Source organism: Echinicola rosea (assembly GCF_005281475.1).
In the GTDB taxonomy this organism is placed as follows: domain Bacteria; phylum Bacteroidota; class Bacteroidia; order Cytophagales; family Cyclobacteriaceae; genus Echinicola; species Echinicola rosea.
Map to the genome: position 1 here is coordinate 2,473,520 of NZ_CP040106.1, position 56,635 is coordinate 2,530,154.

Annotated in this window: 58 protein-coding genes (2 of these 58 cut by a window edge); 31 read left to right on the top strand and 27 right to left on the bottom strand. The window is 43.7% G+C overall.

Annotated elements, in window-relative coordinates:
- The 3 genes from FDP09_RS09895 to FDP09_RS09905 all read left to right on the top strand — a co-directional run.
- On the top strand, positions 1–618 hold the end of the coding sequence (locus tag FDP09_RS09895) for a RagB/SusD family nutrient uptake outer membrane protein (protein WP_137402513.1). The gene continues 1,143 nt to the left of window position 1, outside the view; the window shows 618 of its 1,761 coding nt (coding positions 1,144–1,761); its start codon lies beyond the left edge, outside the window; it ends in the stop codon at positions 616–618.
- A gap of 147 nt (positions 619–765) precedes the next feature.
- The gene (locus FDP09_RS09900; RefSeq protein WP_137402514.1) at positions 766–2,310 is read left to right on the top strand and encodes a sulfatase family protein; all 1,545 of its coding nucleotides are present in this window, start codon (positions 766–768) and stop codon (positions 2,308–2,310) included.
- A 110-nt stretch (positions 2,311–2,420) separates the two neighbouring features.
- Positions 2,421–3,953 (top strand): sulfatase family protein, encoded by a 1,533-nt coding sequence (locus tag FDP09_RS09905; protein WP_137402515.1) that lies wholly within the window; start codon positions 2,421–2,423, stop codon positions 3,951–3,953.
- Positions 3,954–4,133: 180 nt separating this feature from the next.
- Here the strand turns inward: FDP09_RS09905 and FDP09_RS09910 are convergent, their stop codons facing one another.
- Complete coding sequence (locus FDP09_RS09910; protein ID WP_137402516.1) at positions 4,134–4,610, bottom strand: hypothetical protein; 477 nt, start codon at positions 4,608–4,610, stop codon at positions 4,134–4,136.
- Between the two features lie 358 nt (positions 4,611–4,968).
- On the opposite strand from FDP09_RS09910, the gene FDP09_RS09915 reads away from it, so the two are divergent.
- The 3 genes from FDP09_RS09915 to FDP09_RS09925 all read left to right on the top strand — a co-directional run bounded on the left by FDP09_RS09915 (position 4,969) and on the right by FDP09_RS09925 (position 6,414).
- Positions 4,969–5,208, top strand: a complete 240-nt coding sequence (locus FDP09_RS09915) for a hypothetical protein (RefSeq protein ID WP_137402517.1) — start codon at positions 4,969–4,971, stop codon at positions 5,206–5,208.
- Between the two features lie 505 nt (positions 5,209–5,713).
- Positions 5,714–6,085: a hypothetical protein gene (locus tag FDP09_RS09920; RefSeq protein WP_137402518.1), complete on the top strand. Its 372-nt coding sequence runs from the start codon at positions 5,714–5,716 to the stop codon at positions 6,083–6,085.
- Between the two features lie 17 nt (positions 6,086–6,102).
- Positions 6,103–6,414 carry a hypothetical protein gene (locus FDP09_RS09925; protein ID WP_137402519.1) on the top strand — a complete coding sequence of 104 codons (312 nt, stop codon included), beginning with the start codon at positions 6,103–6,105 and terminating at the stop codon, positions 6,412–6,414.
- A gap of 786 nt (positions 6,415–7,200) precedes the next feature.
- On the opposite strand, the gene rlmB is transcribed toward FDP09_RS09925, so the two are convergent.
- Together rlmB and FDP09_RS09935 are read right to left on the bottom strand one after the other, a co-directional pair.
- Positions 7,201–7,977, bottom strand: coding sequence for a 23S rRNA (guanosine(2251)-2'-O)-methyltransferase RlmB (gene rlmB, locus FDP09_RS09930; RefSeq protein WP_137402520.1), 777 nt, complete (start codon positions 7,975–7,977; stop codon positions 7,201–7,203).
- Positions 7,950–9,197 carry a GWxTD domain-containing protein gene (locus tag FDP09_RS09935; RefSeq protein WP_137402521.1) on the bottom strand — a complete coding sequence of 416 codons (1,248 nt, stop codon included), beginning with the start codon at positions 9,195–9,197 and terminating at the stop codon, positions 7,950–7,952. The genes rlmB and FDP09_RS09935 overlap by 28 nt, the downstream gene beginning before the upstream one ends.
- 49 nt (positions 9,198–9,246) lie before the next feature.
- Here FDP09_RS09935 and FDP09_RS09940 point away from each other — a divergent pair, with 49 nt between their 5' ends.
- Entirely contained in the window at positions 9,247–10,023 is a 777-nt protein-coding gene (locus FDP09_RS09940; RefSeq protein WP_137402522.1) for a class I SAM-dependent methyltransferase, read from the top strand.
- Positions 10,024–10,136: 113 nt separating this feature from the next.
- On the opposite strand, the gene FDP09_RS09945 is transcribed toward FDP09_RS09940, so the two are convergent.
- Positions 10,137–13,118, bottom strand: a complete 2,982-nt coding sequence (locus FDP09_RS09945; RefSeq protein ID WP_137402523.1) for a glycosyltransferase family 117 protein — start codon at positions 13,116–13,118, stop codon at positions 10,137–10,139.
- A gap of 136 nt (positions 13,119–13,254) precedes the next feature.
- Positions 13,255–13,872 (bottom strand): hypothetical protein, encoded by a 618-nt coding sequence (locus FDP09_RS09950; RefSeq protein WP_137402524.1) that lies wholly within the window; start codon positions 13,870–13,872, stop codon positions 13,255–13,257.
- 416 nt (positions 13,873–14,288) lie between these two features.
- Between FDP09_RS09950 and FDP09_RS09960 the strand changes: the two genes are divergently transcribed.
- The 5 genes from FDP09_RS09960 to FDP09_RS09980 all read left to right on the top strand — a co-directional run bounded on the left by FDP09_RS09960 (position 14,289) and on the right by FDP09_RS09980 (position 19,498).
- On the top strand, positions 14,289–15,485 hold the full coding sequence (locus tag FDP09_RS09960; RefSeq protein ID WP_137402526.1) for a tol-pal system protein YbgF: 1,197 nt from the start codon (positions 14,289–14,291) through the stop codon (positions 15,483–15,485).
- A 211-nt stretch (positions 15,486–15,696) separates the two neighbouring features.
- On the top strand, positions 15,697–16,179 hold the full coding sequence (locus FDP09_RS09965) for an Lrp/AsnC family transcriptional regulator (protein ID WP_137402527.1): 483 nt from the start codon (positions 15,697–15,699) through the stop codon (positions 16,177–16,179).
- A 70-nt stretch (positions 16,180–16,249) separates the two neighbouring features.
- Positions 16,250–16,792 carry an NUDIX domain-containing protein gene (locus FDP09_RS09970; protein WP_137402528.1) on the top strand — a complete coding sequence of 181 codons (543 nt, stop codon included), beginning with the start codon at positions 16,250–16,252 and terminating at the stop codon, positions 16,790–16,792.
- Between the two features lie 57 nt (positions 16,793–16,849).
- Entirely contained in the window at positions 16,850–18,223 is a 1,374-nt protein-coding gene (locus tag FDP09_RS09975) for an MATE family efflux transporter (protein WP_137404987.1), read from the top strand.
- Between the two features lie 705 nt (positions 18,224–18,928).
- Positions 18,929–19,498, top strand: coding sequence for an acyl-CoA thioesterase (locus FDP09_RS09980; RefSeq protein WP_137402529.1), 570 nt, complete (start codon positions 18,929–18,931; stop codon positions 19,496–19,498).
- Between the two features lie 251 nt (positions 19,499–19,749).
- Here FDP09_RS09980 and FDP09_RS09985 read toward each other — a convergent pair whose 3' ends face one another.
- The 11 genes from FDP09_RS09985 to FDP09_RS10035 form a co-directional block, all read right to left on the bottom strand.
- On the bottom strand, positions 19,750–20,949 hold the full coding sequence (locus tag FDP09_RS09985) for an MFS transporter (protein ID WP_137402530.1): 1,200 nt from the start codon (positions 20,947–20,949) through the stop codon (positions 19,750–19,752).
- Positions 20,950–21,024: 75 nt separating this feature from the next.
- A protein-coding gene (gene prfB, locus FDP09_RS09990) for a peptide chain release factor 2 (RefSeq protein ID WP_137402531.1) occupies positions 21,025–22,126 on the bottom strand; the annotation gives its coding sequence in 2 pieces (ribosomal slippage) (positions 21,025–22,065 and positions 22,067–22,126; 1,101 coding nt in all).
- A gap of 461 nt (positions 22,127–22,587) precedes the next feature.
- Positions 22,588–23,148, bottom strand: a complete 561-nt coding sequence (locus FDP09_RS09995) for a hypothetical protein (RefSeq protein WP_137402532.1) — start codon at positions 23,146–23,148, stop codon at positions 22,588–22,590.
- A gap of 167 nt (positions 23,149–23,315) precedes the next feature.
- Positions 23,316–24,383 (bottom strand): branched-chain amino acid aminotransferase, encoded by a 1,068-nt coding sequence (locus FDP09_RS10000; RefSeq protein WP_137402533.1) that lies wholly within the window; start codon positions 24,381–24,383, stop codon positions 23,316–23,318.
- A gap of 4 nt (positions 24,384–24,387) precedes the next feature.
- Positions 24,388–24,936: a cob(I)yrinic acid a,c-diamide adenosyltransferase gene (locus tag FDP09_RS10005; RefSeq protein ID WP_137402534.1), complete on the bottom strand. Its 549-nt coding sequence runs from the start codon at positions 24,934–24,936 to the stop codon at positions 24,388–24,390.
- Positions 24,937–25,070: 134 nt separating this feature from the next.
- On the bottom strand, positions 25,071–25,793 hold the full coding sequence (locus FDP09_RS10010; RefSeq protein WP_137402535.1) for an ABC transporter ATP-binding protein: 723 nt from the start codon (positions 25,791–25,793) through the stop codon (positions 25,071–25,073).
- 326 nt (positions 25,794–26,119) lie between these two features.
- On the bottom strand, positions 26,120–28,924 hold the full coding sequence (locus FDP09_RS10015) for a tetratricopeptide repeat protein (RefSeq protein WP_137402536.1): 2,805 nt from the start codon (positions 28,922–28,924) through the stop codon (positions 26,120–26,122).
- A complete protein-coding gene (gatC, locus tag FDP09_RS10020; RefSeq protein WP_137402537.1) occupies positions 28,924–29,211 on the bottom strand; it encodes an Asp-tRNA(Asn)/Glu-tRNA(Gln) amidotransferase subunit GatC in 288 nt (95 codons plus the stop codon). The genes FDP09_RS10015 and gatC overlap by 1 nt, the downstream gene beginning before the upstream one ends.
- A gap of 30 nt (positions 29,212–29,241) precedes the next feature.
- Entirely contained in the window at positions 29,242–29,967 is a 726-nt protein-coding gene (locus FDP09_RS10025; protein ID WP_137402538.1) for a lysophospholipid acyltransferase family protein, read from the bottom strand.
- A 7-nt stretch (positions 29,968–29,974) separates the two neighbouring features.
- Positions 29,975–30,346: a globin domain-containing protein gene (locus tag FDP09_RS10030; RefSeq protein WP_137402539.1), complete on the bottom strand. Its 372-nt coding sequence runs from the start codon at positions 30,344–30,346 to the stop codon at positions 29,975–29,977.
- 117 nt (positions 30,347–30,463) lie between these two features.
- The gene (locus tag FDP09_RS10035) at positions 30,464–31,816 is read right to left on the bottom strand and encodes an NfeD family protein (RefSeq protein WP_137402540.1); all 1,353 of its coding nucleotides are present in this window, start codon (positions 31,814–31,816) and stop codon (positions 30,464–30,466) included.
- A 261-nt stretch (positions 31,817–32,077) separates the two neighbouring features.
- Between FDP09_RS10035 and FDP09_RS10040 the strand changes: the two genes are divergently transcribed.
- From FDP09_RS10040 to FDP09_RS10050, 3 genes are all read left to right on the top strand, one after another.
- Entirely contained in the window at positions 32,078–33,304 is a 1,227-nt protein-coding gene (locus FDP09_RS10040) for a LysM peptidoglycan-binding domain-containing protein (RefSeq protein WP_137402541.1), read from the top strand.
- 199 nt (positions 33,305–33,503) lie between these two features.
- A complete protein-coding gene (locus FDP09_RS10045) occupies positions 33,504–34,058 on the top strand; it encodes a hypothetical protein (RefSeq protein ID WP_137402542.1) in 555 nt (184 codons plus the stop codon).
- Positions 34,055–34,822 (top strand): TIGR02757 family protein, encoded by a 768-nt coding sequence (locus FDP09_RS10050; protein ID WP_137402543.1) that lies wholly within the window; start codon positions 34,055–34,057, stop codon positions 34,820–34,822. The genes FDP09_RS10045 and FDP09_RS10050 overlap by 4 nt, the downstream gene beginning before the upstream one ends.
- Before the next feature lie 81 nt (positions 34,823–34,903).
- On the opposite strand, the gene pyrE is transcribed toward FDP09_RS10050, so the two are convergent.
- Entirely contained in the window at positions 34,904–35,551 is a 648-nt protein-coding gene (gene pyrE, locus FDP09_RS10055) for an orotate phosphoribosyltransferase (protein WP_137402544.1), read from the bottom strand.
- Positions 35,552–35,634: 83 nt separating this feature from the next.
- Between pyrE and FDP09_RS10060 the strand changes: the two genes are divergently transcribed.
- On the top strand, positions 35,635–36,321 hold the full coding sequence (locus tag FDP09_RS10060) for an NUDIX hydrolase (protein ID WP_137402545.1): 687 nt from the start codon (positions 35,635–35,637) through the stop codon (positions 36,319–36,321).
- Here FDP09_RS10060 and coaD read toward each other — a convergent pair.
- Genes coaD through FDP09_RS10080 form a run of 4 tightly spaced genes read right to left on the bottom strand, consistent with a single transcriptional unit; the run spans position 36,309 to position 38,748 of the window.
- Positions 36,309–36,764 carry a pantetheine-phosphate adenylyltransferase gene (coaD, locus tag FDP09_RS10065; RefSeq protein WP_137402546.1) on the bottom strand — a complete coding sequence of 152 codons (456 nt, stop codon included), beginning with the start codon at positions 36,762–36,764 and terminating at the stop codon, positions 36,309–36,311. The two genes, FDP09_RS10060 and coaD, sit on opposite strands and share 13 nt — an antisense overlap.
- A gap of 4 nt (positions 36,765–36,768) precedes the next feature.
- Positions 36,769–37,602, bottom strand: coding sequence for a DUF3822 family protein (locus tag FDP09_RS10070; RefSeq protein ID WP_137402547.1), 834 nt, complete (start codon positions 37,600–37,602; stop codon positions 36,769–36,771).
- A 2-nt stretch (positions 37,603–37,604) separates the two neighbouring features.
- The gene (locus FDP09_RS10075; RefSeq protein ID WP_137402548.1) at positions 37,605–38,192 is read right to left on the bottom strand and encodes a hypothetical protein; all 588 of its coding nucleotides are present in this window, start codon (positions 38,190–38,192) and stop codon (positions 37,605–37,607) included.
- Positions 38,193–38,244: 52 nt separating this feature from the next.
- Positions 38,245–38,748, bottom strand: a complete 504-nt coding sequence (locus FDP09_RS10080; protein WP_137402549.1) for an NUDIX domain-containing protein — start codon at positions 38,746–38,748, stop codon at positions 38,245–38,247.
- Between the two features lie 23 nt (positions 38,749–38,771).
- Here FDP09_RS10080 and FDP09_RS10085 point away from each other — a divergent pair, with 23 nt between their 5' ends.
- Together FDP09_RS10085 and FDP09_RS10090 are read left to right on the top strand one after the other, a co-directional pair.
- The gene (locus FDP09_RS10085) at positions 38,772–40,199 is read left to right on the top strand and encodes an ATP-dependent DNA helicase (RefSeq protein WP_137402550.1); all 1,428 of its coding nucleotides are present in this window, start codon (positions 38,772–38,774) and stop codon (positions 40,197–40,199) included.
- 180 nt (positions 40,200–40,379) lie between these two features.
- The gene (locus tag FDP09_RS10090; RefSeq protein WP_137402551.1) at positions 40,380–40,802 is read left to right on the top strand and encodes a DUF1573 domain-containing protein; all 423 of its coding nucleotides are present in this window, start codon (positions 40,380–40,382) and stop codon (positions 40,800–40,802) included.
- Between the two features lie 325 nt (positions 40,803–41,127).
- On the opposite strand, the gene FDP09_RS10095 is transcribed toward FDP09_RS10090, so the two are convergent.
- On the bottom strand, positions 41,128–43,017 hold the full coding sequence (locus FDP09_RS10095) for a DUF294 nucleotidyltransferase-like domain-containing protein (protein WP_137402552.1): 1,890 nt from the start codon (positions 43,015–43,017) through the stop codon (positions 41,128–41,130).
- A 1,047-nt stretch (positions 43,018–44,064) separates the two neighbouring features.
- Here FDP09_RS10095 and FDP09_RS10100 point away from each other — a divergent pair.
- Positions 44,065–44,727: an HAD family hydrolase gene (locus FDP09_RS10100; protein ID WP_137402553.1), complete on the top strand. Its 663-nt coding sequence runs from the start codon at positions 44,065–44,067 to the stop codon at positions 44,725–44,727.
- A gap of 70 nt (positions 44,728–44,797) precedes the next feature.
- On the opposite strand, the gene FDP09_RS10105 is transcribed toward FDP09_RS10100, so the two are convergent.
- From FDP09_RS10105 to FDP09_RS10125, 5 genes are all read right to left on the bottom strand, one after another.
- Positions 44,798–45,547 carry an SGNH/GDSL hydrolase family protein gene (locus tag FDP09_RS10105; protein WP_137402554.1) on the bottom strand — a complete coding sequence of 250 codons (750 nt, stop codon included), beginning with the start codon at positions 45,545–45,547 and terminating at the stop codon, positions 44,798–44,800.
- Positions 45,548–45,610: 63 nt separating this feature from the next.
- Positions 45,611–46,660 carry a S66 peptidase family protein gene (locus FDP09_RS10110; RefSeq protein ID WP_137402555.1) on the bottom strand — a complete coding sequence of 350 codons (1,050 nt, stop codon included), beginning with the start codon at positions 46,658–46,660 and terminating at the stop codon, positions 45,611–45,613.
- A 22-nt stretch (positions 46,661–46,682) separates the two neighbouring features.
- On the bottom strand, positions 46,683–47,984 hold the full coding sequence (locus tag FDP09_RS10115) for a D-alanyl-D-alanine carboxypeptidase/D-alanyl-D-alanine-endopeptidase (protein WP_137402556.1): 1,302 nt from the start codon (positions 47,982–47,984) through the stop codon (positions 46,683–46,685).
- Positions 47,985–48,028: 44 nt separating this feature from the next.
- Positions 48,029–48,415 carry a DUF423 domain-containing protein gene (locus FDP09_RS10120; protein ID WP_137404988.1) on the bottom strand — a complete coding sequence of 129 codons (387 nt, stop codon included), beginning with the start codon at positions 48,413–48,415 and terminating at the stop codon, positions 48,029–48,031.
- A 210-nt stretch (positions 48,416–48,625) separates the two neighbouring features.
- Positions 48,626–49,300, bottom strand: a complete 675-nt coding sequence (locus FDP09_RS10125; RefSeq protein ID WP_137402557.1) for a YggS family pyridoxal phosphate-dependent enzyme — start codon at positions 49,298–49,300, stop codon at positions 48,626–48,628.
- A gap of 268 nt (positions 49,301–49,568) precedes the next feature.
- Here FDP09_RS10125 and FDP09_RS10130 point away from each other — a divergent pair, with 268 nt between their 5' ends.
- The 12 genes from FDP09_RS10130 to FDP09_RS10185 form a co-directional block, all read left to right on the top strand.
- Positions 49,569–51,107 carry a GH3 family domain-containing protein gene (locus tag FDP09_RS10130; RefSeq protein ID WP_137402558.1) on the top strand — a complete coding sequence of 513 codons (1,539 nt, stop codon included), beginning with the start codon at positions 49,569–49,571 and terminating at the stop codon, positions 51,105–51,107.
- 4 nt (positions 51,108–51,111) lie between these two features.
- Positions 51,112–51,744 (top strand): LysE family translocator, encoded by a 633-nt coding sequence (locus FDP09_RS10135; protein WP_137402559.1) that lies wholly within the window; start codon positions 51,112–51,114, stop codon positions 51,742–51,744.
- A gap of 135 nt (positions 51,745–51,879) precedes the next feature.
- A complete protein-coding gene (locus FDP09_RS10140; RefSeq protein WP_137402560.1) occupies positions 51,880–52,080 on the top strand; it encodes a type II toxin-antitoxin system VapB family antitoxin in 201 nt (66 codons plus the stop codon).
- Positions 52,073–52,465: a PIN domain-containing protein gene (locus FDP09_RS10145; protein ID WP_222840321.1), complete on the top strand. Its 393-nt coding sequence runs from the start codon at positions 52,073–52,075 to the stop codon at positions 52,463–52,465. The genes FDP09_RS10140 and FDP09_RS10145 overlap by 8 nt, the downstream gene beginning before the upstream one ends.
- Positions 52,466–52,797: 332 nt before the next feature.
- Complete coding sequence (locus FDP09_RS10150; protein ID WP_187328832.1) at positions 52,798–53,016, top strand: hypothetical protein; 219 nt, start codon at positions 52,798–52,800, stop codon at positions 53,014–53,016.
- Positions 52,979–53,506, top strand: coding sequence for an ABC transporter transmembrane domain-containing protein (locus tag FDP09_RS10155; protein WP_187328833.1), 528 nt, complete (start codon positions 52,979–52,981; stop codon positions 53,504–53,506). The genes FDP09_RS10150 and FDP09_RS10155 overlap by 38 nt, the downstream gene beginning before the upstream one ends.
- Positions 53,455–54,489 carry an ATP-binding cassette domain-containing protein gene (locus tag FDP09_RS10160; RefSeq protein WP_137402563.1) on the top strand — a complete coding sequence of 345 codons (1,035 nt, stop codon included), beginning with the start codon at positions 53,455–53,457 and terminating at the stop codon, positions 54,487–54,489. The genes FDP09_RS10155 and FDP09_RS10160 overlap by 52 nt, the downstream gene beginning before the upstream one ends.
- A 7-nt stretch (positions 54,490–54,496) precedes the next feature.
- Positions 54,497–54,709 (top strand): hypothetical protein, encoded by a 213-nt coding sequence (locus FDP09_RS10165; protein ID WP_137402564.1) that lies wholly within the window; start codon positions 54,497–54,499, stop codon positions 54,707–54,709.
- A 78-nt stretch (positions 54,710–54,787) separates the two neighbouring features.
- Positions 54,788–54,988, top strand: coding sequence for a hypothetical protein (locus FDP09_RS10170; protein WP_137402565.1), 201 nt, complete (start codon positions 54,788–54,790; stop codon positions 54,986–54,988).
- Positions 54,989–55,591: 603 nt separating this feature from the next.
- Complete coding sequence (locus tag FDP09_RS10175; RefSeq protein WP_137402566.1) at positions 55,592–55,807, top strand: hypothetical protein; 216 nt, start codon at positions 55,592–55,594, stop codon at positions 55,805–55,807.
- Positions 55,808–55,998: 191 nt separating this feature from the next.
- Entirely contained in the window at positions 55,999–56,394 is a 396-nt protein-coding gene (locus tag FDP09_RS10180) for a hypothetical protein (protein WP_137402567.1), read from the top strand.
- Between the two features lie 106 nt (positions 56,395–56,500).
- On the top strand, positions 56,501–56,635 hold the 5' portion of the coding sequence (locus FDP09_RS10185) for a hypothetical protein (protein WP_187328834.1). It continues 117 nt past the right edge of the window; only the first 135 of its 252 coding nucleotides appear in the window; its start codon is at positions 56,501–56,503; the stop codon falls past the right edge of the window.

Here is a 56,635-nt window from a genome sequence, read left to right on the forward strand (position 1 = left end):
GGGCTCATTTATTTTCACACCAGTACCTTTTATACCAATTCCTCGGGTGAAAAGGTGGAGGCATCCTCTGGAAACTTGGACAGGAATGGAGAAACTTGGCCTGCAGCTGCACACCCTAGAAATGTCAGAAACACAGCATTGCTGAGAAGGAAAAGTGTAAACGAATACCTTGACCTTCCCAATTCAGGAGAATCTGGGCAAGATTTTGCTATCTTTCGTCTGGGTGAAACTTACCTCAATCTAGCAGAAGCGGCATTCTACCTCAATAATATGAATGAATCCCTAGAAGCGATAAACATGCTTCGTGAAAGGGCTGGAATGCCGCTCTATGATCAGATCAACGAGTATAATCTGCGGAAAGAAAGACAGGTAGAACTGTGTTTCGAAAACCAACGTTACTGGGATTTGGTAAGGTGGAGAATTGCACCGGAGTATTTGGATGATGTGAGAATGAAGGGGTTGGTTTTCAAATATGATTTGGATGAGGATAAGTACATCATTACACTTAAAAATGCCGAACCTGTAACCAGAACTTTTGGACCTGAGCGCTATTATTTTCCCATTGATCAAGGAATAATAGCCGATAATCCAAAATGGATCCAGAATCCAGGATATTAACAGTTGACAGCTCTTAGCCCCAGAATGTGCAAGAGCATATCGACTTTTGAAGTAAAAAAGGACCGGTTTCTTGCCGGTCTTTTTGTCTTTGACAAAGGATTGTTAGACCATTTGGACTATATTTGAATTGATTATTAAACCATGAATATGAACAAGATTAATTACATAGGGCTATTACTGCTATTGATTGCTTTTTCCTGTGCCAATAAAAAGACTACAACCCACGAGGAAGAGCAGTTGACTGCCAAGAAACCTAATGTCCTTTTGATCTATACGGATGATTTGGGTTATGGGGATGTGGCCAAGTATGGAGGGCAAATCCCCACGCCCAACATCGATAAATTAGCAGCAGAAGGGTTGCTGTTTACCAATGCATATGCCACTGCAGCTACGTGTACCCCATCCAGGTATGCGATGCTTACCGGTGAATATGCATGGAGAGCAAAAGGTCGCGGTGTAGCTCCAGGAGATGCTTCTGCATTGATTCGGCCAGGCCGGGAGACCTTGCCTTCCGTGATGCAGCGGGCAGGCTATAGGACTGGAGTCATTGGTAAATGGCATTTAGGACTTGGAGGGGATGAAGGTCCCGACTGGAATGGGGAATTAAATCCGGGGCCATTGGAAATTGGCTTCGATTATTCCTTTATTATTCCTGCCACTGGTGATAGGGTGCCTACGGTCTTTGTGGAGGATCATCACGTGGTAGGACTGGATCCTTCAGATCCTATCGAGGTAAGTTACCGAAAAAAAGTAGGAGACCGCCCAACAGGCAAAGACCATCCCGAGCTGCTTAAGATGATGTGGTCCCATGGTCATAATCACACCATCGTGAATGGGGTCAGTCGTATTGGTTATATGGCAGGTGGAGAATCGGCTTTGTGGAGGGACGAGGACTTTGCCCAGACGTTTGTGGATAAGGCCAGCAGGTTTATCACCCAGGATTCTGAAAAGCCATTTTTTCTATATTTTGCCACGCATGATATCCATGTACCGCGAATTGCCCATGAGAAATTCCAAGGGGTTTCTGGTTTTGGACCGAGAGGCGATGTGATCGTACAATTGGATTGGACAGTGGGTGAGCTGATAAAGCTTCTGAAAGAAAAGGGGCTTGAAGAGAATACCATGATTATTTTTTCCAGTGACAATGGCCCTGTTCTAGACGATGGCTATGAAGATAAAGCTAGGGAGCTACTAAGTGACCATAAGCCTTGGGGAGTGCTTAGAGGAGGGAAGTACAGCGCCTTTGAAGCGGGAACAAGGGTGCCGTTTATTGTAAAATGGCCAGCCCAGGTGCAATCGGGGAAGACCTCTCGTGCGATGGTCAGCCAGGTGGATTTGGTAGGTTCGTTCGCTGGATTTCTGGGACAGGAGTATAATGCCCAGCATGCCGTGGACACCCAGGACGCTTGGGCTGCCCTCATTGGAGAGGACAGTGAAGGAAGGGAAGGACTGGTGCAGGAAGCCTTGTTCAGCAATTTGACCTACATCCGGCGTGATGGGTATAAGTTTATCCCTGCAAATAACGGTCCCGATATGGTACCTTGGGGTCCCGTCATTGAAACAGGATTTGCTGAAAAAGACCAACTGTACAATGTAAAAGAAGATCCAGGAGAGACCGAAGATATCTCCGCGGCATCTCCCGGCATAGTGGATGAGATGAAATCTGCCTTGCAGCAGATCAAGGATAAATAATTTCACAAGCAAAGAAAGCATGCAAAAGCGGAAGATAAAGGGCAGGTTTTGACTTTGTTTTTTGGGTAATTGCACTTATTGAAATTTTGTATAAATAGACCAAGGTGATCATGGAAAAACACATCAAAGGGCTAACATTCGTACTGGTGACGTTGGCGTTGTATTCGTGCAGTAATGGTGGAAAGAAGGAAAATGCTCCAACTCCTCCGAATATCATTTATATTTTGGCAGATGATATGGGAGTGGGGGATATCCAGGCCTTTAATCCGGACGGAAAAATCAAAACGCCCCACCTTGATCAGCTGGCAGCAGATGGCATGCGGTTTACAGATGCGCATACCTCCTCATCGGTCTGTACTCCCACCCGCTACGGGATCATGACCGGTCGGTATAACTGGCGTTCAACCTTAAAAAGTGGTGTGCTATGGGGTGATGCGGAAGGATTGATAGACACTGCACGGGCTACGGTTCCCTCTATTTTACACAACCAAGGATATCATACCGCATATGTTGGAAAATGGCACTTGGGCTGGAACTGGGCACATGACGAAGATGGTAATATCGATTTCACCAAACCCATTACCCATAATCCCAATGATAATGGGTTTGACTATGCTTACGGCCATGTGGCCTCTTTGGATATACCGCCTTATGTTTACGTGGAAAATGGAAAAGTTACCGCCTTACCGGTGGATTCTACGGAAAGCACGGACAAGTACGGTTGGTGGAGGAAAGGGGCGACTGGTGCTGATTTCGATCATGAGGATGTCACGCCAAATTTTTTCAGGAGAAGTATAAAATATGTTCAGGATAGGGCTGCTTCGGATAAGCCGTTCTTCTTGTACCTGCCCTTACCATCGCCACATTCTCCGATCTTACCCACTGCTGAATGGCAGGGAAAAAGTGGCTTAAATCCATATGGAGACTTTGTGATGATGGTGGATGATTATGTGGGGCAGTTGGTAGCTTCGGTAAAAGAGGCAGGAATTGAGGAAAATACCTTGTTTATTTTTGTCACCGATAATGGGTGTTCCCCTGCCTCCAAACCTGACGAACTGATCGCGAAGGGACATCATCCAAGCGGTCCTTATCGGGGATTTAAAGCGGACATCTACGAAGGAGGTCACAGGGTGCCATTTATCGCTAAGTGGCCCCGGATCATCAAGGCTGGGACAGTAAACACTCAGACCATCTGCACCACAGATCTAATGGCCACGTGTGCAGAGATCGTGGGATATCAGCTCAAGGACGATGAAGGAGAGGATAGCTACAGCTTATTGCCGCTTTTTGAAGGCCAGGATCTTTCTCAACCATTTCGAGAAGCCACCGTTCACCACTCCATTAATGGTAGTTTTGCGATCCGGAAGGGTGATTGGAAGCTGGCCATGTGCCCAGGATCAGGAGGATGGAGCTTTCCGACACCCAAGGAAGTGAAGGAGATGGATTCCCTGCCTCCGGTTCAGCTGTATAACTTGAAAGAAGATCCCGCTGAAACCAATAATCTTCAGTCGACGTATCCGGCAAAAGTAGAAGAATTAAAGCAGTTATTGACCCAATACATTACCGAAGGGCGAAGTACATCTGGCAAACCACAGACGAATGATGGGAATGGTGTCTGGGACCAATTGTGGTGGATGAAGTAATAAAAAAATACAAGCCTTTTCCTTTAAAATTACTTGGTTGGCAAATATAGTATCAATATTGGAGAACTTAATTAGTGCAAAAGCCCTTATTTTACATTAATTTGAATCCTAAATCATTTAATGGGTTTTATTAGGGTTTGAAAGGTAAAAATCCCCGGACAATATTCCGGGGATTTTTTATTAGTCCATTTCACCAATAAACGGAAGTTCTTCCTGCATGGCATTGCGGATGGTGGAGTGAATATAATCATCTACCTGCATAAACTTTGCTGCATCCATGGCACTGGTTGCTTTTTTAAATTTCTTATAGTATTTCGCGTGAAGTTTGGTCAGTTTTAGGGAATTGCTCAAGGTTCTTTTAGCCAAATTGTCTGCCTCGTCTTCATCCAAGGTCGAATAATTGTCCAAATATTCGTTGGCGATTAGAATTCGCTCTCGGGCGATGGCTTTTCGTTCATCTTCATAGTCTTGGTACACATGCCAAAAAGCGGGCTGGTCAGTTTCTGATAAGTCCATGTAGTTTTCGATCAACGTTTTCTTTTCCATACCGAATTCTGCTTGGATAAGTTGGATTTCTTCGTCTGCGGTCATTTGTGCATGGACGAGTACAGGGAAAAAAAGTAAGGTGGCGAAAATCAGGTGTTTGAAATTTTTCATAATTGAATTGCAGTTTAATATTTCAACTAAGTTAGCCCCGTGATGCCGGATGGTGACTTTTTATGGGGAGCTGCTTGCCAAAAATGAGGAAATCTTTGCAAGGAATGAATAAAAGAGATTTTATACGGTTGAAGAATTTGGCGCTCTTGGCTTTAGGTTTTGCTTAGATTGATAAGTCCTAAGGAAAATGTTGATGACTGGTATGTAAAAGCTTTTTGATTATCCTGTCACATAAATAATGGGATCCAGTAAATTGTGATAAGGGGAGGCAACTGTATGGCGTTGGCATGTTTGTATAGTTTTTTTACTGAAAATCTGGGGTTATTATACCCAAAACAGAGAGAATGGTGAAGTATATATGGTTGTTTTTAATAGGCCCATCAATGGAGCATTGCGAATAAAAACACCTTCAAAAATTTCTTTGGGGAAGGTCTATGACCTCAACAATCCAAAAAAAACATACACCCCTGAAGAAATTCACCGCAATGAATATTTTATTCATTTGGACAAGGAGGATTTGACCGCTCCTAAGGTCATTGTCATCAAGCACTTGCGAACCGGAGGTGAAACCAAAGGGTATGAAAAAGCAAAGACCTGATGATATTTAAGGATAACTGAAATTACAGCTTCGTTAAAGTTATCTTTTGATAAAAAAATATAGCCTGTAAATTCGAGGTGTTAAATAAGTTTATTTAGCGAAAAATTTAAGCATGAATCTATTGGTTCATGCTTTTTTTGAATTTTATTGTTAATTAATAATAGTTTGGCAAGTTATAATTGTTATATTTGTGTCTGTAGAAATTCTACAAAGTGTGGATATTATCTACACACATTCCACACTTTAAAACGTAGAATGTGGCTTCTAGGGCTGATTTCATAAATGGCACGGGTTATGAACACTTGGTTATCAAATGAAGCAGTAAATGATTAAGCTGAGAAGAAAGGTACTGTTGTTGGTGTTTTTGATTGGTTTTTTCTTGGTGGCATTAATTGGAGTCACTGGGATGCAATTAAAAAGAGAAGTGGGTAAAGTGACTATAAAGCTTGCTTCCAGCGTACCAAACAACAGTATAATGTATCAACCCTAGAAGACAGATTAACCCATGAAGTTGTTGATGTGTATGAGTGTATTGGGAATGATGCTATTGGCGTCATGTTCCAATCAACGTGAGAAGGCGAATTCGGATGATGAAAAGCTTCAATCCGAAGAAGCGATGCCGGATATTGATGGGGTGAGTGAACTGCAAACCCCTTCAGATGATGAAGCTCAACGAGACGAAATTTCCGAGGGAGAACTTCCTGAAGAGGTGACCAATTTGTTGAAAGATGATTCTCTGCTGTCAGCGCTTCAGCTCAAAAAGGTGTACAAGGTAATGGAAGATGGAGAAATCTTTTATGACATTGCTTTCGAGACCGACGAGAAGGAGACCATGATGGTATTGATCAGTGAAGAGGGTGAAGTGCTAGAATACTAAACCAACCCAAAATATACATGAAAAGAGTAGCTTTCATCATTGCATTGGGCATGATGATGTCCCTAGAAGTGAAAGCCTCGGTGGCGATATCGTCAGAAGGATCGATAGTCCATTTGCAAGACAGTTTAGAAATTGCTCCTGAGGATTTGCCTCAGGCAATTAAAGATACGATAGACGAGAAGTCTGAGACCAAAGATTTAACCATTTCGAAGGCCTATCAGGTGACAGATGAAGAAGGTAATGTCATCTATAAGGTGAAATTCGGAACGGGCGAACAAAGCATCGAAAAGAAATACGATGCTGAGGGAAAAATACTAGTAGAGGAGTAGTAGTTTCTTTTTATTCATGACTAAAGCACCGATTTTTTGAGTCGGTGCTTTCTTATTTTTATCCAAAATTGACCAAGCCATATTTCGGATCAAGCGTAAAAGTTGGGAACTGCCAGTTTTCTAAATGGCAGAACCACCGATAAAAAATGCCACAAAGGCACCAATTGCATGTGGGACCTCGGCTCTATCTGGCGAATAGGGGTCAAGCCGAAAAGTTTGGGGCATGTTACTCTATAATGAAAATTTGCAGTTCCCCCCAGGGCGAGCACTTTTAAACTATTAGTAAAGAGATGTCGGCCTGAATTATATAACTTCATGGGCTGGCAAAAGGGATTTGATTTCCCAGGGAGAGAGGTAAAGTACATGGTACGAAATACGATTTATTCTATCGATGGTAATGTGTATGATGTACACGCGATGGCTAGCCCCAGAGGGGCGGTATATTCGTGTCAAGTCGAAAAGTTCGGGACTTGTGGAAAGCTTACAACGCAGATGTTTATGATTCGCGCTGATTTTTTTATTAAACGGTAAAAGCCAATTTGTATAGCAAAATCCTTGAAGTTTGGAGGTGTGAGTGTGGCATCGCTACGGTTACCCTGTCTAGCTGCCCATAGCCGTCAGACTAGCGCATATAGGTTGCTGAAATTCTATATCCTTATTGATGTTTGTGCTCTATGCAAATGGCGTTAGGGAGATTGCAAATCCCCATTGTCCTGATTCGGGATTACAAATCCCTATCAGCTGTAGCCTTTTAAGGTAGTGGTGAGTTGAAAGCCCAAATTCACCTTAATTGGATCGCTGTCGGATGATTTCATAGATTAGTACGCCGCTGGCCACTGATACATTAAGGCTTTCGATATGACCGGCCATGGGAATGCTGACAAATTCATCACTGAGTTCCATCAGGTCGTCGGATATACCATCTTCCTCAGAGCCCATGATGATGGCCGTAGGTACAGCATAATCCGCGTCGTACATTTTTCGCTCTGTTTTTTCAGTACAACTGATGATTTTTAGTCCCATCTTTTTGAGGTCTTTGACCATAAAATGGAGATTGCGTGCACGACAGACCGGTAAAAAGTTAAGCGCTCCTGCGGAAGTCTTTACGGCATCAGAGTTGATCTGCGCGGCGCCTTTTTCAGGGATAACGATGGCGTGGACACCTGCGCACTCGGCTGTTCTGGCGATGGCACCAAAATTCCTCACGTCCGTAATCCTATCCAATACCAGGATCAAAGGATCCACACCTTTGGAAAAACACTCTGTAATGACATTGTCGATGGAAGCATATTGGATGGCAGACATGTGGGCCACGACACCTTGGTGGTTTTTTCGGGTGATCCTATTCAGCTTGGCCTCAGGAACCCTTACCACCGGTACCCGCTCTTGTTTCGCTTGACTAAGGAGTTCTTTGATCAGGTCATTGTTAAGCTCTTTGTTGACAAGGATTTTGTCAATATCCTTATGTGCATGGAGTGCTTCCATCACTGCTCTAGTGCCAAATATGAAATCTTTCTCGTGTGCTCCCTTTTCTATCAGAAAGCCATCTTTCCGCTTCTCCATAATGTAATGCTTTGGAACCATTCAGGCTGATATGACCTCGACCGGTTCAGCTTGTAGTAATTCGGTGTGAATATATTCTTAATGCGAGCAAAGGTAAAGCTTATTTTTGACTTGGAGCCTATTTTATCATAAATCCAAATTTCTTTATCCGCATCAAAAAACACACTGGCAGGCGGCCCCATGACCGTATAGACCATGCCGCGGTCGGTTTTCCATCCTTCTTTGAAATCCGTAAATAGGATGTTGGCAAACTCGATTTGACGGAAATACTCGCGGATAATGTTTTGTGCTTTTTCCGTGTCATGCGTCAGTTCCAACCAGTATTTGTCCAGGGCTTTTTTCTTGTCTTCTGCGGCACGCAAGGCTTCATGTTCATTTCTGGTAGATATATATACCAATTTGTCGATCATCTCATCATAGGTGGATACGCGGGGGTAGGCGGCATTAGTGGTTTTGACCATAAATCCAGTTTGCTCCGTAGTGTCCGATTGGACAAAATAATATCCTTCATCTCCAAATGGCTGAGGGACATTGACCAAGAACTCACCGTTATCGATCACCTGAATGTCCTTGGCTACCGGTGCAGGCCTAGTTTCCATGGGCGGCAAGGGGATTTCAAAATCCTGCGGGTAAAAATAATTATAAAGGTTCATGCTTTTGTCACTCTTGAAAAGCAGCGCCTCTCCTTTATTGATGAATGTTTGATCAAAGGGAATGTCATTATCGTAATAGGCACCAAAACTAGGGATGTCACCAATGAATGGGCTGATCAGGTCAGCATGGTAAACATATTGGTCGCCTTGCCGAGTGTCCTTGCAGATGATTACGGCATAGGCCTCTTTTTGGTCCAGAGGAATGGTGATGGACTTCTCAAAATAAAAGTGCCTGTCGGTGTCTTTTTTTATATCCGACGCGGTAAGGGGTACAATGTTTTTTTCATTGATTTCTTCATTAAAATCTTCCACCACCACATAGGAGAAGGTATAATCTTCAAAATTTATATTCTCTTCGATTTTTTCCACGGGCATTTGCAACAAAAATTCCCGCTCTCCTGTTTTAATAGGGATGATTTTTGGTGATATTCGCGAATACCGTGAATAGCGAAGGCTTTGGTTGATGTTTTTAAGATTGCTCTGTCCATGGACGATCCCTACTGAGAACCAGCACCATAAGGCACTGAGGAGCATGATTAATTTTATTGTCTTTGTCGTCGTCATCATTCGGTTTTAAAAATTAACCTTATTTTTGCTTAAAATAATAAAATTTTAAATGGCTACCTATACAACGGAAATTGCCTCCGATAAGTTGGTTAGTGATAACCCAATACATCAACGATTATTAAAAGCTTACATTGCGGCAAAGCCCTTGGTAAGTGGCGAATTATTGGAAATTGGCTGCGGAGAAGGCCGAGGAGTAGAAGTGCTTAGCGATCTGGTACAGTCTTACCATGGATTGGACAAAATCGGTAAAGTCATCAATGAGTTACAGCGAAAATTTCCCAAAGCTAAATTTGAGCAAGCGGTAATACCACCCTTGGCGACTGTGCCGGCAGACCATTATGATACGGTGGTCAGTTTTCAGGTGATTGAGCATATCCAAGATGATAAGTTATTCTTGCAAGAAATCTATCGTGTGCTAAAGCCGGGCGGAAAGGCCATTATTTCTACCCCAAATATTCGTCATACACTGAGTAGAAACCCTTGGCACATTAGGGAATATACTGGCACTGAACTGATCCACTTATGTGAGCAGGTGTTTGACAAGGTGGTGGCCAAAGGAATCGGAGGCAACGATAAGGTTTGGAGCTATCATGAGGCCAATAGAAAGTCTGTCAATAAAATCATGCGGTTCGATATTTTTGACTTGCAACACCGCCTGCCGGCATCTATTCTGCGTATGCCATATGAGCTATTGAACCGGATGAACCGCAATAAGCTCCACAAACAGGGAGGGGATGCCGTGACCGGTATAACCCATGAAGATTATATGGTGGTGGATCATCCGGACAAAGGGCTTGATTTGTTTTATGTGTTGGAGAAGAAGTGAGATGGATGTGCAATTCAGAATTACTAAAAAGATATTAGTTTTACCGTAGCGTAATTATTTGTAGGAGTATTAAAGCTAGGAAGAGCGGCTATAATGCCGCTCTTCCTAGTTTTCTATTTCCTGTTCTGCAAAACACCTCTCGGGGAAGCAGTTGGCCCCATTACCTTGTCCAGATTGTTCTGGATTTCAGTGGCCAGCTCTTCATAGCCACGTTCCTGCAGCAGCGGCACGAAGAAGCGCATCATCTCTAGGGAATACATCGCTTCCCTATCCATGGCACGGTCTTTTTCTTGGTAAAATTGCAGCATCTCGAAAGCCCTTCTTGAAAGCACTTCGATGATGTCCAAGGCCATGTCATCTTCACCTAATTCGAATAATGAAGGTACAGATTGGCCGCTGGACAGATCATACGGTATGGCTTCGTTCGGGAATTTTTCCATGCTCAGCTTTTGGATGTCGGCAGCCATGTCCAGCTTATCCTCCATGATCAGCGCATTGGTCAGGCTGTTAAACATGCTACGGTGGTTAGAGGTAAACCTTCTGTATTCTTCATCGAAGTAACTGTCAGGGTTGCTCATGCCGCGGTATGCAAAGTTTTCCGTTACGTTTTTATAGGCTAAGTCTGTGTTGACAAACTCATCGACATTTTGTGGTTTTTGGACCGGTAGCAATCGGTAGGTAAGGCCTTCCATGACCACGTGATTGCTCAGGTCCAAGCTGATGGAGGAAAGAGAGGTGTTGTTAAAATAGATCGGCCTCTCCCAGTTATTGGTAGCGATCAAGTCCAATAACATCAGGTTTCCCTTGGTAAGGTAATTACCCTTTACCCTTAGGTTCATGTGGTTGACGGTGAGGTCCTCCATGCCTTCCGGTACCACGCCGTCCTTGATGACCTCGGCAGAATCCACTTCGAGAATGAGGTTTCTGGAAGGTACTTGATAGATGGTGTTGGTATAGCCCGACTTTACTTTCAGGAGATCACTTTCATTTTTCAAAAGCCTAAGGTATTCTTTTACCGATATCATCTCCAGTCCTTGGCGGTCGTTGACAAAAAGGATGTCGTTGGTTCCCCGCTTGAAGTTCTTTTTCTCCAAAGAGAATGGCAAGGCAGCGGATTTATTGATAGGTCGGGTCATTTGCTCCACGTACCAATCCGTGTCAAAATAGCTCAAGACAATGACGCGCACGTCTGTTCTGAATCCTTCTACCTCCTGTACATACCATAGTGGGAAGGTGTCATTGTCCCCACCGGTAAAGAGGATGGCGTTTTCTTCACACGAAGCAAGGAAGTTTCTTGCTGAATCTACTGAGAAATAGCGGTCAGAACGGTCATGGTCGTCATAGTTTTGGGAAGCCATTAATACCGGTATAGGGAAGGCGATCAGCGTCGCCAAAATGGAAGCTACCGCAAAATTCTTGTTTAGCTTCGCCAATGCATGGGCAATGGCCAATACCCCCATTCCTATCCAAATGGCAAAAGCATAAAAGGATCCCACGTAAATATAGTCCCGCTCACGGGGCTCTACAGGAGGGGAGTTGAGGTATAGTACCAGCACGACACCCATCATCAGGAAAAGCATCGTGGTAAGCCAGAATGATTTGGTATCGTATTTTGCCTGAAAGAGCAGCCCAATGAGTCCGAGTATCAGCGGAAGCATCAGGTAATTGTTGTGTGCCTTGTTGTTTTCAATATAATCCGGGTAGTCTTCAAAGGCATTGGTGATGCCCATCCAGGGAGCATCAGTGATGTCGCTTTCCCGGCCGGAGAAATTCCATAAGAAATAGCGCCAGTACATGTGTCCCAGCTGATGATCAAGCATAAATGCGATGTTGTCCGCAAAAGTAGGTTCTTCACCTTCCCTTAAGCCCAGTTTTTGACGGTAAAGGCGCTTATGCTGGGGCTGTGTGGAATAGATTCGAGGGAGAATCGTGGTTTTTTCAGGGTCGTATTCAGTGACGATTTCATAATCGACGATTTCGTATTTGTTATCTCCTTTGGCATACACCGGGTCTCCCTCTTTTTGTTCTTGTACTTCTGCAGTGAAGTATTGTCCGTGCATCAGGGGACGGTATCCGTACTGCTCACGCTTAAGATAGCTCACAAAACTGATGATGTCCTTTGGTGCATTTTCATTGATGGGAGGGTTGGCATTGGAGCGGATGACAATAAGCGCATACGAGCCGTAGCCGATCAAGATAAATGTCAAGGAGAGCAATACGGTATTCAGGATGACTTTTTCTTGTTTGATGGAGTAAATGATCGCTGCGATCAGCCCGCCCAAAAATAAGCCGATAAAGACGATAATCCCTGAGCCGAATGGAAGCCCAATACTATTGACGAAGAAAATCTCCATGGATCCGGCCAAGCTTGGCAGTCCGGGAATGATGATGTTATTGATGGCTACCAAAGCTACTCCCCCCAAAAGGAAGGCGACAATGGCTCCTTTGAGGTTCGGATTTTGGTATTTCTTGAAGTAAACTACCAAGGCGAGGGCAGGCAACGTCACCAAGTTGAGCAAGTGGACACCAATGGATAGCCCAACCAAATAAGCGATGAAAATCATGTATCGGTTTTCATCCTTGGGATTTTCGATGACATCCCATTTTAGGAAGGCCCAGATCACGATGGCCGTAAAAAAGGACGACATAGCGTACACCTCGGATTCCACGGCCGAAAACCAAAAGCTATCCGAAAATGTGTACACCAAAGAACCAATGATACCAGCTCCCATGAGGGCGATGGTGTGACCTTTGCTTTCATTTCCTTTATCCAGCTTGAATAGTTTCCTCCCGAGAAGGGTGATGGACCAAAACAGGAATAGAATGGTAAATCCACTAAAGAGAGCACTGCCAGCATTCATCCAAAAGGCGATCTCAAGGGGATCTCCAAGTGCGAAGAAAGAAAACATCCTGTAAATAAGCAGGAAGAAAGGTGCACCTGGAGGGTGAGGAACTTGTAGTTTATAGGCTACTGCTATAAATTCTCCCGGATCCCAAAAACTGGCCGTTTCTTCTATTGTCAGAAGATAAACCAGTGAGGCAATTAAAAATAAAACCCAACCTGTGAGGTTGTTGACTTTTCTATAGTTGATCATGTTTGAGTTACACTAATGTGAAAGGCGAAAATAAAAAAATATTCACGAAAACAGGGGGATTTAACCATTTTTAAAAGGTTGCTGGGAAATGGTCATGAAAAAAGGGAAAGCCGAGCTTTCCCTTTTTGGAATATCCTTAAGAAGTGATCCCTTGTTTTTTGTTCATTTCATCGACGAGCTGGCGTTTCAATTTGCGCTCCCTTTCCAAGGTGTTTTTGCGGTGGGTTTCAAATTCCTCTTTGGTTTCCATGAGGTCTTTTCGAGTTTCTGCGATTACCTTGTGACTATTACTATACTTGTAAATAAAGTATGCTAGGGCGATGCCCAAGCCAATGATGACACTCCACATCATAGTGCTGTAGGTTGTCTTGTACACTTGGATCCCCAAGAAGGAGAAACTGTCTTTGGCCGCTAATGTTTCCTTGAGCTCATTTTCGGCATTTTCTATTCCGGTGTTTAGCTGATCGATTTTAGCTTTCTGCTCGTTGATCTTACTGTTTTTTTCTACGATCTGATCTTTGAATACCCCTAGTGAGTCCAGAATGTTTGATTTGATTTTGCTCAGGTTGGTCTTTTTGACCACTTTGTACTCTTGGTAGTTATTGGAGGCATCATTGAGGTAGTCAAACTGGCTTTCTATGGTGCCGCCATTGAGTGAGTTCTGTGGTTTTTCAGACTCAGGAGTTTCCTGTGCTAAAGAGGTATTGCATACAGCGATACACACGAAAAGTGCTATGATAATACTTCTTTTCATTTTGGTTTGGTGTTTAGAAATTCTAGTTGGTTTCGTTATTGTAACACGAGAATACAGGTTTTATTGCACTTTTGAAAGGAAAAAGACTATTAAAACCCCTTTTTGACCAAAAAAGCTCCTTTTTTGACCGTTTTTATAGGTATGTAATGGTTTTTTGGGGGCATATTCTATATTATAGTGGATAATAGGTCTTTTGAATTAATATTGTGAAAACGGTGTTTTTTCAGGAGGTAGTGGAAACTAAAATTGGGCATGATTGGTTTCCTTAGCCAGTTAACTAAACATGAATATAAAATACAGATTGTAAAATTAAGAAAGAGGCTGTTCGTTATCAATCTTAATCGGCATTGTAATAAAATGCCGGATTATCATGAAGGAAAATGAAGAAGGTCGTAATTTTGCAAAAAAATAATTAAATGAAAATCGCAACATACCTTTTCATTGTTCTGCTGTTTGTATTTCAGGAGGTAAATGGCCGACAGTTTCAAAGCGATTCTTTGGACAGCTCATCGGAAGGGCCAACCTATTTATTGCTGGACAAGGGGCTCCAGTTTAGAATTACAGAGGCGATCAACAGCATGTACGATTTTGATTTTGAAACCGCCGAAAGGGGGTTTGCGGTAATGCGGTATTCATATCCTGAGCACCCATTGCCTTATTTCCTTATGGGGCTCGCCCAATGGTGGAAGATTGTTCCTGACATGGATAACGAAGAGCATGACAAGATCTTTTTGAGATTTATGGAAGAAACGATTGAAAAGGCAGAGGTGATGCTGGACGAGGATCCTGATAATAAGGAGGCGGCTTTCTTTTTGGCGGCTGCGTATGGATTTAAAGGACGGCTGCTGAGTGAGCGTAACAGCTGGACAGCGACTGCACTTGCAGGAAAGAATGCCTTAAAGTATATGGAGCTGAGCAAGGGCGAGGAAGAGTTGAGCCCGGAATTGTTGCTTGGTGATGCCTTGTTCAATTATTTCTCGGTTTGGATACCTGAAAATTATCCGTTGATGAAGCCTGTTATGGCACTTTTCCCGAAAGGAGACAAGGCACTTGGGCTGATGCAATTGGAAGAAGTGGCGAAGAATGCATTCTATGCCAGAGTGGAGGCTCAGTATTTTCTTTTCCGGTTATATGCTTCAGAGGAAAACCGTCCTTACGATGCCTTACAGATTACAGCGTATCTGCATGAAAAATATCCAAACAATCCTTATTTCCATCGTTTTTATGCCCGACAGCTATATGCCGTGGGGAGAGGAGCACAAGCAAAAGACGTGTCGCTTGATATCTTGGGACGGATAGAAGAAACCCAGCTCGGATATGAAGCCAACAGCGGAAGATATGCCTCGTTTTTTGCTGCCCAATACTATGATCGGATAAATGATGTGCCGAATGCCAAAAAGTACTACGAAAAAACACTTTCCTTTGGAGAGGAGTCAGAGAACCAAGAAAGTGGGTATTACCTTTTTGCCTTAGTGCATTTAGGGAAGATTGCTGCCAGTGAAGGAAGGGATAAAGAAGCAAAGGAATACCTAAAAATGGTGAAGAAATATGCGAAGCGAAAACACCCCGCTCATCAAGAAGCCAGAGATTTTTTAAAAAAGAATAAACTTTAATCCAGTTTGCTACGTGTATATTAAAATGAATCAGGAGAAAATTTGAAATTTTGGATGTAATAAAGTTTTATGTCGTGAAAAGTTTTAAATATTCGAGACTAAAATTAACAATATTTTGTATTTATGGTCGTTTTTTGCCTTGAATAGCTTTAAAATAATTTGAAATTATATTACCTTTGCACGACATAAAATTTCGCAAATACTATAAATCATGGATAATCACATAAGAGTAAAATTCGACAAAATTGATCGCAAAATCCTTGAAATCCTTCAGGCAAACGCGAAAATCACCAATGCACAGCTTTCAAAAGATATTGGTTTGTCTCCTGCTCCTACCTTGGAGCGTGTGAAGAAACTGGAGCAGTCTGGAATTATCAAGAGCTATCACGCAAAACTGGATCCCGAAAGAATCGGTCTTGGCGTAAGTACTTTTGTTTTGGTAAGCCTAATCGGTCACAATAAATCAAATATTGATGCTTTTATGAAGGAAATCGAAGCGATTCCGGAAGTGATCGAGTGCCACCATATCACCGGAACTGGGGACTTTATTTTGAAGATTATCTCCAAGGACATTACTTCTTATCAGAAGCTGATGCTGGAGAAGGTAAGTGAGATTAAGGAAGTGGACTCTATGCAGTCAATGGTTATTCTTTCTACCTTTAAGGACAGCAAAGTATTGCCAATCCCTGCTTAAATTAAAAGAAGTTTAATCAAATGAGGGTGGCTGTTCAGTCGCCCTTTTTTTTTGAAAAGTACTGAATATTATGGAAGAAAATCCTTGGAAAACCAAGTCTAGGAAGTCATTATACTCCAATCCTTGGATAGAACTTGAAGAGCACCAAGTGGTCACCCCCGCAGGTACTGACGGCTTGTATGGGAAAGTCAAATTTAAAAATAAGGCCATGGCGATTTTGCCCGTCGATGAGGAGCTCAATACTTGGCTGGTGGGGCAATTTCGGTACACTATTGATGAATATAGTTGGGAAATCCCCGAGGGGGGTAGCCCGATAGGAGAGGACGTTCTTGAGGGAGCCAAAAGGGAACTGAAAGAAGAAACGGGGTTGGCGGCAGAGAGATGGACGCCGATCATGCGGTTTCATACTTCGAATTCTGTAACAGATGAAGAAGGTTTTGCCTATTTGGCCCAGGACCTGACCCCGGGGGAAACCGCCTTTGAGGATACGGAGAAAATTGAGGTGAAAAAGCTGCCCTTGAAGGAGGCTGTTCAGAAGGTCCTCGATGGAGAGATCACTGATGTGATCAGTGTGGCGGTGTTGTTAAAAGCCGCCAGAATGCTCGGTGTATAAAATTTTTCGACGATTTGTTCCCTATTATATCGTTAGGGACTTAGGTGCCAATGGATGATGAATTTACAGCAACTTAACTTTAAGGAACATTTTTCCAAGACCTTTAACCTTGCCTATCCCGTGATGTTGAGTCAATTGGGGCAGGTGTTGGTAGGAGTGGCCGACAGTATGATGGTCGGAAGGCTAGGGGCAGAACCGCTTGCGGCAGCCTCATTGGCCAATAGCATCTTTTTCGTGGTGATGATGTTTGGTACTGGGGTTTCGATGGCCATGACACCACTGGTGGCTGCTGCCGATGGCGAAGGAAAGCCGCGTAAGATCACACGGATTTTTAATCACGGTTTTGCCATAAACGGGTTTACGGGTGTTATTTTGTTTTTGGTGATTGTATTGGCATCACCACTGCTGGCACATATGAATCAGCCCGAAGGAGTTGTGGAGCAAGCGATTCCATTTTTGGGAGTGATTACACTTTCTTTGATCCCGCTGATGTTTTTCCAGACGTTCAGGCAGTTCGCCGAGGGATTGAGCCATACCAAGGAAGCGATGCTGATTACGATCTTTTGTAATGTGATCAATGTCTTCCTTAACTGGGTGCTGATTTATGGTCACCTAGGGTTTGCCCCCATGGGGCTAAACGGAGCAGGTTGGGCGACATTTATTTCAAGGGTGCTGATGGCATTGGTGATGGCGTATTTTGTGTGGAAAAGCCCGTTGTTTAAGAAGTATAGGCTGAAATTGGATCTTCGCAAACTGTATTTCCCGATGTTCAGTAAGCTGCTGAAGATCGGTGTCCCTACGGGCTTCCAGTTTGTTTTTGAGGTCGGGGCGTTCAGTTCGGCGGCTATTATGATGGGCTGGATAGGGGTAAATGCACTGGCTGCCCACCAAATTGCCATTAACTTAGCATCTATCAGTTATATGATGGCATCAGGTTTGTCTGCCGCCGCAATGGTAAGGGTAGGGAATCAGTTGGGCAGAAATGATATCAAAACCCTTCGTGAGGCCGGATTTACATGTTTTGGGATGATTGCAGCGTTTATGTTGTTGTTTGCGGGGATTTTTATTGCTTTCAAAGACTACCTGCCCTTGCTTTATATTGGGGATGCAGATGTGGTAGAAATGACAGCCGGGCTGCTCGTAATAGCAGGGTTGTTTCAGCTATCCGACGGTATTCAGGTAGTGGGACTGGGGGCGCTCAGGGGGATGGCGGATGTGAAGATGCCTACTGTGATCACGTTAGTGGCGTATTGGGTGATCGCCCTTCCGCTGGGATACATGCTGGCTTTTCACTGGGGTGCTGAGGAAAAGGGCATTTGGTATGGACTCTTGATTGGTCTGACCATCACTGGGGGGATGCTACTTTGGCGGTTTCAGCGCTTGAGTTTGCGGTTGCTCTCTCGGAAGCGTCAGCAACTGGAAGTAGTGTGAGGGTGTGTTTTATATGGGTTAACCTATTGATGATATTGTATTGAGCAGGACATACGGGATCAAGCGGAAAAGTTGGGGTCTGCCAGTTTTCTTAATGGTAAAACCACTGTAAAAAAATGCCAAAAAGTCCCAAAGGCACCAGTGCATGTCGGACCTGCATTGAAAGATGGCACTCGAAAGCTAACTCCTGAGGAGTGACACGTTCATAACCATGGGTGAAGCCCGTGGTAAATTGCCCATCCAACGTTTTTAGTTATAGCTGCATTCCCCAGCCTATTCCTTAAAAATTCCCGCTAAAACCCATTCGTACGGATGAAGGAAGCAAATCGTTTTAATGGTATGAAATTCTCTTTCATAAGACCATGTAAACATTCGTCCCCCCCAGAAATATTGCTTGATCCCTCATACGTCTTAGCTTTTTTCCAATAGGATTGCTGTCATACGTACCGGTGGCATCATGGTCGGTCGGATCTATGCTGTGGCGCATGCGGTATGCCCCATCTTTGGAGGAGGTCTAAATGGAGAAAAATGCTGATTTTAGCTGAATACCTTATTACCCCTTCCATATTTATAGGAAGGACAGGTGTATATCCCATTGGGCATTTTTAAATGTGTTTACCCTTTAGAATTTAGCCTATGTCAGGGTCTTTTGGAGAGTTTATTTTATCTTTATCGAATTGTTTGCAGTTTTTAAAGAGACCAATCATGCGTACAGAAAAAGAAATAGCAAGAACGGCTGCCTTTTCCAGGACCACCATTACCGAATTGATGATTCCTTCTTATGCCAATTTTGGAGGGAAGATACACGGTGGGATTTTACTTTCCTTGATGGATAAGGTGGCATATGCTACGGCCAGTAAGCACAGTGGTGCCTATTGTGTGACCGTTTCGGTAGATACAGTGGATTTTTTGCAACCGGTGGAGGTGGGAGAGCTAGTGTCTCTCATGGCTTCCATCAACTATGTGGGGAACAGCTCCATGGTAATCGGGATAAAGGTGATTTCTGAAAATGTAAAAATAGGGAATGTCAAGCATACCAACACCTGCTATTTTACGATGGTCGCCAAAGGTGAAGATGACAGGCCAACCAAGGTCCCTAAGTTGATACTGGAAGATGCTACTGATGTCAGAAGGTTTGTAGAGGCAATTTACCGCCGGAAGTTCAAACAGAATTATGAGACCAATTTACAGGAGATAAAGTCCAATTGGGAAAAACAAGATATCGATAAGCTGCTGAAAGATCAGCGCTGTATTAACCAGGCTAAGAAATCTTAGAAGGAGATGGAATAAGGAAAGTAGTGTTGAGATTTGAGAAAAATGTCTTCAGTGTATAGGTCTTCTCTGACTTGAACTCAGGTTGTGTTGGGTGCTGTTCCAGCATTGGCGGACATTGGATCTCTGACTCAACGGGGTCAAAGAGTAACCTTAATCAGCCCGTTTTCATATTGGCTTGGAAGAATGGAGGGAACCTCTAGGTTTTGCAGTCTTTCAAATACCGTCCAAATCCAGAGGATGAAAACCTTGTTTTAATCCAATCCTAAGTGGTCGGGCTGAGTTTTGGAGGCCGTTTTGGTGATGAATAGGTAGATGAAAGCTATTAAGGCTCCTGCGGTTCCTAGGAGGAATACCAGCGGAAATCGGTCATACTGATTGCCGTAAATCCAGCCTGAACCCAACGCTCCAATGCCAATACCTGCCTCCAGGGCGATATACATGGTCGCCAGACCTCTTCCCCTAAAAGCCGATAATGATAAGTCGATTGTCCAGGCGGCGATGGTCGGAGAGGTCATGCCCAGGGCGAATCCGAAAAGTACACCGGAGAAGATCAGCATTTCCTTGGAATGGCTAAAGGCTATGGCTGCCATGGCCAGTGCAAGGCATAGGGTAGCGGCTTTTAAAACGGGAATTCTACCATGCCGATCCGAAGCCCTTCCGGCCAGCAGTCGTATGGCCAGCGAGCTAAGCGTAAAAACGGCGAAGAAGATCCCTTTGTTTGCAATGTTCAGGTATGCGGAGAAATCAGGGATTATGGTGAGGATGATTCCAAACGACAAATAAGAGAAGAATAAGACAAAACAGGGCGAAAACACCCGTTTCTCCAAGATTTCATCTTTTTTCAACCTGAAATGTGCCAATTGGAAAGATTCAATTTCAGGTACAGTCTCCTTTAGGCGAACCAGTAATAAAATGGATGCCAAGGCCACCCCAGATGAACAATAAAAAAGAGGCGTGATCCCGTAAAGACTTGCGATATAGCCTCCAAAAGCCGGTCCGGCAGCCATGCCGAGTGAGCTAAAGAGTGACTGTAGTCCCATCGCTTCCCCGCGACGGTTGAAGGGGACAATGTCCGCCACATAGGCTGAAATGCCCGTAGGGGTGAATCCAGTGCTGAAGCCGTGAAAAAACCGTAAACACAAAAAACCGGCTACTCCGGCAATCAATGGGTAAAGCAGGCTCACTACCAGGCATACCGCAGCACCAAAAATCATTACCGGAACCCTTCCGATCCTATCGGCCAGTTTTCCACTAAATGGTCGTGAAAGGCCAGCAGTCAAGGTGAATAATGAAATGATCAATCCCTTATAATCCTCGCCGCCCAAACTGCTCAAATAAGCGGGAAGTTCTGGAATGATCATGTTAAAACTGGCAAAGAACAGAAAGGAACTTAGACACAACTGCAGAAAGCGCAACGTAAAAAAAGGAGGAAGAATTTTTTGCAGGTTCATGGTTTGCCAATTAAAACAGAAAAGCACACCGAAGGATTTTCGGTGCGCTTATAAGGTCTTGAATGAAAGCTAAGGTCAATTGTTTTCAGCTTCTTCTTCACTTTGTGCCAATAGATAAGCTTTGATAAAGTCGTTCAGCCCGCCGTCCAATACGGTGGGTACGTCTGAAGTTTCGTGACCAGTCCTTGCGTCCTTGACCAGTTTGTAAGGATGCAATACATAATTTCTGATCTGCGAGCCAAAGTCAATCTTCATCTTGCCTGCTTCAATCTTGTCACGTTCAGCATTTCGCTTTTCCATTTCCATTTGGTAAAGACGTGATTTCAGCATTTGCATGGCTTTTTCACGGTTGGCCAGCTGTGAGCGTTCTACCTGACAGACCACCACAATTCCGGTAGGTTTGTGCGTAAGTTGAACTTTGGTTTCTACTTTGTTCACGTTCTGTCCTCCGGCACCACCGGATCGGGAAGTCTGAAGCTCGATGTCAGAAGGGTTGATTTCGATCTCGATGGAGTCATCCACTACCGGATAGACGTACACCGAAGCAAAGGAGGTGTGTCTTCGGCCTCCGCTGTCGAATGGTGAAATTCTCACCAACCGATGCACTCCGATTTCCGATTTTAAAAAGCCATACGCCAATGGTCCGTCAAACTCCAGGGTGACGGATTTGATGCCTGCCACATCACCTTCTTGTAGATCCACTTCCTTGACTTTATAGCCGTTTTTCTCTCCCCACATGATGTACATTCTCATGAGGATGGAAGCCCAGTCGTTACTTTCTGTACCGCCTGCTCCAGGGTTGATCTCCATTAGTGCACTGAGCTGGTCCTCTTCACCGCTGAGCATTTTTTTCAGCTCAAGCTCTTCGATTTCATCGAGCGCATTTTGATAATCGGTTTTGATTTCCTCTTCTTCTACCTCTCCTGCTGTGTAGAATTCGTACAATACCTCCAAGTCCTGAATGCTAGTCTCTGCCTTTTCATAAGCACCTGTCCAGCCCTTTCGTGCCTGGATTTGTTTCATGGTCTTTTCGGCTTCCTCCGGATTGTTCCAAAAATCTGGTTGTGCGGATACGGCTTCTAGGTCTTCTATTTCTGCTTTCTTACGATCGTAGTCAAAGATACCTCCTTAAGGCCGTGATACGCGCCTTCAAGTCTTTCAACTGTTCTGATGTCATAAAATTATTTTCGTTTAATTGATTTTAAGAATGGCGAATTTCGGCAAATTTTATGGCTTTACCTAAATCCCAACGGTGATCTTTCTGGAAGCATTCGGATTCCATTGGATTTTGGGATTTATCCCCTAAAAGTGCTCGACGGTAAAGTGTTTTTTTACAAGGATTGTTGCCACGAAGACGCTGGGGAGTAGCCGCAGGCGTGTGGTCCATACCTTATATTTACAAATAAAAATCCCAGTAGGTGGTGTTGAGTTGAAAACTCATTGCTTTTAGGTTCCGCAGCATAGCTGTCGGAACAACGGGAAGGTATTTGCCTTGCAATCTCCGCCCTATATGAAAAACTTTGTGTCCGGGTAAATTAGTGGCCTTTTGTTTCATTGCCATGTAAAAGTGCATTCTGTGAATAACCCCGCTTACAGATAAAATAAAACCTTCCATCCAGAAAAATTACTTTATCCTAGTTATTGGTAAAGGTTCTTTTTGTCGTCTTCCTCTTCTAGGGGAGCGATATCCAGGTAAATGATTTGGATCTTGTTCCTTCCTTCATTCTTAAAGTACTTTTTCTTAAACCTTGAGATGACAAAGCTCCCAGCAAGCAATGCACCCGATATAATGAGCCCTCCCTTGGAATAAGAGAGCTCACCTTCTGTATAGAGGCTGTTGATGGTTTCCGCTGTGAGCAGCAGCCCGCCAGCGGCTGCAAAGATGGTGCTGAAGCTTCTGATGGTTCGGTTTTGTTCACGGTTGTCGCGTACGTCCACTACCGCGATATTTTCTGGACGGAGGATGTTTTCCCTAAGGACCAGAAAATCCCGGTGGATTTCTTTGATCTGATCACTGATGAAATAGTCCATGTCTTTGGTTTGATAGGTGATCAGATCCCCTTCATCATACCTGATCTTGGTTTTTTGGTTTCCTCCTTTCTGCAAAATCAGATATCGTTGGGCCTGGGCTTGGGGAAGGCTTAGGGCAATTATGGCCAAAATGATAAAAAACAAGGGAAGTCCTAAGTGCTTTTTCATGTGCTACTGGTTATGATTAGAAAAATTCACTTAATATTACGTGAGATGGCAAAGTGGGTTTGCAGATGGTCAAGAATAATGTTGAAATCCGCAAGGTAAATAAAAAAGCATTCCAGAGGTGTTTTGTTTCCTGAAATGCTTTTCGTGAATTTTTTCTCCTGATTTGGCTAGACTTTAGTGATCCATCCATGAGTGTCTTCTTGCCGGCCATATTTAATGGCGTCAAGGGTTTCCAACACTTGGTAGGAGAAGGAATCAGCTGGTTTCTCCGGCAGGTCGTAATCCTTGTCCCCAACATTGATTTTGTAAATATGGGCAATGGTGGCGGCAGTTCCCGTACCAAATGCCTCTTGGAGGGTGTTGTTTTCCAACGCTTCTTTGAGTTCTGTTACAGTCAGGAATCGTTCATCCACTTCAAGGCCTTTTTCCTTTGCTAGTGTCAAAACAGAATCACGGGTAATGCCCTTGAGGATGGTGCCCTTGGAAGTAGGGGCTGTGATGAGGGTGTCATTGATGATGAACATAACGTTCATGGTGCCGCTTTCTTCGATGTTTTCATGGCTTTTTCCGTCCGTCCACAGCAGTTGATCATAGCCTTGTTTTTGGGCGATTTGGGCAGGATAAAGCGAGCCGGCGTAGTTACCTGCTGCTTTTGCTTGACCTGTTCCTCCTTCAGCGGCACGCGTGTATTTGGTCTCCACTTTTACCGATACCGGCTTGGCGTAGTAGTGTCCTACGGGACAAGTGAATATCATAAACTTATACGTGGCGGATGGCCGAATGCCCAAATAATCATCCGTGGCAAAGATAAATGGTCGGATGTAAAGTGAACAGCCCGGTTTGTTGGGGATCCAATCCCGATCCACTTCCAAAAGCTTTCTTAATCCATCCATGAAAATTTCCTCCGGAATCTGCGGAATGCACAGCCGGTCAGCGGATTCGTTTAAACGACGATGATTGGCATCTGGTCGGAAGATCAGCACATTGTTGTGGTCGTCTTTATAGGCTTTTAGGCCTTCAAAGACAGATTGACCATAATGAAGGGTGGCGTTGGCTGGATTTAGGCTGAGTGGAGCGTAAGGTGCTACCCGGAAGTCCTGCCATTCGCCATTTTTGTAATCGGCCACAAACATGTGGTCACTCATGACCTGTCCAAAACTCAGGTTCTCAAAATCGGTTCCTGGTAACTTGGATTGACTGGTTTGTTTTATTTGGATGTCTATTGTTGTATTCATGGTATTAAACTCTAGATTCCCACGTGATCTCTTTTACTTCTAATTCTATTGTTATCATCCTTCCCAAGACAAACAGGTAATCTGAAAGCCTGTTGAGGTATTTTATTATTATCTCATCCACCACCTCTTGGTCATGGAGTGCGGTGACCCTTCTTTCAGCCCTCCTGCACACTGTTCTGGCCACATGGCTGTATGAAATGGCAGGATGCCCACCGGGCAATATGAACTTTTTCAAAGCGGGGAGTTTTTCTTCCATCAGGTCGATTTCCTTCTCTAAAAAGGCAACATCCCCTTCTACAATATCTGGCTTTTTTACGTTCTTGTTTCCTTCCTCAGTGGCCAAGTCCGCGCCGATAGTAAACAGCCGGTCTTGAATCGTTTTTAACTGATCGGAGCGTTTTTTGTTTACCTTTTGGTCCTTAAGTAAACCTACAAAAGCATTTAGCTCATCCACGGTCCCATAAGCTTCTATTTTTAAATCAGCTTTGGAAACCCTACTTCCACCCAATAGGGAGGTCTGGCCTTGGTCGCCTCCTTTTGTGTAAAGCTTCATTCAGTAACGTTTTTAGGTTTGCTTCAGGTATAAAGAAAAGGTAAAATATTCTTAAGCCCTTGCTAAAGAATATTTTACCAATTTCATTTTCTACTTTGAAATCAGGAAGCAAAATTAAGCATTTAATTGCAATACTATTCGCTGACCGCCTGAAAATTATTTTTTGTTGGGTTGGGATTTTTTTGGTCTGTTTCCACTAGGCCGTCCCTGAGCCTCACAATACGGTGGGCATAATGGGCAATATCATCCTCGTGCGTCACCATGATGATGGTGTTCCCCTTTTGGTGGAGCTCATCAAAGAGGTTCATGATATCATAGGAAGTTTTGGAGTCCAGGTTTCCTGTAGGTTCATCGGCAAGGATGATGCTGGGGTCATTGACCAAAGCACGGGCGATGGCTACTCTTTGGCGTTGTCCCCCTGATAATTCATTGGGCTTGTGATTGATCCGGTCTTCGAGGCCTACACTTTTCAGTGCCAAGAAGGCTTTGTCCTCACGGTCTGATTTACTGAAACCGGCATATATAAGCGGCAATGCCACATTCTCAAGGCAAGTAGCACGGGGGAGAAGGTTAAACGTCTGAAACACAAAGCCAATTTCCTTGTTCCTTATTTCGGCCAAATCGTTTTCAGACATATGGCTGACATCTTTGCTGTTCAGTACATAGTTGCCAGCAGTAGGGGTGTCGAGACAGCCAATGATATTCATTAAAGTGGATTTTCCAGAACCTGATGGTCCCATAAAAGCAACATATTCTCCTTTATTGATATCTATGGTGACGGATTTGAGTGCCTGTACTTTCTCGGCGCCCATCACATATGTTTTCTTGATGTCTTTGGTTTCAATTATTTTCCCCATGATAAAAATTGATGTTTTGTATTTCCTAAAGATACAGTTTTAAACCAAAAAGTGTAATGGAATACTCTTAATTTATCTAAAAGGCAAAATGAAAGTATGAAGATAGGCCCATGGAGCCAAGAAAAAAGTGTAGGGGCTATATTCCAGCAAGGTCATGCTTTGATTCGTTGATCCATTTGGGCTGTTTCCGACACTTGTCCCGAGCATACAAAATAAATTTAGACGAAGAACCATTCCTCTGGCAGGTGAATTGGAATTGCCCCTCCAGTAAAGACTACCTAAAGTCCCGTTGATAAAACGAAAATCAACCTGTTAAATAGTGGAGGTCAATGGTCATTTTCCAATATTTTCTGAAGCTCGACTGGAGGCACCCATTCCCTCATTTCCTTTATGTAGGCGTTGACATATCCGGTAAGTCCTAGGCTTCGTGCGGCACTGATCATTTTGCCCCATAATTTGGGGTCTTTGTTGAATTCTGCGGCACTTCTCAAAAGTTCATAGCGCGCTTCTGCAGAAGAGGCTGTCTTTGCGGCCATGAGTACGACGGGCGTAAAGTAAGGATTGGAAGATACTGGGGCATTCTCTGGGAAATATGCTTTCAGGAGGGGGCTTTCGGGAGAATTCTCCATTTCTTGTCTCGCAATGGACACCAGCTCCTGGATATAATGGCGATCCAGTTCGTTATGGGAAAACAGGTAATTGCTGATTTTTTCGATTTCATTTTCTGAGAGCCAGTGCCCCTTTTTGAATAGGATTTCATGGGCAAAAATCACCTTTAGCGGTCCTCCTTCCATTGAATCCAATTGGGCAATGAAATCCACCTTGGTGGCTTTGTTAAGCCCTGCAAGGTGACCAAAGTATAAGCTTTCTTGGGTTGAGTTGGTAGCGGGATCTTGTTCGGTTGCCATCCATTTTGGGAACTCCAAGTCGTATTTGTCGGCAATTTTAAAGGAAAGGTCCTTTTTGCCACCAAAATAAAGAATGGGCAAGTGGTCGGCCTTAAGATCCCTGAAGCCCATCATTTCGGCCATTTCAAGTTCATTGGCGGCTTTTTCAAAATCCGCTTCACCTGTCAATATTTGTGCGGCCAAGGCGTGGAAATATCCCGCAGATCCATTAAAATCGATGGCCAGACCATTGAGATACTTTAGGGTTTCACCGATATGATGCGCCTGATAGCTTCTGATCACTCGGGTGATACGTAGCTCTTGCTGGGCAGCGGTATGCTGTTCGTGGCTATACAGCGAATCCACCAGTGCGATATCCTGTGCCAGTGGGGCGGTGGTTTGGTTTGTCCATTGGTTTCGGAGAATGGCTTGCTGGATAAGTGGAGCGTCAAGTGGTTCAGCAGTCAGGGAGAAAGCTGCAAAATTCCCCAAAACGTTTTCATATGCCAAGGAATTGATCTTGGCAATTTTGTTCTTTCCGGGAGTAGGCATGCTTTCGATGCGGAGCAAGTGCTTTACTTGAAGCCCAATTTGATTGGCCAGCATGGTTGGGTCGGCGTTCGCTTCATCTTCCAGTAGCTCAAGGGCTTGTTGTCCTTTATTGCTTTTGCTGTAAAGCAGCGCCAGGTTGTTTTTGATATGGCCGTTATTCGGAAACATTTCCAAGCCTTTTTCCAGGTAGAAAAGGGCGTCAAAATAGCGGTTACGCTTGTGGGCCATGTTGGCAGCCAGTAATACCTCCGCCACTGAAGGCTCCCATTCAAAAGCTTCTTCCATTTGTTGCTTGGCCAGAGTAAGTTGGTTTTCGCCTTCATAGAGTAATGCCGTAGCTACTTTTGCTTTGCTGTTGCGGCGGTATCTGATCCAGCTGTTTTCAAATAGAATGCGCGCTTCCAAAGGCCGATCGGTGGCGTAGTAGTAATCTGCTGAGAAATTGGTGGAGCTGGTGCTAAGTTGTGGAGCAATGACCCCGTCCGCATAGACAATCAAGGAGAGCAAGGCGATAAACGAACCTATACGCATATGGAGGTAAGCGAAATATTTGGGCTTGAAGATCACCTCATCCACCGGTTTTCCCGAATTCATAAATCCCAGGAAATTGGCCATTAGGTAAAAGAAAAAGAGTAGTGACATGGCGATCTGCGTGTACAGCAGCCAATGGTCCAGAAAATCTTGCATGGGCTCGTTCATGGAGAAATCAGCCTTCCAAAAGACCATTGCCGTGATCCCAAAACCAATCCAATAGAAAGCGCTTCCGACAATTGTCCAGTCGAATGGCTGGGCTATTTGGTCCAGCTTGGCCTTTACTTCAAACCAACCTAAATATCCCGCCAATAGGGCCAGGGGAAAGAGTGGTGGGTAGGTGATGGGAAGAGAAAAACTGCCCGTGTGGTGCAAGTAGATCGCTAATAGCAAGAGCAAATACACCATGGTGAATGCCGTGATATGCCAGGAGATCTTAAGTCCAACACCGCGATTGAGCTTGGTAAGCAATAAAAAAAAACTTCCCACCACTGCATGCCCCACATACAGCAGGAAAATGGCAGCAATGCCCAGTGTGGTCAAGCCAATGTTTTCGGAAAACAACAAGGCTGGATTCATCGCAGGGCTTAGGGATAGTAAGCTGGCGATGGTCAGCCAGATGATAGGGATGATGATCAAGCTCCTTTTGAGCAGCGAAATGTGCTCATAAAAAATGTGAATGATCATGCCGGGAATCGTGAAGCCAACGATTAAAATGATCAAGGAGAGATTGCTGCTGACGCCTCCAATATTGAGGGCGTTAACACCACTGAGGGTGAGGAGGACGATGACCAGCCCCATGCCACCGATAAAGTAGTATCGCTTAAAGGTGGTGATCAAGGTGATGCCCAAGCTGATCAGTAGGCCGGTGACCGCGCCAAAGAAATACGTCTTTGTTGCTTGTGGCACTGGAGCCCGCACTTCATAGTTTTGGAAGATAAGGTAGTTTTCTACTTTTAGCGGATAGCTGCTGATGCCCCAGTTGAAGATATCAAGAGGTACCTCTACCATTTCTGAAAACAATCCCGGCTGCAAAGGCAACGCCTCACCTGGAGCGAAAAAATGCTGATAACACAAAAGAAAACTGCCAATGATCACGATGAGGATTGGCAGTTTTTGAAATATGATGTTGCTGGTCTTGTCTATGGGATACTCAGGCATTATTCTAGCACCTTAGGCACACGGAAGTAATCAGAATCCTTTTGGGGGGCATTTTTAAGGCCTTTTTCATGGGAAAGGTGCTCCCCGACAGTGTCTTCCCGCAGTACATTTACTTCCGAGGACATGGTGGTAATCGGTTCTATTCCTTCTGTGTCCACTTGCTCTAAGTGCTCCACCCAGTCCAAGATCTGAGTCATGTCCCTGGTCATTTTCTTGGCACCGTTTTCATCAAATTCGAGGCGGGCCAAATGAGCAATTTTCTTTAACGTATTGATGTCAATTTTCATGTTAAATATTTTTTTGGTAAATCTGCTGGGTCAATTGTCCTTCCAAAGCTGTTCTTGGATGATTTGATGACAATTCGACTTCATGTCGGCCACTGCTTTTTTGCCTGAACCTTCAGGTATCATGGGCGCATGAATGACCACTTTTACCGTTTTATAGTGCAATAAGAATTTATTGTCGTCCGGCAAAATTAAATGATTATAGGATAAAGTTACAGGAATTATAGGGATTTGTTTTTCAAAAGCGAGATTAAATGCTCCATCTTTGAACGAAGAGATCGTTGGCGGATCGGTGCTTCGGATGCCTCCTTCTGGAAAAATAATGATGCTGCTTCCTTCATCAATGATTTCCTTGGTCCGTTTGAGGGTTTCTCCCCTGCTTCTGAAGCTGGCCCTGTCCACAGCAATGTGAAGTTTCCTGAACATGTAACCAAAAAGTGGAACTTTGCCTATGGAGCTTTTTCCAACAAATACAGCATCACCGGACATCAAACCGATCACGGGAATGTCCAGATAGGAAAAGTGGTTGGCCACAATGATGTATTGGGAGTGCTTCTTCAGGTGATGCCTGTTTTTTACTTTTACTGGCATAAACAGCCCCGTGAAGAAGACCTTCGCCCAGATACCGTTGAGTTTTCTGCCGTATTTTTTCAGCCCCGGCACTTCTATAGTGATGATGAAAAGAGGGAGCAGCACCAAGAATGACCCCAAAAAGATAATGGTGCCGTATGTCGAATAAATCCTCCTGAGTAATCGCATACCGAAATTATTGGTTGATCATGTGATTGGCTACTTTCACGAAGTAGCTCATCATGAGCTCTTTGATGTTTTGGTCGATGGCGATTTTGTCCATCGCCGTAAACATGGTGCTTAGCCATTGGTTTCGCATGTGGTCATCGATGGCCCATTCCAAGTGCCGCATGCGGAGTCTTGGGTGTCCCCGCTTGTCGGAATAGGTGGCAGGGCCGCCAAAAACCTGTAGTAAAAACAAAAATAAGCGTTCCTCAGCAGCATCAAGGTCGTTGGGGTATAGGGCTCTCAAGGCTTCATTATGAGCCACACCTTCATAGAAATGCCTTGCCAGTTCTTTGATTTTTTCTTCTCCTATGGCTTGATAGACCGTTTGGAATTCATTCATGGGGCTTTAAGTGATAGTTATGGCAAACTTAATTAAAAATGCTTAAAACAGTACCAACTACAGTATGTCAGATACCATGGAACCGGTAATGATCCGTAACTTCCAGACCAATGCCGGTTAACTGATTTTTTTCACCTTCAAAGAAGTGCCTTCCGTACTGATGACTTTTATTTTTTCACCTTGATCGATAAATTCTCCCCGAGAATGGGCGTCATAGAGTTGGTCGTCTATCAATATTTTTCCACTTGGCATTAGTCTGGTGTGGGCAGTGCCTTCTTTCTGAAGCAAATCATCGGAATACCAATAGGAGGTGTAACCATCCTCTTTTTTTTGGGTGGTGGTCAAAGTGATCTTACTGAATGCCTTCCATTCGTTTACTTTGGGAGCCAGCATGAAAATTCCTCCGATGGCCAATACAGAGGCCAATATTACAGTGACCAATGCCGCGAACAGTTCCTCGGAAGGCACAAAGGAAAAGTCAAATACATCATTGGGCAGCATGCCAAGGGTCAATCCTGTCAGGATACAGACGATTCCCAGAATACCAGCCACACCAAAGCCCGGTATGACGAAAAGCTCTAATGCAAGCAGGATAATCCCCAATACAAAAACGATGATTTCCCAGTTTTCGGTCAAGCCTGTCAAGTAATAGGGGATAAAATATAAAATCACAGCGGTGACCGCTGCTGCTAGCGGGAAACCTATTCCTGGAGTCTGGATTTCGAAGTAGATTCCTCCTATAATGATCAGTATCAAGAAACCACTGATCGCAGGATTGAGAAAAATGCTGATGATTTGTTCCACGATACTCATTTCGTGTTCAATGAGTTCGTAATCCTGTATGCCAAATTGCTTTATAGCCTCATCGATTGACCTGACTTCTGCTTCACAGAATCCATTTTTAATCGCCTCTGAAACCGAAAATGTAATAACAGAGCCTTCTTCGGTGATGCCTTCTATCACCAATTTTTCATCCACCATTGCTTCGGCAATTTTGGGATCTCTACCGTTGGCTTCGGCTGTGCTTCGCATCATGGAGCGCATATACGACTGGTATTTGTCGGGTGCCGCTTCCCCAGATCCGCCCATGACGACGGTGGCTGCTCCAATGCTGGCACCGGGAGCCATATAGATACTGTCACAAGCGATGGATATCAGCGCTCCTGCAGAGGCGGCGTCTTTATCGATAAATGATATCGTAGGGATGTTGGCCTCTAATAGCATCGTACGGATATCGTCTGCGTCATTCACCGCACCACCATACGTGTCCATGTGGATCAGCAGTATGTCTGCTCCGACCACCGAGGCTTCCTCCAAGGCTAATTGTACTTTTCTGTTCATCCGAGGGTCGATATTGTCCTGAATCTCGAGGACGTAAACTTTTTTGATGCTCAAGGAGTCGGTGGTCGCCAAAAGGTGAAAATGGGACAGCAATAAAAATGAGCAGAGGAAAAAACGAATGGTCTTCATAGATAAATTTTAGTAGTGATTACCGCTACTGGTGGAGATAATGCTCCTTTTGAGTGTTGTAGCGCATATTGCAACCATTTATTTGAAAAGGCTACTATAAATATAGCGGTTTTATCACAATTACCGTTTAGAAACTTTAAGAGGAATCAATCAGGAAATTTCTATTGATTGAAAATTTTAGCAGTATTTTTGTTGTAATTTGCAGCTAAGAAAAAAGCGCAAATTCAAGCTTAATTGCTAATAGTAATCACAACAGGAAATATGAGTTTTACAGTGAGTATGGACAGTTTTATCAAAAGTGTAAGTTTAGTCATTCTTATTTTTTTTACAGGTACAGGGGCTGCCTTTTCGACAGGAGCAGCCAGGGATTCGGTAGGAGTGGAAAAGGTCGGGGACAAGACGTTTATTATTCATGAAGTGACGGCAAAAGAAACGTTATTTGCCATATCCAGGCGATATGAAACGCCCGTGGGAGATATCATCAAGAATAATGACGAACTTAAGCAAGGTCTGAAAATCGGCCAGCGCATTAAAGTGCCATATATTCCCAAAACAGAAATTCCCGAAGGAGCGGTGCTGCACAAAGTGAGTCCAGGGGAAACGCTTTTTTCTGTTGCACAAAAGTACAATGCGTCTGTTTCTGATGTGAAAGCCTGGAATGACCTGAAGGGAGATGACCTAAGTGTGGGGCAGGCATTGATCATAGAAGGCGCTAAACCAAAGGAAACTCCAAAAAGAGAGGCTCCTGAATTAAGGGGCAATCCCACTGAAGTAAAGCAAGCACCTGTAGCGGCGACCCCTGCGGAGACGGCCAAAAAAGAAAAAGCTGATGATAAGAAAAATAAAAAAGAAAAGGAACCTACCAAAGAAGCCCAAGAGGTCGAGGAGCCACAAGGCGAGCAACGCATAGAAGATGTCGCTGCGGACGAATCAACGGGATGGATCACCCATACGGTAAGAGATGGAGAAACGCTTTACTCCATTTCCAAAAAGTACAATGCCAATATGGGAGATTTGATCAATTGGAACGTACTTTCGTCCAATAACCTCAGGGAAGGACAAAAACTAAAAGTAGGAAGGAAAGAAGGTGCAGTCAACAATCCTTCCAAACCTGCGGAGCCAGTAGTCACTTCCAGTGAGGATAAGGTGGTGACTACTCCAGAAGAGGAAGAAGCAGCCACAGCGGCGGCGGTAAAAAAGGCTTCCAATGAAAGTACCGCATATAAAAACATTAAGGAATCTGGACAGGCTGAAGTAATCGAAGGCACGAGCAATCACAAGAAATACTTGGTACTGCATAAAACTGCGCCTGTTGGAACGATCATGAGGATCCGAAATGAAGAAAATGATGTGACTATTTTTGCCAGAGTGGTTGGAAAGCTTCCTGATACTGGCGAAAATGAAGAACTATTGATAAAGGTATCCCAAGCGGCTTTTGACCAATTAAGAGCGGTGAACAACCGTTTTAGGGTCGAAATATCGTATTAAGGAAGCTTGAAATTCCAAAAGGCTGGATCCATAGCAATGTGCTTGATGCAGCCTTTTTTTGTTTTTTGGTCATTAGGGTGGAGTGATGAAAATAAGTGAACCGAAGATCTTAATGGTAAATTGATCGTGGGGCAAAAACAGGTCATTTTGTTAATTGCTGATAATTAGGCTATTTTTGCAGGGACGTTTGCTTGAATGAATGAATAAAATCCAACTCATATTCCACCACATTTTCAGGTTTATTTGGAACCTGATATTTATCGTTTCCTATCCTATTTTAGCCACTTTTGGATTGGTTTTTATAGGTGTGACCTATTTTTTTTCTTGGATATCCAGACTGTTGACGCGTATCAAAAAGAAGGAGTCCATTACTGAGATCAATACGCCCGAGTGGGAGCCACTATCCAAGGAAGTAGAACTGCTGGAAGGAAAACTCCATAAGCAGATTATGTTTGGGCCCTCTTGCTATAATGTCCGGCGTAAAGACGGAGTGCCTTCAGTACTTGAAGATTTTGTTTTTGGGACGAAGGTAAAACTAATCGATGAAGGTTATATCTTGGAAAAGTGGAATACCACTGATGCAAAAAAGCTTCCGGATTTTGACGTGTGTCTTTATGAGCCTGATGAAGACCGGCTTATACCCTTGACCAATATCAAATGCTTCGACTGGCATCTCGCAGAGAAGGAAGAAAAGGAGCTGTGTTTTAAGTGGTTTGATGGTATTCAGGGCGGCGAAGTGAAAGTGGACTTATGAAAGACCTAAAAGCCTTTTTGGATGAAAAAGCGGCGTTGTATAATCAGCCTGGATTTATCGTATCGGATCCCATATTGATCCCCCATCGGTATTCCAAAAAACAGGATATTGAGATTGCAGGTTTTTTTGCTGCGATACTGGCTTGGGGACAGCGAAAGACCATTATTAATAAGTGTACAGCGCTGTTGGCCAAGATGGACGATGCACCGCATGATTTTATGTTGCACCATCAGGAGCATGACCTGAAGCGATTTCTGGACTTTAAGCACCGTACATTTAACGATATTGATACGCTATGGTTCATTACTTTTTTAAGCAGGTTCTATAAAGAACATGATAGCTTAGAGGAGGCTTTTACCCATGGGTGGACAGGTGATGTCGATGTGATGGGGGAGTTGTTGACCAACTTCCACGACGTTTTTTTCAATGATCCCGAAGCCCCGCTAAGGACCCGAAAGCACATAGCTACTCCAAAGCGAAAAGCAGCTTGCAAACGTATCAATATGTATTTAAGATGGATGGTCAGGCAGGATGACTGTGGTGTGGACTTTGGGATTTGGAATAAAATCAAGCCCTCCCAATTGATCTGTCCTTGTGATTTGCATGTGGATAGGGTGGCCAGAAAGTTGGGGTTGGTTGAGCGAAAACAAACCGACTGGAAAACAGCCGTAGAATTGACTGAGCGATTAAGGGAGTTTGATGCGAATGATCCTGTGAAATATGACTTCGCCCTTTTTGGATTGGGAATAGAAGAGCGCTTTTGAAAAAATGAGACTGCTGAATTGTAGGATTGTAAAATAGGTGATCGATTTTACAACCCTACAATTTTTTCATAAAGCAGTTATTTATTTTGCGCCCCAAGTGTCTGGAGACTTTCTCCATTCGGCCAGGGATTGGAGATCTTCATCAGAAGCATAGTTGTTCTCAATGGCCTGGGGGAGCATGGCTTCATAATCACTGAGGCAAATCAGCTTAACGTCAGCCTCTATAAAATTCTGACGTGCTACTTCAAATCCATATGTAAAGATGGCTGCCATTCCCAATACTTCGAAGCCTGATGCATGAAGCGCTTCAATAGCCTTCAGAGAGCTGCCGCCAGTAGAGACCAAGTCTTCTATGACCACAACTTTTTGACCTTTGGTGACCTTGCCTTCGATCATGTTCTCCATTCCGTGGCCTTTGGGTTTCGACCTTACATAGATAAATGGAAGGCCCATTTCTTCAGCAATCAGTGCTCCTTGGGGAATTCCCGCAGTGGCAACACCAGCGATGCCTTCTACCTTAGGGTAGTTTTGCTTGATCACTTCCACCAATTTTTCCTTAATGTATGTTCTGGCTTCAGGGAAGGACAGGGAAAGGCGGTTGTCGCAGTAGATAGGGGATTTCCAGCCTGATGCCCACGTGAAGGGCTGTTTTGGCTGGAGACGGATGGCTTTGATGTCAAGTAATTTTCGTGCGACGGTTGCCGCTATTTCTTTGCTGTGTAATTCCATGTCCCAAAATTAATTCATAAAAATCTTTTGGCTGTTGTGATGGCTAAAATTTTTGTGCATTTTTGATTTGAAATGACCATTTTATGCGAATATTCATCAATGACAAGCCGCTGGACATCTTATCCCCAGCCCAACTGAACAAGAAAAAGACTTTTGAATGCGTCTATGAAAATCCTAAGGATTTGCCAGCCTATGTTGCTTTTCATGATGATGTCCTGATCACCAAGCCTTCCAAAGACATCATCATTAAGCTACTTTACTTGCTTCGGACGAGGAAATTAAAAAACCTGGATTCAATTACCATTGTTTCGGATGATGTAGAGATGCTAAAGTCTTTCATAAAAGGCCGTTTTAATATTGTCAAGGCTGCAGGGGGGATCGTCACCAAGAACGAGAAGGTATTGTTTATCCATCGATTGGGAAAGTGGGATCTGCCAAAGGGGAAATTCGAAAAGGGAGAGACACCGGAAGTTTGTGCTGTGCGGGAGGTGGAAGAAGAATGTGCCGTGTCCGTAAAACGGGGAAAGCTGATCTGCAAGACCTGGCACACCTATACCCAAAACAGGAAGAGTATTCTGAAGAAGACCTATTGGTATGTGATGGAGTGTAAGGATGATTCCAGTATGGCGCCTCAGCGAGAAGAGGGCATTGATGACATCAAATGGCTCAGTCACCAAGAAGCGAAGGTGGCTTTGGTAAACTCTTACCCTTCAATGAGGTACTTGTACAAGCGGTTTTTGAAAATGGTACCGGAAGTTCAGACTTCGTAAGGAAGGAATTCGCTTACATTTCCGCCATATCGATGAACTTCCCTAATAATAGTAGAGCTGACGGCTGCATACTGCGGTGAAGTGATCAAAAATACGGTTTCTAGGTCTGTGTTGAGGTAGCGGTTCATTTGGGAAATGGTATTTTCATACTCAAAATCCGTTGTGTTCCGTAGGCCTCTAAGTAAAAAATTGGCATCGTGTTTTTTTGCTAAGCTAGAAGTAAGTTCATTGTAAACGACTACCTTTACCGATGGGATATCCTTATAGACTTCTTCGATTTTCTGAACCATCATGTCTATTTCGAAGTAGCGCGACTTTTTGGAGGAATTATAACCTATGCCCACGACTATTTCGTCAAAAATATCCAATCCCCTCATCACTATATCATGATGGCCATTGGTGTAAGGATCAAATGAACCTGGGAAAATAGCTGTCTTTTTCATGTCTTTAGCTTGCCCAAAAGGCTTCCAGTTTTTTGGTTTCCCTAAAGCTTTCGGCTCCTGGAAGGTAATTTTGGATGGATTTTGGAGCGGTTATTTCAATGTTTTTGAAATATTTTTTTAGCACTGGCTCTTGTACGTTGATTTCTTCTAGGTTTCCGTAAAGCGTTATTTTACAATGCATCCTGTCGAATGCCAATTGGTGAAGGACACTGAAACTGTATTTTAGAAACTCTTGGTTGTTACGAACGTCAAAGCGGTTGAAAAACCTCAATTCTTTATTCGTAAAACCTGCAATGTAGATTTCATGATCTTCGATGACCACCGCAAGTTCCTGATTAAGCATTTGTGGTTTTTCTCCAAGCAAATACGTGACCGCAAGGCTGCTGCCGTGCCTTAATGTGAGGTTTTTGGCATACCTGCCAAAGATGGCCAAAGTTGTAGTATCTATCCCTCCAACTACGACGAGTTGGTCTTCATTCAGGTTTGAATAAAAGGTGTCTTTTCCAGTTACATCCGTGCTGAAATTAAGGTATGTATTGATCTTTTCCGCATCAAAAAGAACACTGGGAACTAAGCAAAAATCAGGGGAGTAAACGTAAAGTGTAGTGTTGCAATGATTGCCCCTAGCGGAAATGAACAAATCTTTTTGCAAGATCATTTCCAGTTCTTTTTCTTCCACAAATGGATAGTCATTTACTCCGATGACCGATCCGTTTTGGTTTTTGGCCAGAACGATGAGCCTTTGAGGGTAAAATAAAAGCGATAAACCTGACGTATTGGATACGTCAAGTTTATCGCAATGAAATTCTGTATGTGTATTTGTTACAGTCTTTGCCAAGGTTATTCCCAGTTACCTGAGGTAGAAGCGTCTGTTTTCGATCCTACTCTCAGCGCTTTTTCATTCTTGTTTTGTCTTCTTTCAGGATTAACAGGGGCAGGGTCCCTGATCTCAAATACATCGATAAGCGTTTTGCTGGCTCCTCTTTCCACTTTGTCAGCAAAAAACTCGAAGGTTTTTCCCCCTGAACCAGGTACTACATTCAAGGTGTTGATGTTGAATTCAGGATACTTTCTTTCATTGAAGAGCGAGTCCATTACGTTAACAGACCCCAGGGTGTCATAGTGAATGGTCACTTCCTCTTCACCATAATCCAGTAACTTGGTCTCTTCTGTTTTTTGGACAATGAAAATATCACCGTCCTCAATGAATTTTTTTAGATCCTGCCAGTTTCCGGCATATTCTCCATTGGTGGCCAAATAAGCCTGTTGTGCTTCCCTAAGCATTTGAAGTTTCTCGATAACACGTGCTTCGATGTTGGCAATGCGCTTTTCTTCTTGCATGACATCGTCAACACCTTTGTATAGCCTATAGCCAACGGCCAAAGCTGCGATGAGAAAAACAATCGATAAGATTCTAGTCAAATTCATTTTTCAGTGGATTTTACTTCTTATATAAAGGTTGATGGTATCTAATAAGATGCTATTTTATGCATTTATTTTCAAAATTAAAATATCCTTTCCATATTCTTATGTCATTAAGCGATTTTATCTTCCAAAAAAGATGATGTTTTTCATCATGTGCAATTTGATTGATTTCTGTGATGTCCATGAAGCGCACATCTTCAATGAGTTGTGTGTGGTCGGGGAGTTCTGGGTCCATTCCCTTGGTCAGTTCACCGGATTCCTTATGGACTTCAAAAAAAAGCTCTACTGCATGAAGGGGTGGTTTTAGGAACTCGGTCACGGTGAGCAGTGAGCCTACTTGGACCGCTAGGCCGGTTTCTTCCAAGAATTCTCTTTTGAGGTTTTCAGGAGCGGTAGATTGATAGTCCATTCCTCCTCCGGGGACGTTCCAAAAGTATTTCCCATTTCCCATAAGGTGTTTGATCATCAGGATCTTGTCCTCAAGGATGAGTACGCCATTTACCCTAGTGCGCAATCTACCTCCAAATTTCTCATTGATTTCTGTTTCTAAATGCTGCATTTAAGCCGTAGATTCGCTTGTACATGGATAAAGGTAAGCAAGATATTCCGAAACCGGCGATATTGATCCGTCAAAATTTTCCCCACGAGCCTACACAAGGTCAAAAAGTTTTTTTTGGCCTAATGGATACCTTTTTGGATAAGGACTTTGATAAGAAGCCTGTTTTTATTCTTCGAGGATATGCAGGGACAGGGAAAACTTCCGTGATTGCAGCAGTGGTGAGGTCATTGCCCAAGCTGAACTATCGTTCGTTGCTTTTGGCGCCCACTGGGCGTGCTGCCAAGGTCATGTCTGCTTATTCCGGAAAAATGGGGTTTACCATCCATAAGATCATTTACCGTCCCAAGGAGCAGGAGGGGTTTGTGGGGTCGGCTTTTGACCTTCAAAAGAATTACTATAAAAATACGGTGTTTATCGTAGATGAAGCTTCTATGCTGGCAGATGATGCCTTGGGAGGGAGCAATCTGCTCAGGGACTTGCTACAATATGTTTTTCAGTATCCTACCAATAGGCTGATTTTGATAGGTGATACCGCGCAGCTGCCCCCTGTAAACAGCGAAAGTAGTCCTGCATTGGATGGTAATTACCTTATTCACCATTATGGACTGGATGTTTTGGAAGCTGAACTCACGGAGGTAATGCGGCAGCAACTGGATTCAGGAATCTTGTACAATGCTACCGAACTGAGGAAAGAGGTCGTCAAGAAGGAGCCGGTCATTTCATTTAAGATCAAAGGATTTCCAGATTTCTTTAAGATGACTGGCGAAAGGCTGGAAGATGGTCTGCGGTATGCTTACAATAAATATGGTGTGGAGAACACCATCATCATCACACGGTCCAATAAGACAGCTGTCCAGTATAACCAATACATTCGAAGGACCATTCATTTTTTCGAAGAGGAAATTTCTACCGGTGACATGCTGATGATCGTCAGGAACAACTATACCTATATGGCCGAATCCGACAAAGTGAGTTTTTTGGCTAACGGGGACTTTGTGGAGGTGGTCAAGATTCGTTCGTTTGAGGAAATGTACGGGCTGAGGTTTGCGACATTGGAGCTGCGGCTTATCGATTACCCTGAGGAGCCTTTTTTTGAAGCAAAGGTAATATTGGATACACTGTACACCGCTTCCACTTCCCTTAGTAATGATGCTTCTAGGGAATTGTACCGTCAGGTGACAGAAGATTATGCAGGGGTGGAAAACAGAAAGGAACGCCGGGAATACATCAAGAAAGACCCTTATCTCAATGCATTGCAAGTGAAATTCGCGTATGCGCTAACCTGCCATAAGAGCCAAGGTGGGCAGTGGAGTGCTGTCTTTGTGGATCAGGGCTATGTGACAGAAGACCAGTTGGATACTGCTTATATCCGATGGCTATACACGGCCCTTACAAGAGCTACTGCCGAAGTGTTTATGGTGAATTTCCATGCGAATTTCTTTGTGGGATGATAAAAATCATGATGTGAAAAAATCATATAAAAAGTCCATTAGCTTGATTATTCTACAAAAAATCGGAACATTTACGATGCAATGCGTTTAAGGACTAAATGGTTGAGCATTGAAGTATAGTATATTTGGAACGAATATTGAAGCGAATTTTCTATTAGTAATTAATAAAGACCAACTGAAATGAAAAAGTTAATTCTAATTTTTGCCATGGCTTTTACAGCATTTGCTGTTCAGGCACAGAGTGAATCCGAAAAGGCTACTGCTGAAAAGGAAGAAGTAAAAGGGCCTGTGATCACCTTCGACGAGACAGAAAAAGACTTTGGTGAAATCTCTCAAGGAACTAAGGTGGAGCACACCTTTAAATTTACCAACACTGGAACAGAAGTGCTGAAAATATCAAATGTGGCCGCTACTTGCGGATGTACTGTGCCAAAATGGCCAAAAGAACCCGTAGCTCCAGGCAAGACAGGTGAAATCAAGGTGAGTTTCAACTCTGCCGGTAAAATGGGCAAGCAACGTAGCGTTGTGAGAATTTACTCCAATGCCTCTGAGCCTATCGAAAAAGTAGCGTTGATCTCTAATGTGACCAAGTCAGGAAGATAAGGCAGGATCAAGATTTTAGATAATAGACTTAAGATGTTATATTAAACCTCCGGGAAGACGGCGCTTGGCCTATTTTCGGAGGTTTTTTTAGGCTGCTAAGGATGCTTTATTGATTGTGAGCCACAGGCTCAACTTTAGACATCCCTCAGTACATCTGAAGGGATAACCGAGAAATGTGCACCACATACTACATACCATATACATTGTACCTCTTACCTTGTACTAAATACTTCTTCGGGTAGCATCATTGGACAAAATCCCCCAAATTTTTTTTCCTTGACACTAGGTAAGTGGCGGGATTGTTTGATAAATTAAAAACTGGTCACTAAAAGAGCGTGTTGGTAAAGGCAATTTTCACCTTCATTTGGTAGTTTTTGATGACTTTGAAGATTTCAATAAGGGTTACCTTTTCGATTTTGGTAAGGCTGTCAATGCTGATGAAGTTTTCGGGTTCCATTTTGTCCAGCATGATCTGTTTGGCCTGTCGGTCCAGCCTAAGCCCCATCAGGTAATAATAGGCCTGCTTAAGTTCCAAGAGTTCCTCTTCCGTAACATGATTTGCCAGAGCCAGGGCATCCAGTCGTTCCCCAGTATTGGTCAGGAAAATCTTGTGCTTTAGCGCAAACACCCGCGTGATGTCCACAATAGGCGTCATGGCCTTTTTGATATCAAAGACTTTTTGCTCGCCTACGGTAAAAGTCCTGATGCCCTTGAAGAATGTCAATGGAGGCTCATACTGCAAGGCATTGGTGGCCATATTGAAGAAGAAGCGTTCCAGCGGTACATCCAGCTGCTTATCCATGTAGTCGTGCAGCTCATCCAGAATGCTGAAGTCACCATAAATCGGACGCTTATCAAAAAACGTGGAATACTTCATGACCGTTTCTTGTGTTGATTCCATCATCCAAGCATCATAATTACGCTTCCAATGGGATAGAGAATGGGTCCATTTGGGGTTTTTGGCCATAAAACCACCTTTGCAAAAGCTAAAGCCTATAGTATCCAGATGAGTAGAGATTTTGTCTGCAAAGTCCAAGAAATAAGCCCGAACCTCTTCTCGGTGTTCGTTGGCTTTATCCTCATAAATGATCGCATTGTCCTGATCGGTTTTGAGGGTCTGTTCCTTACGGCCTTCACTGCCAAGTGTGATGAATACAAACCGCGATGGTGGAGGTCCCACTTCATGGATGACGTCGTCGATCACTCGCAGGGCAATGGTATCCGAAACGGTAGTAATCACCTGGTTGACCGTTTCGGACTTGACACCTCGCTGTAATAACTGCTCAACAATGGCGGGGACTTGGCTCCATTTCTCGCGAAGCTCTGCTACTGAGGTGGCTTGTTTTACGGACTGGATAAACAAGAAGGGTGATTGGGACTGCTCACTGAGGAGTTTGGTCCGGGAAATAAATCCTGTAAAGCTTCCTTCGTTTTTCACTAAGAGATAGCGGGTTTTAGTTTGGAACATCAGGAGCAGGGCTTCATAGATATAGGCATCTGCATCGATTGATACAATGTCCCTTTTGGTGATTCCCACCACTGGAGTGTGAGTGGGGATATTTTGTGCGATGACCTGATCCCGTAAGGTGATGTCCGTGACATAGCCGATGATGCTGTCTGCGTCATCTGTGATGAAGATACAGCTGGTTTTTTCCTCGCCCATGATTATGGCGGCTTCGGCGATGCTGGATTGTGCCCGTGTGGTGACCAGTTCGCGGGGATTCAGCGAACCTACTTTTTGTGTATAAAAAGTGTCAGATGTGATGTTGTTTTGTTGGGGATAATAAGTGGCTCCCTTTATAAAGTGAACAAATTCCGGCTCCAACATGCGCTCTCCAAACTCCCTGACAAAATGGTCTCTGAAAAGTGGATGCTCGGCACATAGTGTCGAGAATTGCTCTGGGGTCAAGCGCAGGATGATGGTATTCGGAAGAATGTCCACGGTCTGCAGGGAGATCCCTTTGTTGTACAGCAAGGAAATGCCACCAAACCAAGCACCTGGGCCATACTGTTCTACACGCCGCTTTTTTTGGTTCCGGTCGTAGAAATAGCCTTCATATCCCCCTTCCACTACAAAGTCAAAGCCTTCTATTCCAGACTGGTTTTGGAGATAAAGTCGTTGGGGTTTTGGATACTTGACTTCCTTAAAATGTCCGCGATATTGCTCTTGGGCAGCCTGGGGAAGATCAGTAAGTGGTTTGGTGAAATTTACCATGGGTAATTCCTGTTTTTAAAGTTGGTTCTCTAAAAATAAAAAAAATAACAGAGCTATTTACGATGATAATACCAATACTGAAAATAATAATGGATCAGTTAGGGCATAAGGCGGATGCTGAATGTATTTGTAGCGTGGCAAAACGCTGAAAACTAGGAATCGTTTCGGTAACCGTAGAAGCTATGCTGATATGAAACGATGAATTTAGTGCATACAAAGGGTTGCCAAAAACCATTACCTCCCAATCTTATAATTGGTTCTATATGATTTAGTGTGGGTAAGTATTAACCTGAGCTCGACTTAATTTTAGTATTAAAAGCGTCATACCCTTTTTAAGAGGATGTGGGTTGGAAAAGGGTGTGGCAATCCCGAAATACTGAGACTGCCACGGCTTCCACCCCTCAAATCTCCCTCTAAGCCTCGCAGTGACGGTTTTATAATCGAACTGAGGTTTCTAGCTAAATCCCTAGGTGGTTTTCATCCCTTTACCTTTGTCACTTTTTTGCTTCAGGTCAAAAAAGTAACCAAAAAACCCCGCCGCTGTGCATCTATTGGGCTAAAATCAAACCCCGCCCACATGCAGGCAAACTCCTCGTGTTTAGCTTCCAACAACCATTTTTTTCACCATTTCGTCAAACAAGCCTGCCTTCTTGCCTACCCGCTTTTTAACTTCTTAACGCCCAATACCTGCAAGGCGGATCCATTTTATACAAGTTTAAAAAGACCATGGACTAAAACCATAATTTTCTCAATGGACGATCCGTATTGGAAAATCCCTTTAACTAAACGACATTGATAAAACGGGTTTAATTACTTCACGCCCAATAGCGGCTAGGTGGATGATGTCCTTGGGGCTATTTTACGAGGTGATGATTAATCATCAGGATTTTTGATAAAATAATCTACCCACTGAAATCCATATAGAGCCTTATAATTTCACAATCTTCCAACCTCCCAAAGGTTCAAATTTTTTACCATTAAAAGAACCAAATTTAAGGGCTGACCGTTTTTACTCTTTGTCAACCTATTTAAAAACCATTGATGACGATGAACAACAAAGATTTAACGTTTATTTTTGACCTGAACGGTACCATTATAGACGACATGCATTTTCACACCAAAGCTTGGCACCAGTTATTTAATGAGGATTTGGGCGCCAATCTCAGCTGGGAAGACGTGAAAGTGGAGATGTACGGAAAGAATCCGGAAGTGTTGGACAGGGTATTCGGGAAGGGGCATTTTACCCCTCAGGAAGCCGACCAGTGGTCCATGGAGAAAGAGAAAAGGTACCAAGAGACGTATAAGCCTCATTTGGGTTTGATCAAAGGGTTGGGAGAGTTTTTTGACAGAGCAGATAAGGCTGGAGTGAAAATGGCCCTTGGAACCGCAGCCATTCCTTTCAATGTGGACTTTGCATTGGACAATCTGGATATCAGGAAGTACTTCTCAGCTATTGTCACAGCAGATGATGTGAAGCTGAGCAAGCCCCATCCGGATACCTTTGCGATGGCAGCGGATGAACTCGGGAGGGAGCCGGAAGATTGTATCGTGTTTGAAGACGCCCCGAAAGGTGTGGAAGCGGCTCAAAATGCAGGTATGAAAGCCGTTGTACTCACCACAGCTCACCCGAAGGAAGATTTCGACCAATACTCCAATGTGCTGGCTTTTATAGAAGATTATGAAGACCCCTTTATCAAGGAGTTGATCTAACGTTTGAATTGTTAAACTGTCGAACTGGTTTATGGTTAGCAATCATTCAGTTTGACAGTTTGCCAATTTTTCAATCTTGCAATCTTTCAACTAAAACTCCTTCAAGTTGCTGTGCCCAAGAGCGATAGATCTTCCCGCTGGGGTGAAGGCCATCAGCAGCAAGGTTTTCTTTTAAATGCCCGATCTCTCGGTATTCTTCGGTGATGTCGATGAAGGTGACCCCTTTGCCCTCTGAAATGGTTTGCTGCGTGCGGTTATATGCATCGATTTCTGAGGCTATTTTAGCCTTGTCCACTTGCTGCTGATCAGCAAATTTGGTGACGCCCCAGTCTGGAATGGATATGACCACCACCCGGTTAGTCTTGCCATCTGCAAAAGCGATTGCTTGGTCTAGTAGCTGTTCAAATTCTCCCTTGTAGTTTTCTACTGTTCGGCCCCGATACTGGTTATTCACACCAATCAACAGGGTGACGATTGAGTACGTGTTGTCATCTATTTCAGCAGCTTGAATGCCTTGTTGGAGTTCGTCCGTGGTCCAGCCAGTAGTGGCGATAATCTTAGGTTTGGCCATTTTGATACCTTTGGTAGAGAGCAGGCTGGTCAATTGGGCCGGATAGGTATCGGAATCACTGACTCCTTCTCCAATGGTGTAAGAGTCTCCAAGTGCTAAATAGGTGATTTCTTCGGTGGAATTGGTCATATCTTGGGATAATGGTGATGACTGGGGTTTGGGTGATTGATTGGTGCCATTGGTGACACAGGCCGAAAGAAGGATTGACAGCAAGCTGATTAAGATCCAGTCGAATGGTGAAGTTTTCATACCTGAACATACGAAATTTAAGGAAATGGGGATTACCTTAGTACTTTGATTCAAACTGTAAAATTAGCTTTGAAAGATGCCTTCAGTCATTTCGAAAACCCCTCGGTCAGCGTCCATTTTTACGTTGGCACCTATGGGGACGATAAATTGTTTGCTGACATGTCCGATCATCGCACCGCGATAGGCAGGGATATCCAGCGGCTTGATGTAGTCTTCGAGGATTTGCCAAATGGTCAATGAACCATAGCCCCCAGAGGGCTCACAGTCGGAGCATTGGCCGAAGATAAATCCTTTGATTTTGTCAAATACCCCCATGAGCATCAGTGTACTCATCATACGGTCTACGCGATAAGGGTCTTCTCCTACGTCCTCCAGAAAGAGGATTTTATCTTTGAAATCAGGAAGGTAGGGCGATCCAGCGATTCCGGTCAGTACCGTGAGGTTTCCGCCCACAATGGTCCCTTCGACCGTACCTGAAGTGATGGTCTGAATCCGGTTTTTCTTCACGATCAGGTCATCGCCTTTTTCCTGCTCATTTTCAAATCTCACCAATTTCTGGTCAAAGAACATTTGCTCAAATTGGTTGACGTTAAAGCTGTTCCAGCTGCCCGTGCCATTGGGGCCGTGGAAGGTGATCAGGCCGGTCTGGGCATAGATGGCATTGTGAATGGCCGTGATATCGCTGTAGCCAAGGATGGGCTTTGGGTTTTTGCGGATGGTTTTATAATCCAGCAAGGGCAATATCCGTGCTGCTCCCGAACCACCACGGATGCAGATGATGGCCTTGATATCCTCATTCGCAAACATGGCATTGATGTCTCCGGCACGGTCTTCGTCACGTCCTGCAAGGTGGCCGTACCGGTCAGTGAGGTGTTTTCCCCGAAGCACTTGGAAGCCCAGCGCTTCCAGTGTTTCCTGTGCAAACTGGAACAATATCTCGTCATTGGTCGCGGAGGATGGGCTGACCAAGCCTACCAAGTCTCCTCGCTTTAGGGGCTTGGGGAGTAAGGCTTTTGAATCTATGGTGGAGGCGATCACGTCGCTTTTGAGGGCCATCATCGGTGAGAGGCCCGCTGTCAGTCCCAGGGCTTTGATAAATGTTCGTTTGTTCATGCAGGTGTTTTTTTGGTTGAAGTTAAAAATTATCCCGGACATACAATAACACCTTTTCCATCTCCTTGATGACTTGACGGGCTTTGTAGGGGTAATTGTTGTTCATAAAAGCAAAGGCATAAAGTTTGCCTTTTTTGGTTTTGATATAGCCGACCAGCGAGTGGTTATTGCTGATCGTTCCTGTCTTGGCAAAGATGTAAGGGGTAGGGGCATGGTAGGCGTTTTTAAGTGTGCCCGTTTTTCCACCTTGCGGCAATAGCCTGAATAAGGTAGTATCCGGCACGATTTGGTAAATCTTTTCAGCAATGGAAACCATGGATCTCGGTGTGAATAAGTTGTACCGTGACAATCCTGACCCGTCCAGCCAGATGGGCTCGTCTTCAATGTCGGAAAGGTAATTTTTAGTCACAAAGTCAATGGCTTCTTCAGCATTGAGTTTTCCGAAAAGTTCATCCGCTACCATCAGCAAGAGGTGTTCGGCTAGGAAATTGTCACTTTCGTGCAGCATTTCCAGATAAAGACTGTCCAGCGGAATGCCTTTTAGGATAAAATGCCTTTCAGGTAAAGGGTCTTTGGAGGGTATGACATCTTTCTCTAGCTCTTGACTGGCCAATAAAGCAAAAGTTTCTGTGGACGTGACAAAGGGGACCTTGCTGTCCCTTCCCCGGATTACATAAGTGTTTGGATTATAGTAGAATCGATTGCTACGAAAATCCCGCTCCACATCCTTGATGGCTTTGGTGGTGATGGCGAGAGCATTGGCAAAGAGCGGTGGTGTCACAGTGGGAGACCGCTGTTGGTTGGTGACCGTGGCAAGGTTGCCATAAATGGGTAATGGTGACCGTTCTGCTGCATACGAATAATAATAATCATCCCACTGCCAGCCATAGCCGTAAGGAGTGTCTTCCCAATTGCTGTCGGAAAAATAAATATTTTCATAGTCGGAAAAAAAATCCTTCATATCGATGTCCGGCACAGGTTTGTACTTCCAAGAAGGGTCTCCAGTACCCCACACGATCACATCCTTGCCTTTAGGAAGGTAGCGCAGGCGTTTAGTACTATCACCCAAGGAGACCAAGGCGGCATAGAACGTAAAGAGTTTGGTGGTGGATGCTGGCGCAAAATACAAATCGCTGTTTTTTTCAAATACTGGACGCTGCTCATCTAGGTCATAAAGCATGAAGCCTGTAAGGTGCTTCGAAAAAAAGGAGTGATCACCCAACTGTCTTTCTAAGGTCTGGACAGCAGAAGGACTGGTTTGTGCCCAGAGGGTGATGGGCAAGCATAAACAGCAAAGAAAAATGAAGGAATTAGAATGTTTCATCAAAAATCAGCAGCATAATTTAAGTACGGGATTTGTAAATGGCCTTAACCCTTGGCCAAGGGTTTGGCAGCCAGAAAAACCAGGATCCATCCGGCAATGAAAGCTACCCCACCAAATGGGGTGATGGCGCCTAACCAGTTGGTGCCAGTAGTGGACAACAAGTACAAAGATCCAGAGAAAATAATGATCCCAGCTAAAAAGGCATATACGGCAGTATCCAGCAATTTGGCATGAGGGAGTTTTGCTTGTAAAAGCCCGATCAGGAAAATGCCAAGTGTATGGTAAAATTGGTACTTTACGGCAGTCTCAAAGGTGGCTGTCCGGCCAAACTGCTCCAAAGTAGCCGCCAGCCCATGTGCACCAAAAGCCCCAATGGCCACCGTTAAAGCGCCTAGGATTGCGGCAAGTTTAATCGTACTGATATAGTTCATCTTTTCGTTGATTGTTTTCGTGTCCAAGGTCAATTGTTTACTGTCCACGGCTAAAATTAATTCTTTGAGCCCTCACTGAATGCAAGCCGGTTTGTTGCTAACCTAGAACCTTTATAGGCTTGTCCTTACACCGAAAGCCCCACCTAACCTCCCCAAAAAGTGGAGGATGACAAATCTCAAATCTCAGATCTCAATACTCATTACTATTATCTACCCATAATTTCTTTCACCAAAAATGGCACTGCCGATCCGGACCATGGTGCTGCCTTCTTCTTGGGCAATTTGATAATCCCCGCTCATGCCCATAGAAAGTTCTTTGAGCGCCATGCCGCCTAATAAGTCCAAGGTGTTTAGTTGATCCATCAGTTTTTTGAGACCGGCAAATTCCGCCCTTACTACTGCTTCCTTGTCTGTATTGGTGGCCATGCCCATCAGACCGATGACCCGCACATTTTCCAATGCTGCAAATTCCGGCAGCTGGATCATTTCAAGTATTTCTTCTTCACTAAAACCAAATTTACTCTCTTCCTTCGCAATGTGAACCTGCAATAGGCAAGCGATGATGCGGTCTGCCTTTTGCGCTTGCTTATTGATTTCTTTGAGCAATTTAAATGAGTCCACGCCATGAATAAGGTGGATAAAAGGTGCGATATATTTGACCTTGTTGCGCTGCAGGTGGCCGATCATGTGCCAGCGGATATCCTCGGGCAGCTGGGGTTGTTTATCGACAAGTTCCTGGACCTTGTTTTCGCCGAAATGTCTCATGCCAGCATCATAAGCCTCTTGAATATCGGACACAGGTTTGGTCTTGCTCACCGCGATCAGCAAACAATCTTGCTTTTTAAATTGCTTTTTTAACTTGGATAGGTTCTCTTTTATGTGCATTCCATTATTTTTATGCTTGAAAGCAGGATGGTTACTGGAGTGAACCATTCACGATGCTTTATCCAAAGATAGTGGGGAAGCAGGCTTTAGGCAAATGAAGAATGGATTAAGAATAAGGAATTAATAATTGGTATTGATGGAATGGTCAAGCCAGTCACGCTGGGGCTGCCGGTAAAAGCTCGTAGCGGGATAGGCTGCCATCGGCCTTCGTTATGACAGGGAATCATCAAGCAAATAGAAAATACGACAATAACATGGCATCATACATATGGCTATACTAGGTACATTGCTCAAAAGAGGCATTAGGCTAAGAGAGTCCCTTGAGCAGGAATACAGTTCTCCACTGGAGCTACAGAAACAGGAATTAAAGAAACTACTTATCACTGCCAGTAAAACCCAGATGGCCGAAAAATATGGTTTCAAGGCCATCCTTTCACAGTTTCCTAAGAGGGGAGATGATTTTTATAAGGCTTTTTCCAATAACGTTCCCATATATGATTATGATAAGATCTATGCAGAATGGTGGCATAAACTCCAAGAAGGGGAGGGGAATGTCACTTGGCCAAAAGCCATCAAGTATTTTGCGCTGAGCTCTGGGACTTCTGGAAGTGCTTCCAAGTACATTCCGATTACCAAGGAAATGGTCAAGGCCATCCGAAGGACAGGGGTGAGGCAAATCCTGACACTTTCCAAATATGACCTGCCTTCCAAATTATTTAATAAAGGAATCCTTATGCTAGGGGGCAGCACGGATCTGGAGTTTAATGGGACTTACTTTGCAGGCGATCTCAGCGGAATCACAGCAGGCAAACTTCCGATTTGGTTTCAGCGCTTTTACAAACCCGGCCAGGAAATCGCCCGTAACAAAAACTGGGGTGAAAAATTGGAAAAGATCGTGGAAAATGCCCCGAAATGGGATATTGGTATCATCGTGGGTGTACCGGCTTGGCTACAGATCCTGATAGAGAAGATCATTGAGCGCTATGAATTGGATACCATTCATGATATTTGGCCCGACCTGACCATTTTTGTCCATGGAGGCGTATCCTTCGAACCCTACAAAAAAGGCTTCGAGAAGCTATTGGCCAAGCCATTGATTTATCTGGAGACTTACCTTGCGAGCGAGGGTTTTTTGGCCTTTCAGGCTTTGCCAGACCGTAGTTCCATGCGATTGGTGCTGAACAATGGGATCTTTTACGAGTTTGTGCCTTTTAATGGGCGCTATTTTGATGAGGACAGTGAGTTGAGATCGGGAGTGCAGCCTTTGAAGATCGATGAAGTGGAGGAAGGGGTGGATTATGCGATTTTGATTTCTACTTGCGCGGGTGCTTGGCGGTATATGATTGGCGATGTGATCAGGTTTGTTTCTATAGCAGAATGTGAAATAGTGATCACAGGAAGGACAAAGCATTTTTTGAGCCTTTGCGGAGAGCATTTATCCGTGGATAATATGAACAAGGCCGTGAAAATGGCCGAAGATGAAATGAATATCCATATTCGGGAGTTTACGGTGTTGGGGGTGCCGCATGGGACCTTATTTGCTCACCGTTGGTTTATCGGGACAGACGATGAAGTGGATCGTGATCAGTTGTGTGCGGTAATCGACCAAAACCTAAAAGTACTTAACGATGATTATGTGACCGAACGAAAGCATGCCTTAAAAGAGGTCAGTTTAGAAGTATTGCCATCTGCTGTTTTTTATGATTGGCTGCGCGAGCAGGGAAAAGAAGGAGGACAGCATAAATTTCCAAGGGTGCTCAAAGGTCCACGAATGGAAGCTTGGCTGGAGTTTCTGGAAAAACAATAGTCCAATGGAGTTTTCATTCATAGAAGGAATCGGTATGGGGTTGGTGCTGAGCTTGATCATTGGCCCTGTTTTTTTTGCATTGATACAGAATAGTATTGAGCATGGCTTTCGGCACTCGATGGTCATGGCCTTGGGGATTTTGGTGAGTGATAGCCTGTATGTGCTCATTTCCCATTTTGGCGTCAGCTATTTGACCCACAACCCGAGTTTCAAAGCGGGACTGGGCTATGTTGGAGGAGTTATCATGATCGGTTTTGGATTGGCCAGTTTTTTTAAAAATACCATCCAGCGACCCAGTTCGAGTAGCTTGCTGAGAAAAGAGGCGCCGAGACGCAGAAAAGGTTTTTTAAAAGGGCTTAGCCTAAATGGTGTAAATCCTTTTGTATTGCTTTTTTGGATATCAATTGCCGGGATGGTGCATTTGAAAAAAGGCTACTCGGAAGTGGATGTGGTGCTATTTTACGGAGGGATGTTGCTGACGGTATTTAGCACAGACTTGTTGAAAGCCTATATAGCCAAAAGGTTACGCAAATTTATCACACCTACTTTTATGTTATATATGAACAGGGCAGTTGGAGTGGTCTTGGTGGTTTTTGGACTAAGGTTGCTATGGTACGCGGTGAGCAAGTCTTGGTGAAAGCCCAAAGATTTTTTTCAAGTTTAGGTCCAAGTCTCAAGACTTGGCCCCGTGGAGACATAAGACAGAGAAACCTTTTTAGTAAGAAGTTCGTAAGATAGGCATAAATATTTATGTGTATTAACATGATTTATTATGCGTACGACATTGGATATACCTGAAAAACTCATTCGTGAAGCAATGGAACTTACTGGTGCCCGAACCAAAAGTCAATTGATAAGAGAGGCCTTGGAAGCCCAAGTGCAGCAAATAAAAAGGAAAAGGTTATTGACTTTTAAAGGTGCTATCGACTTGGCTATCGACTTGGATTCGGTAAGAAAGAGAAAAGATGGATAGGTATATGGTGTTGGTGGACAGCTCCGTTTGGATCGATTATTTTAAAAAAGGAGAAAATAGGCTTTTGGATAATCTGATTGAAGAGGATTTGGTATGTACTAACGAGTTAATCCTGACGGAGCTTGGGCCTTTTCTGAATCACCTAGGAAGGGCCGATATCTGGGATAGTTTACAGGCTCTTCCAGTCATTCCATTGAATATCGATTGGGAGCTGATTAGAAGATACCAATCGATCAACTTACAGAATGGGATAAACAAGGTCGGTATTCCTGATCTCATTATTCTACAACAGGTCATTGAAGAAAAAATCACCATGTTTAGCTTCGATAAGCACTTTAAGCTAATGGCCCGGTTACTGACTTTTGAACTTATCGATGCTGTATGAGTTGCAAGGTGTTTCTTCTGAGAATGTGAAAGTCAGTTAGGTAACAGTAATTATTTTCAGTGGAAAACTGTGCTCTTTTCAAGAGCCTTTTTAAAATACATTAAAAGTCTGAAGACTTTTTTGAGTTTGGGTCGAAGTCTGAAGACTTCGACCAACGCTGCTGGTGAGAGGAACCTCCCCATAATATAATCACACAATCCCACAGTTCCACGGCCATACATCAGCCCATCAAGTGGTTTCACTGGGGTTTTAGTCGTTTTTTGCCCTGTTTTTAGTGGAGTTGGTTTTTTAAATTACTGGGACTATTAGTGGATACAGAGGGTGGATTTTTTATGGATAATGAAAGAAGTGTTTTTGAACTAAAAATGCAAAAAAGCGAAGGGTCAAAAAAAGATAGAAAAACCGTTTTGCTAGACCCTTTTCCTGCCATGGGGCATGTAAATGCCTTTTTGAATCTGGCTGAATGGTTGCGCAGGCAGGGATTTAGTCCCGTGTTTCTCATCAGTTATGAATATGAGGAAAAAGTATGGAAGACAGGGAAAGGAACTTAATATTCGGCTAGTAAAATCCTTTGTCCAAAAGATCATTCGCCTGCCGATACCAGTCCTGAACGGTTACAGTACGGGGGATCTGGTGGCACGGATGAATGACTCCATGCGAATCCGAAGGACGGTGGCCCTCCTGACCGGAAATGTTGCGATCAATGTCCTGGTGGTGTTGGTTTCCCTCGGGTATATTTTGCACCTCTCCTGGCCCGTTGGGCTGATCTGTCTGATAGGCTTGGTTTTCTTTACAGTGGTGGGTATCCGCTTCCATAAGCCTATACTATCGTTTCAAAAACAAGTAATGGAGGCACACAGCCAAAATGAAGCCCAGTACCTAGAATCCCTAACAGGAATTCATACCGTGAGGTCCTATGGCAAGGAGGAGGTATTTCAGGATCGGGTCAATATGGTCTGTATCAAGGCAAAAGCTATGATTTGGCCATTGTGGCAAATAAATTTGGCTTTTTTACCCAACTCGTATCAGCAGTATTCCTAAGCTTGATGTTTGCATTGGGAGTGTGGATGATCTTGGAGGGACACCTATTGCTCGGGGAGCTGATGGCCGTATTGGCTGTAGGGGGAGGCATCATTCCCGGTGCGGCCTCCCTGATCATCGCCAATATCCAACTTCAGGAAGCTAAGGTGGCTTTTGACAGGCTTTACGAGATAGCCTCTCTGGAAAAGGAAAACCCAGGAAAGGATAAGGGCATGAAGGAAATACATTTGGGTGAGCAGGGAAATAAACTGGCCATGGAGAACGTGTCCTTTAGGTTTGCCGGACAGCGTACTATTTTGTCTGATGTGAATTTTTCCCTGGATCAGGGGAGAATGGTCGCACTATTTGGGCAAGTAGGCTCGGGGAAAACGACACTGGTGAATCTCCTACAAGGATTTTATACACCAGAAAAGGGATGCCTTAAGTTAGGGGACAAAACCATGGATAATTGGCTTCTTGCGAACTGGAGAAAGCAGCTGGCGGTAGTCTCCCAGACCGAAAAGGTCTTTAATACTACGATACTGGACAATATCTGCCTGAGTCATGATGCGGAAGAATGGCGACGTTGCGTGGAGTTTTTAAACCAGAGTGGACTGGAAAGGTTCTTTGGGCAGTTTGATCAAGGGGTGATGACCCTATGTGGTGAAAATGGCCGGAACCTCAGTGGAGGCCAGCGGCAGCTGGTGGCCATCGCACGGGCCCTTTATAAGCAACCAATGTTTCTGGTGCTGGACGAAGCCACTTCGGCGATGGATTTCGATACGGAGCGGCAGCTATTGCTGCTGCTGAAAAGAGCCATGTACGGCCAAGGGATGGGGGTAATGCTGGTCACCCACCGGGTAGGGCTGGCAAAGCAAGCGGACAGGATACTGATCCTCAAGCAGGGAAGCATTACCGGAGAGGGAGCCCATGAAGCACTCGTCCTGGGAAATAACGAATATGCAGAAGCCTACCAACAGATCATCAGCGAAACCATTAAATAACGGTACTATGGGAGGACTGAAATACTACGAAAGGACAAAGCTCCTGATAGAGCTGATCGAAAAGAAGAAAACGGGCAGGCCAGGGGAGTTGGCCAGAAAACTGGGCATAAAAGAAAGAATGGTTTATAACCTACTGGACGATTTGCGTTTGACGCTGGGGCAAGAAATCAGTTACTGCAAAGAGCAAAGAAGTTACTGTTTCCAAGAAAAAAACAACTGACTGCAAGGAAATTGCAGTGGATCAGGTATAAATTGGGGTTATCAATAAATCAATGTTTTACGTTAAATTTTGTACATTATGAAAGAGTTAAGTTTTGAGAGAATGGAGAATGTTAGAGGGGGAGTAAGGTTTAATGGAGATATGAATTGTGGGGTTGCTGCAGTTGGATTTGGGTTAGGAGTTGTAGGGGTTCTAACGGGAGCGGGGGCTTTAGCTGGGCTTTCTGCTATAGTTGCTACGACCGGTGCTCTTATGACTTGTTTCCCTATGGATTATTAAAGAAGTTAAAAGTAAAAAAAAGTATTAGGCTAAGAAGAAATATCACAGGAGATCTTTTCTCCTCATTTTAGGTGAATTTTATCTTTCGCCAAAATCCCTCTTGAATGGCGGGGGGGAGATTCCGGCCATCAATAAATTATTAGATGGGGCATTGTGGATAGTCAGATAAAGTAGTATTTAATGAAGTATAATAAATATTCTCAGCCTAATATTTTGAGTTCTCTTTCTTAAAGAATTTAATTCATTCTTCACTTAGAATAAACAAACAATGAAGAGGTATTCAAAGTAGAAGAGTATTTTCAAAATTACGAAATAAAATTATGGGAAGGTACAGTTTAATACTAGGGACAATCAGTCTGATTGCATTTATTTTTTCAATCATAATGTTAACCAAATCATTAGGTTTTGGAATGGTATTGACCGCTACAAGTTTGTTCATTTCCACAATCCTCTTTTTTAGTCTATACTTTAGACATAAGCAAGAAAATAAAGTACAATGAGTTGATTTTTCAAAAAAACAGCTGACTGCAAGGAAATTGCAGTGGGTCAGGGATAAATTTAGCTTATCAATAAACCAATGTTTTACGTTAAATTTTGTACATTATGAAAGAGCTAAGTTTAGAGAGAATGGAGAATATTAGAGGGGGAATAAATGACCATGCTAGGTGTTTTGGAGGGATAGCTGCAACAGTTGCATTAGGAGCAACAGCTTTTTTTGCTCCTGCAGCATTTATGGGGGTTTTAATGACGGGGCCCGGTTTGCAGGCTGTTGCTTCTGTTTCTGCCGCTGCAGGCATTGCTATATACGAGGGTTGCTAACAAAATCAAAATTCATCAAAGTCAGGTGATTGAATATCACCTGGCTTTACATAATTGCTATAAGCTCTAATCCCTGCGCTATCCTAAAAACTTAAAAATTACATTGACAATAGTTAAGTCCGGGTACACGGTTTTGGAAAGCCTTGATTTTAGTATTTTGGAGATTTAACTCAATTAATACTGATTTGCATATGAATATTAGATATTTAAGAATTCTTATACCGCTTTGGTCTATTGGAGTTATTGTGCTTATTTATTTCAATTCAAGTGATTTGAAGCTTTTCTCGGTGTTCACCATTTTGTTTATGGTGGCAGGCTTTAATTATGCATTATATAAATACCTTAAAACTATACCTGAAAGAAAAAATCAAAACATTACGAGAACATACAATCAATTTGAGAAATCTGTTAAAGTAGCGAAGCCTTTGAGAATAATTGGAACAATTCTATTTATGGCTTTAATGACTATGTGGCTGGATATAGTGAAATTTAAATATGAAAGTTATTTTAGCTTATTGGTAATGGCAATATTATTGAGTTATGTTTTATTAGGAGTGATTTTTATTAGAAAAGCATCGAGGTTTTGAAATTGATTTTAAAATAGCTCTTCCGTTGAAATAGAGTTTACACGATTTATTTTGATCGAGCTGGTGTTGTCTATAGTCTTAATAATCAGTTTACTGTTTAGTTCTTGTGAAACCATTTTTGATCTTTTTGGGCTATTCATTGGCTTTATATTTAGCAACACTTTTGTTGATTGATTTTGAGGGGATGCTGCTGAACGAAATGCTAAATGAGTATGCGCTTGAACTGTCATTTAAGGAAGTT

Excerpts from the sequence above, each read along its gene's own strand:
- FDP09_RS09900 (WP_137402514.1), top strand. The coding sequence starts at position 766 with ATGAACAAGATTAATTACATAGGGCTATTACTGCTATTGATTGCTTTT.
- FDP09_RS09905 (WP_137402515.1), top strand. The coding sequence starts at position 2,421 with ATGGAAAAACACATCAAAGGGCTAACATTCGTACTGGTGACGTTGGCG.
- FDP09_RS09910 (WP_137402516.1), bottom strand. The coding sequence starts at position 4,610 with ATGAAAAATTTCAAACACCTGATTTTCGCCACCTTACTTTTTTTCCCT.
- FDP09_RS09915 (WP_137402517.1), top strand. The coding sequence starts at position 4,969 with ATGGTTGTTTTTAATAGGCCCATCAATGGAGCATTGCGAATAAAAACA.
- FDP09_RS09920 (WP_137402518.1), top strand. The coding sequence starts at position 5,714 with ATGAAGTTGTTGATGTGTATGAGTGTATTGGGAATGATGCTATTGGCG.
- FDP09_RS09925 (WP_137402519.1), top strand. The coding sequence starts at position 6,103 with ATGAAAAGAGTAGCTTTCATCATTGCATTGGGCATGATGATGTCCCTA.
- rlmB (WP_137402520.1), bottom strand. The coding sequence starts at position 7,977 with ATGGAGAAGCGGAAAGATGGCTTTCTGATAGAAAAGGGAGCACACGAG.
- FDP09_RS09935 (WP_137402521.1), bottom strand. The coding sequence starts at position 9,197 with ATGATGACGACGACAAAGACAATAAAATTAATCATGCTCCTCAGTGCC.
- FDP09_RS09940 (WP_137402522.1), top strand. The coding sequence starts at position 9,247 with ATGGCTACCTATACAACGGAAATTGCCTCCGATAAGTTGGTTAGTGAT.
- FDP09_RS09945 (WP_137402523.1), bottom strand. The coding sequence starts at position 13,118 with ATGATCAACTATAGAAAAGTCAACAACCTCACAGGTTGGGTTTTATTT.
- FDP09_RS09950 (WP_137402524.1), bottom strand. The coding sequence starts at position 13,872 with ATGAAAAGAAGTATTATCATAGCACTTTTCGTGTGTATCGCTGTATGC.
- FDP09_RS09960 (WP_137402526.1), top strand. The coding sequence starts at position 14,289 with ATGAAAATCGCAACATACCTTTTCATTGTTCTGCTGTTTGTATTTCAG.
- FDP09_RS09965 (WP_137402527.1), top strand. The coding sequence starts at position 15,697 with ATGGATAATCACATAAGAGTAAAATTCGACAAAATTGATCGCAAAATC.
- FDP09_RS09970 (WP_137402528.1), top strand. The coding sequence starts at position 16,250 with ATGGAAGAAAATCCTTGGAAAACCAAGTCTAGGAAGTCATTATACTCC.
- FDP09_RS09975 (WP_137404987.1), top strand. The coding sequence starts at position 16,850 with ATGAATTTACAGCAACTTAACTTTAAGGAACATTTTTCCAAGACCTTT.
- FDP09_RS09980 (WP_137402529.1), top strand. The coding sequence starts at position 18,929 with ATGCGTACAGAAAAAGAAATAGCAAGAACGGCTGCCTTTTCCAGGACC.
- FDP09_RS09985 (WP_137402530.1), bottom strand. The coding sequence starts at position 20,949 with ATGAACCTGCAAAAAATTCTTCCTCCTTTTTTTACGTTGCGCTTTCTG.
- FDP09_RS09995 (WP_137402532.1), bottom strand. The coding sequence starts at position 23,148 with ATGAAAAAGCACTTAGGACTTCCCTTGTTTTTTATCATTTTGGCCATA.
- FDP09_RS10000 (WP_137402533.1), bottom strand. The coding sequence starts at position 24,383 with ATGAATACAACAATAGACATCCAAATAAAACAAACCAGTCAATCCAAG.
- FDP09_RS10005 (WP_137402534.1), bottom strand. The coding sequence starts at position 24,936 with ATGAAGCTTTACACAAAAGGAGGCGACCAAGGCCAGACCTCCCTATTG.
- FDP09_RS10010 (WP_137402535.1), bottom strand. The coding sequence starts at position 25,793 with ATGGGGAAAATAATTGAAACCAAAGACATCAAGAAAACATATGTGATG.
- FDP09_RS10015 (WP_137402536.1), bottom strand. The coding sequence starts at position 28,924 with ATGCCTGAGTATCCCATAGACAAGACCAGCAACATCATATTTCAAAAA.
- gatC (WP_137402537.1), bottom strand. The coding sequence starts at position 29,211 with ATGAAAATTGACATCAATACGTTAAAGAAAATTGCTCATTTGGCCCGC.
- FDP09_RS10025 (WP_137402538.1), bottom strand. The coding sequence starts at position 29,967 with ATGCGATTACTCAGGAGGATTTATTCGACATACGGCACCATTATCTTT.
- FDP09_RS10030 (WP_137402539.1), bottom strand. The coding sequence starts at position 30,346 with ATGAATGAATTCCAAACGGTCTATCAAGCCATAGGAGAAGAAAAAATC.
- FDP09_RS10035 (WP_137402540.1), bottom strand. The coding sequence starts at position 31,816 with ATGAAGACCATTCGTTTTTTCCTCTGCTCATTTTTATTGCTGTCCCAT.
- FDP09_RS10040 (WP_137402541.1), top strand. The coding sequence starts at position 32,078 with ATGAGTTTTACAGTGAGTATGGACAGTTTTATCAAAAGTGTAAGTTTA.
- FDP09_RS10045 (WP_137402542.1), top strand. The coding sequence starts at position 33,504 with ATGAATAAAATCCAACTCATATTCCACCACATTTTCAGGTTTATTTGG.
- FDP09_RS10050 (WP_137402543.1), top strand. The coding sequence starts at position 34,055 with ATGAAAGACCTAAAAGCCTTTTTGGATGAAAAAGCGGCGTTGTATAAT.
- pyrE (WP_137402544.1), bottom strand. The coding sequence starts at position 35,551 with ATGGAATTACACAGCAAAGAAATAGCGGCAACCGTCGCACGAAAATTA.
- FDP09_RS10060 (WP_137402545.1), top strand. The coding sequence starts at position 35,635 with ATGCGAATATTCATCAATGACAAGCCGCTGGACATCTTATCCCCAGCC.
- coaD (WP_137402546.1), bottom strand. The coding sequence starts at position 36,764 with ATGAAAAAGACAGCTATTTTCCCAGGTTCATTTGATCCTTACACCAAT.
- FDP09_RS10075 (WP_137402548.1), bottom strand. The coding sequence starts at position 38,192 with ATGAATTTGACTAGAATCTTATCGATTGTTTTTCTCATCGCAGCTTTG.
- FDP09_RS10080 (WP_137402549.1), bottom strand. The coding sequence starts at position 38,748 with ATGCAGCATTTAGAAACAGAAATCAATGAGAAATTTGGAGGTAGATTG.
- FDP09_RS10085 (WP_137402550.1), top strand. The coding sequence starts at position 38,772 with ATGGATAAAGGTAAGCAAGATATTCCGAAACCGGCGATATTGATCCGT.
- FDP09_RS10090 (WP_137402551.1), top strand. The coding sequence starts at position 40,380 with ATGAAAAAGTTAATTCTAATTTTTGCCATGGCTTTTACAGCATTTGCT.
- FDP09_RS10095 (WP_137402552.1), bottom strand. The coding sequence starts at position 43,017 with ATGGTAAATTTCACCAAACCACTTACTGATCTTCCCCAGGCTGCCCAA.
- FDP09_RS10100 (WP_137402553.1), top strand. The coding sequence starts at position 44,065 with ATGAACAACAAAGATTTAACGTTTATTTTTGACCTGAACGGTACCATT.
- FDP09_RS10105 (WP_137402554.1), bottom strand. The coding sequence starts at position 45,547 with ATGAAAACTTCACCATTCGACTGGATCTTAATCAGCTTGCTGTCAATC.
- FDP09_RS10110 (WP_137402555.1), bottom strand. The coding sequence starts at position 46,660 with ATGAACAAACGAACATTTATCAAAGCCCTGGGACTGACAGCGGGCCTC.
- FDP09_RS10115 (WP_137402556.1), bottom strand. The coding sequence starts at position 47,984 with ATGAAACATTCTAATTCCTTCATTTTTCTTTGCTGTTTATGCTTGCCC.
- FDP09_RS10120 (WP_137404988.1), bottom strand. The coding sequence starts at position 48,415 with ATGAACTATATCAGTACGATTAAACTTGCCGCAATCCTAGGCGCTTTA.
- FDP09_RS10125 (WP_137402557.1), bottom strand. The coding sequence starts at position 49,300 with ATGCACATAAAAGAGAACCTATCCAAGTTAAAAAAGCAATTTAAAAAG.
- FDP09_RS10130 (WP_137402558.1), top strand. The coding sequence starts at position 49,569 with ATGGCTATACTAGGTACATTGCTCAAAAGAGGCATTAGGCTAAGAGAG.
- FDP09_RS10135 (WP_137402559.1), top strand. The coding sequence starts at position 51,112 with ATGGAGTTTTCATTCATAGAAGGAATCGGTATGGGGTTGGTGCTGAGC.
- FDP09_RS10140 (WP_137402560.1), top strand. The coding sequence starts at position 51,880 with ATGCGTACGACATTGGATATACCTGAAAAACTCATTCGTGAAGCAATG.
- FDP09_RS10145 (WP_222840321.1), top strand. The coding sequence starts at position 52,073 with ATGGATAGGTATATGGTGTTGGTGGACAGCTCCGTTTGGATCGATTAT.
- FDP09_RS10150 (WP_187328832.1), top strand. The coding sequence starts at position 52,798 with ATGGATAATGAAAGAAGTGTTTTTGAACTAAAAATGCAAAAAAGCGAA.
- FDP09_RS10155 (WP_187328833.1), top strand. The coding sequence starts at position 52,979 with ATGAGGAAAAAGTATGGAAGACAGGGAAAGGAACTTAATATTCGGCTA.
- FDP09_RS10165 (WP_137402564.1), top strand. The coding sequence starts at position 54,497 with ATGGGAGGACTGAAATACTACGAAAGGACAAAGCTCCTGATAGAGCTG.
- FDP09_RS10170 (WP_137402565.1), top strand. The coding sequence starts at position 54,788 with ATGAAAGAGTTAAGTTTTGAGAGAATGGAGAATGTTAGAGGGGGAGTA.
- FDP09_RS10175 (WP_137402566.1), top strand. The coding sequence starts at position 55,592 with ATGAAAGAGCTAAGTTTAGAGAGAATGGAGAATATTAGAGGGGGAATA.
- FDP09_RS10180 (WP_137402567.1), top strand. The coding sequence starts at position 55,999 with ATGAATATTAGATATTTAAGAATTCTTATACCGCTTTGGTCTATTGGA.